Raw genomic sequence first — 57177 nt, forward strand, 5'->3', positions numbered from 1 at the left:
CCGGGAAATACCCGAGTTACATTGGGTACAACAAGAAACTTTCACCAGGCTCAAACGCTAAATGCTTCGATACAGCTGACAACGTGCAACTTGCTAACCAACGAAGGGCAGTCTGCGCTTCTCAAAGCAGGACGTCAAGCGCCCCCCCCACGCGATGCCTGGCCACTGTTGCTTTGAAAGCAACAAACACGACGTTTTTAGCACTCGCTCCCGCCTGCCAAGTCGCTTAGCGTGATAGAGATAGACGCCTATAACATCACAGAAGGCACTGTCTGCTCTTAGTACTGTCAAGCACTAAGCATTAGACACCAAACGGCGCAGCAGTAAAGGCAGTAACAGTACCAACAGCGTGATGCGCAGGAGATGGTGAGTGGTTACAAAGGCAGGCTCGATACCGAGAGTTAATGCAACCAAGCTGAGTTCGGGGGCACCGCCCGGCATATAAGCGAGCAGTGCCGCCGCCGCAGAGTAACCAGTCAGCCAATGCCCGACCCAGGCAGCGAAAATTGCCAGCATCAGTAACACCAGAGCCTGAATGAACGCCATAAGCATCGCAACGCCTACCTCGCTAACCGGGGCACCCGCAAAACGCACCCCGACCGAGATACCGATGACAGCCTGTGCAAACGCAATGACCAAAGGGGGAACAGCAGCATGCGTGATGCCTGAGAAGTGTAGTGCGGCGGAGACGAGCGCCGGACCAAACAGCAGGGGACTCGGTAGATGAAGACGTTTGCCCAACCACACACCGATGACGCCCGCCAGCAACAGCCACACGATGTCAGAAAAAGCCGGCATCCAAAGCCACTGCGAAGCGGCAACCGAGGCGTTACTTATGTCGATATGACCGATAAACTGTAAAACAGGTGGAATAGCCACTAGCAGGACCAAAATACGCACGGCGTGGGTTATGCCAATGATTCTCAAATCTGCGCCCGACGAGAGTGCCATCCCGGTCACGGCAGACACGCCACCAGGCACACCTGCATAAAGCGCCGTTTCCCAGGAGTGCCCCGCTATCCTCCGCGAGAACCATACTGAGAAGATCATCATGACGGCCGTCGCTGCCAGCATGATCACCAGACTGATGCCCCACGCGGCCACCTCTCCGGTCATGTCAGCAGTGAACGCAGAACCGAGCATGACCCCTATGACGACCAGCACCCCCTGGCGACCTTTGCCTGGCGACTGCAACGGCACACCCGCTAACGCGGCTACCGTAGTAGCGACCATGGCACCCAACAGCCAGGGAAGCGGTAATTGACACCAATAAGCCAGCCCACCGCCGGCCAATCCAAGGGTTAGTGTGGGTAGAAAACGTCTACATCGTTCCAAGTATCGTGGTTGCATCGTTTGTCATCTTATTTGTTTACAACGACAAGCGCCCTGGCGCCGTGACACGGCCCAGGGCGAGAAGGGTGATATTGTCGAGCCAGCAATGTCGTTAGTGGGTACTGGGTTGACGGGTGGTCAGCAGCTTGGGTATCCACCAGGGAAGTACCAAAAGCAGTACCGCCGCCACCCACAACCCCAATGAGATTCCCGACTGCCAGAGGATGCCTACATCCCCCCCACTGATGGAGAGTGCGCGACGCAGGTTCTGCTCCATCAAGCCACCCAATACATAACCAAGGATGACGGGTGCTAAAGAGAAGCCCAGTTTGCGCAATAAATAGCCAAATACGCCAATGACCAGCATCAAGTAAATAGCAAACAGATCGGAGTGAAGTTGATACACGCCCACGAATGCCAAGATCGCAATGGCGGGCACCAGCACCCAACGAGGAATAGTCAGGACGCGAGCGAAGACACCAGCCAGCGGCAAGTTGAGCATCAACAAAACGATATTGCCAATGTACAGGGAAGCGATAAGACCACCGGCAACCTCAGGGCGCTCGGTGAACATCATTGGGCCAGGCGTGATGTTATAGAGCATTAAGGCACCCAGCAGTACTGCCGTCGTACCCGAGCCTGGAATGCCTAAGGTGAGCATGGGTACAAAAGAGCCCACCGCCGCTGCATTGTTGGCCGACTCCGGCGCAGCTAACCCGCGCATATCACCCGTGCCAAAGGTATTGTCCTTATCGGAGAGTCGCTTTTCAGTCGTGTAAGAGACGGCCCCAGCAACAGAAGCACCTGTCCCCGGCAGCACTCCGATGATAAAACCGATCAGTCCCGAGCGGATGATGGCCCCCTTACAAAACAACACTTCCTTGAGGCGCACGAAGACACGCCCGAGAACCGGTAGTTCCCCGTCGTTATCTTGACGCTGGGCATGTTCCAGCATCAACAGAATTTCACTAATGGCAAATAAACCGATGATCATTACGACGAAATCAATCCCGTCGTAAAGTTCGGGCATGCCGAAGGTGTAACGCAATACACCGCTGCCCGAGTCAATGCCGACAGTACCAATCAAAATCCCGAGGACGGCGCCAATCGCCGTTTTGATGGGGTCTTTACCCATCATCACCGACATGGACGAAAACGCGAACACCATGAGGGCAAAAAACTCTGCCGGGCCGAACAGCACTGCCACCTTGGCAAGCAGCGGCGCAAATAGCGTCAAACCTAGAATCGCAATGGTCGCACCAATGAAGGAGCTCACGGCTGATAGCCCAAGCGCAGGGCCTGCAAGACCTCGCTGCGCCAATGGGTAGCCATCCAAGGTCGTCATGACCGCTCCGGCGTCGCCCGGGACATTGAGCAAAATGCTCGACATGCGGCCACCATATTCGGCGCCGGTGTAGACCGCGGCCAACAAAATGAGCGACGACTCAGCGGGCAACCCTAGCGTATAGGCAAGCGGCATGAGAATCGCAATGCCGTTGATGGGGCCAATGCCTGGCAACGCGCCAAACAGCGTGCCTAGCAGCGCACCCAGCAACGCCAAGCCTAGATTGAGCGGGGTTAGCGCAACACCAAACCCGTCGATAAGGAAATCGAACATCGTAGCAACCCTTTAAAGAAAGGAGGCGAACCAGTAGCCAGAGGGCAAGCTGATCCCGAGGGCAGTGGTAAACAGAAAATAACCGACTACCGACATGAGGGCGCCGGTCATCAGTGCTTTCACCCAGGAGGCACCAAATAGCCTTGCCAGCGCGGTGACTGTCAGTAGCGATGAGACGATGAATCCCAGTTGTGTGAATAGCACGGCATAGGCCAACAGCAACGCCAGGACCAGCAGTAGCCGAAGGGCCAGCGCCTTATGAGGCCATTCACCATTCGGGCCCGGTCTAAAGACCATGACCAATGAAAGCAGCGCCAACACGATGGCGAGTACTATCGGGAAGGCCTTGGGGCCCACGGGTTCGTAGCTAAAAGTGGTTTTTAGCTGCATGGCCTGGACGGCGATGAACGCCGCCAGACCGATGAGCGCAATACCCAGCATTCGGTCGGCGGCGATTTTCATTGGGTCAGACCTACCTCTTCGGCTAAACCTTTAAACTCGGCAACTTGCTCTTGTACGTACCGATCGAAGTCGTCACCGAACCGCGCCATGGGGAACAAGCCTCGCGCTTCACGTAGCTCGGCGAAGACGGGGTCTTCCGCCAATTGCTGCATGCGTTCGACCCACGCCTGGTACGCTTCATCACTGACTTCCGGCCCCATGTAGTATCCCCGCCAGATCGGCCACTCCACGTCGTAGCCCTGTTCGGCCGCGGTCGGAATTTCTGCGTAAGGGCCATCCATGCGCTCTTCGGAAAGCGCTGCCAAAACGCGGATGGTCCCGCCTTCGAGCTGTGATCTCAGTTCGGACAGGTCGCCGGTGAATACCTGTATGTGGTTGCCTAACAGGGCCGCCAATGCTTCACCACCGCCTTCGAAGGCCACGTAACGGAGGTCTCTGGGTGACATGTCACCCGATTTCGCAATCAGGGCCGCCTTCATCCAGTCCTGGCTGCCGACAGTGCCACCGGCACCGAAAGCGATTTCGTTCGGATTCTCTTTCAGGTCCGTCATTAGCTCGCCCAGGCTCTGCCAAGGCGCATCGGCACTGACGACAATCGCGCCATAATCCACCCCCAAAGCCCCTAGCCAGCGAACCTCATCAGCGTCGTACTCGCCAAACTTGCCCAGCGCAAGGTTCACCGCAGCACCGGTGCTGGCCGCCACGATAAGGCCGGGGTCATCCGTACGCACGCCGTTGACATGGTTATAAGCCACTGCGCCGATACCGCCTGGCATGTAGCTCACCATCATGGGCCGACTGACTAATGCCGTCTCTTGAAGGCCGTTAGCCGCTAGGCGACACGTCAAGTCGTAGCCACCGCCAGGTTTAGCGGGTGCGATGCACTCGGTGGAGTCAGGAATGGCTTGCGCTTGTACTTGCCCTACCCACAAGGCACTACTCATCAAAGCGAGGCCAGAGGCGTAACGTAAGGTTGAGTTGAGCTTCATGACGAACTCCTGTTGTTTTATTGTATTCGGGAGCAGGAAAGCCTGAACCCGGTCATACTGGAACGACCCTCGCCATGTTAGGCAGACAACCTTTCATCAACCTGTCATTTACCTGATCACCTTTTGAGACTTTAGTCATATGCGTCTAATCATCGTCGAAGACGACCCGATGATCGCCCGCTCGCTGGATAATGCGCTAACGCCGCTGGGTAATAGCGTCGACGTTTTTTCCAAGCTCAAGGACGCACGCACGGCGCTACGCAATGACCATTTCGATTTGCTATTGCTCGACCTCGGCATGCCTGATGGCAACGGTCTTGAGCTGTTGGGTGAGTTGCGTGAACGGGGTGATAGAACGCCCATCCTGATCCTGACGGCACGAGACAGCATTGAAGATCGTGTCAAAGGGTTGGATTTAGGCGCAGATGACTATCTTGCCAAGCCGTTTTCGGTAGCGGAGCTTGAGGCCCGCGTACGCGCATTGCTACGCCGCAGCCAACAGCGTAACGATAATCGGCTAATATTAGGCCCTTTGTGCCTTGATCCAATGGCGGGAACGGCGACGCTCAATGGGGTGATGCTTGAATTACCCCGACGCGAACGACGCTTACTAGAAGGTCTTTTGCTGCACGCTGGCAGTATCGCCCCACGCGATATGCTAGAAAGCCGGGTATTCAGTTTTGGTGATGTCGGCTCTAATGCACTTGAGGTATACGTTAGCCGGTTACGCAAGCGTCTTCAGGGCAGCAGTTTACATATCCGCACGTTTCGTGGTCTGGGTTATCGGCTTGAGGAAACGTTAACGTGACCCAAGTGGCTGGCACGTTAAAGGCACATTTGGCTGTCTGGCTATTGGTGATGGTGACCGGGCTGGGTACGTTACTGCTGATGGAAGCTTATCGCTCTTCACAGCGCGCCGCCGAACGCGCTTACGATAGCCAGCTTGCCGCGGCCGCGCTAACAGTAGCCGACGCGGTTCAATGGGAAGGCCGCGTTCCTATCGTCCGGATTCCCCTCGCCGCGCTGCAGATACTCGCCACCTCCCATCAAGAGCGGGTCTTTTACACCGTGCTCGACCACGACGGTCGACGTATTTCAGATAACCTCGACATCGTCATTCCCAAGGCCGATCAGGCCGCGGCGGCAACCGCCCCGATCTGGCGGAATACGACGCAGGCTGGCACGCGGTGGCGGCTGCATGGGCGTGAGTACGACTCGGCTGGTTGGGACATTCAAGACCCGGTACAGATATGGGTCGGTCATACGACTGAAGGGCGACGCGTCTTGACCCACGAACTCTTCGAGCGCGCGATCCTTCGATTCGTCGCGATGGTACTGCTGGCCGCTATCTTAATGCTGCTGGCGATGCGGGTGGCATTAAAACCGATGCGGCAGTTGCGTCATCGCTTGAGGATGCGCCAAGCCGACGATATGCGCCCCCTCAATATTAAAGTGCCAGAAGAGTTGCGCGAGATGGTCGAAGCACTGGATACCCTGTTTAGCCGACAGCGCAAAAGCCGCGAAAACTTACTACGCTTTACAGCCGACGCTAGTCATCAGCTCAAAACGCCGCTGGCGGGTCTGCAAAGTACCAGCGAACTGGCGTTGCAAAGTCATGATCCCGACGTATGGTATCGCGCACTTTCTGACGTGCATGACGGCGCAAAGCGTACAAGCCGATTAGCCGGTCAATTGCTTAGCCTTGCGCGGCTTCGCCACATGGAAGAGGCAGACGAGTTCCAACCGATCAACCTCTGCGCACTACTCCGCGACAGTGTGCTCGAGTGGGCCCAGCGCGAAATGGCCGTTCGGCATGATTTGGGGCTCGCCGAGCTGCCCCGTGAGCCGATGATCGTGCAGGGGCAAGCCTGGGCACTGCGCGAGCTGTTGGGTAATCTCATCGATAATGCGCTGCGCTATACGCCACCGGGTAGCGAAATAACGCTAGGCCTTTACGCCAACGGCGATTGGCTCGTGCTGTACATCGACGATAATGGCCCTGGAGTCGCGCAGGAGGTGCGGCACCGATTACTACAGCCTTTCGAACGCGGCGGGCGTCAAGATACTCACGGCTCAGGGCTGGGCCTTGCCATTGTGGATAACATTGTTCAACGTCACGCGGCCACGCTCAAGATCAAAGAGCGCCTCCCCCACGGACTACGCATCGAAGTGCACTTTCAAAAGGCAGAGGAGCAAGTGTAATGCAGCGCGTATGGGTACTGGCCCTACTGGCGTGGGGTTCGCTTGCGTCCATACCCAGTCAGGCCGCCACGCCACTCGTGGTCGAAGCCGCCTTGGACCGCCAGATAGTCGCACCGCTGCTGGCCGCTTTCGAGCAGGCCCACCCGGGCATCGAGTTGAGCTACCGTGACCGGAGCACTTTGGAAGTGGATCGCTTAGTCGTGGCGGCCGACCCGCCGCCCGATGTGGTGATCAGCTCCGCCATGCCTTGGCAGATGAACCGCATCAATCAAGGCTACGCCCAACGATTGGACTCCGAGCTGGCCAACGAATGGCCCGAATGGGCGAAATGGCGTAATGAGGTGTTTGGGTTTACCTTCGAGCCGATCGTCATGGCCTACCGGCTCGATTTAGCGCGCCATATGCTGCCGCCACAAACCCATGCGGATTTACAGCGTCTACTGGATACCCAAAGCGATACGTTGCAAGGCAGGGTCACCACCTATTCGCCGTCAGAAAGCGGGATCGGCTACACGCTCTTTCAGCAAGATGCCCGCTATACCGACCGATTTTGGGATCTGGTCACCGCACTAGGCGCGAACGATACAAACCTCGAACCCAATACCCGAAAGATGCTTGAGGGGTTATCGGAAGAACGCTACTGGCTGGGCTATAACCTGCTGGGTTCCTATGCCATGGTGTGGGCCCAAGAACATCCCGAGGTGGTCGTCCAGGTTCCCCAGGATTACGCCCTGGTCGTGATGCGAACCGGCTTTATCCACCGTGATGCGCCCCATCCTCGAGCGGCGCAAGCCTTCATGAACTTCCTGCTCAGCCGAGATGGTCAACGTGTACTCGCAGCGCAAACCCCACTGTTCAGCGTCCGCCCCGACATCATAGGCCCCTATACGGCACAGCGACTCCGCGACCAAGTCGGCGACCGCCTCTACCCCATACCGCTTAATGCTTCGGTGCTTGCCTTCGTCGACCCTCAACGTCGCCGTGCTTTCATGGCACGCTGGGAACGTGAGTTTGAGCGTTCCCATGAGGGACCCCATTAAACATTATCGCTGAAACGTAGCTAGCTTGAAGTCGTGCCTTTTACGCGATCGGGGAAGATGAAATATATTTCATTATTGAAGTTACTGAATGCCTATTACTAAGACGAACGCTCAAAAACCAAAAAGCCCACGATCAACATCGTGGGCTTTATAAGAAATTCTGGCGCGCCCGGCAGGAATTGAACCTGCGACCTTCGGCTTCGGAGGCCGACACTCTATCCAACTGAGCTACGGGCGCTTTGGGTGCGTATCGTACCCGGGTGGGCGGGCTGTGTCTAGCGGCGGGGCGGTTTTAGGCCGCCTTGTGATTGACCGTTTTCCCTGCGGTGGTGCATGCTCTGGGGGCACTTTTGTACCTCTTAACCCCCCCCTTGGTCATATTGGGAACATAATAAATGAAAATATTTGCACGTAGTACGCTGGCACTGGGCATCTCACTGGCGTTGGTTAGCGCCGCGAACGCCAACGATTTTGCGGATATGGACCCGGTCACGCTGCGTTTGGCCCACGTGGTCAACGAGCAGGATGGCTTCCATATTGCTGCCACCAAGTTTGAAGAGCTGGTGGAAGAGCGCACTGATGGCAAAGTGAATATCGAGATCTTCCCCAACGCCTCGCTGGGCGATGAGCGCACGCTGCTGGAAGGCATGCAGATTGGCACCGTAGATATGGGCGTGATTACCAACGGGCCGGTGGCCAACTTTGTGGAAGAGATGGCGGTGTTTGAACTGCCGTTCCTGTTCCCCTCCCCCGAAGCCGCCTATGAAGTGCTGGATGGCCCCATCGGCCAGGAACTGCTGGATAAGCTGGCGGACGTGAACCTGAAAGGCTTGGCTTACGCCGAGCGTGGTTTCCGTAACCTGACCAACAGCGAGCGGGCGGTAAATTCCCCAGAAGACCTGGATGGCCTGCGCATTCGCGTGATGGAAAACCCGGTGTACACCGATACCTTCCGCGAGCTGGGTGCCAACGCGATTCCGATGGCGTGGACCGAAGCGCTCACCGCCATGCAGCAGGGCACCATCGACGGCCAGGAAAACCCGGTGAACGTGATCCACTCGTTCAAACTGGATGAAACCCAGACCTACATGACGCTCTCTCGCCACACCTACGCCCCGGCGATTTTTGTGATGGGCATGCCCGCCTGGAACCAGCTCCCCGAAGCCGCCCAAGCGGTATTGGAAGAAGCCGCCCAGGAAGCCGCCGAGCATGAGCGCCAAGTGAACGCGGATATGGAAGCCGAACAGCTGGCAGCACTGCGCGAAGCAGGCATGGAAATTAACGACACCCCGGATATGGAAGCCTTCCAAGCCGCCGTTGCGCCGGTGTATGAGAAGTACGGCGAGCAGTTCGGTGACTACCTGCCGCGTATCCAGGAGGCGCTGCAACAGTGATGTCGTTTGCACAGCCTCTTTTGACGCTGCTGCAACGCATTGAACGCGGGCTGGATGCCATCATCCAGCCCGTGGTGTTTGCGGGCATGGCGGCTTTAATTGGCGTAATCACGCTACAGATCGTTTCGCGGGTGCTGTTCAGCGCCGTGGGCTGGACCGAAGAGGTCGCGCGGTTTCTGCTGGTGTGGATCACCTTTTTAGCGGGCACGCTGGCGTTTCAGCGCGGTCGGCATATTGCTGTCACCTTTGCGGTGGATGCCCTGCCACTGCCGCTGCGTAAGCTGGCCAGGCTCGCGGCGCTGGCGATTGTGGTGGCGTTTATGATCACGCTGATCGTGATTGGCTACCGCTATATGCAGGTGCAGAGCTTCCAGAAATCCGCCTCGCTGCGGCTCTCGATGACCTATGTGTATGCGGTGATGCCGCTCGCGGCGGGCATCATGGCATGGTACGCCCTGGTGGATATGATCGAGGTACTGGTGAACGGTGAGCCCACCGCCGCCGACCAGGAGGAGCCGCTATGACGCTGGTACTCTTTGGGCTGTTCTTTCTGTTTATGCTGCTGGGCGTGCCGATTGCCTTCGCGATTGGGGCCAGCTCGCTGTACGCGCTGTATCAATCCGGCGTGCCGCTGATGGTGGTCACCCAGCAGATGTTCCAGGGCATTAACTCCTTTGCCTTGGTGGCTATTCCGATGTTTATCCTGGCCGGGGATTTAATGGCCCAGGGCAAAGTCAGCGAGCGGCTGGTGAGCTTTGCCGATTCCCTGGTGGGCTTTATGCGCGGCGGGCTGTCGGTGGTGTCGGTCATGGCGGGCATGTTCTTTGCGGCTATTTCCGGCTCCGGTGCGGCTACTACCGCAGCGGTGGGTTCAAGCCTAGTGCCAGAGCTTAAGCGCAAAGGCTACGACCCCGCCTCAGCGGCTAGCCTCATTGCCGCCAGCGGTACCATTGGCGTGGTGATTCCCCCGTCGGTGCCGATGATTATTTACGCGGTGATTGCCCAGCAGTCGGTGTCTTCACTGTTTTTGAACGGCTTTTTGCCGGGGCTGGCGATGGGTATAGCGCTCATGGCCATTGCGATTACTCAGGCGTATAAACGCAAGTACCCGAAAGGTACGCCGCTCTCACTGGCCACTATTTGGCGCACGTTAAAAGCGGCCAGCTGGGGGCTGATGACGCCGGTGATTATTCTGGGGGGTATCTTCTCGGGGATTTTCACGCCGTCGGAAGCGGCTGTGGTGGCAGTGAACTACGCGCTGCTGGTGTCGCTGTTTGTGTATCGGGATTTAACTCTGCCCCAGGTGTATAAGCTGTTGATTCGCTCAGCGATGACCACGGCGGTGATCATGCTGGTGATTGCTATGTCGGCGGTGCTGAGCTGGACGCTCTCAAGCTGGCAGGTGCCCGGCGCGATTGCCCAGGCGGTACTGTCGCTCTCCACCAACCCCTACGTGATTATGCTGCTGGTAGTAGCGGTGATTCTGCTGACCGGGGTGTTTATCGAAACGGCCAGCGCTTTGATCATTCTGACCCCGGTGCTGCTGCCGCTGGTGCTGCAGCTGGGCATCGACCCGATCCACTTCGGGCTGATCATCGTGGTGGGGCTATCGATTGGCATGATTACCCCCCCCGTCGCGATCAACCTGTACGTGGCATCGTCCGTTACCCAACTGCCGCTTGAGCGGATTACCCGCGCCATTATCCCCTACTTGTTGGGGCTGATTGGCGTGCTGCTGCTGGTGGTTTACGTGCCCATACTGCTGGGCTGGTCGGGCTGAGGCGCCGCGTTAATCACCTCGCGGGCCGTGCGTAGCCCATCTATCGCGGCAGGGAAGCCGCAATAGGGCACGCACTGCAACAGCACCTCGCGGATTTGCTCTTCGCTACAGCCGTTATTCAGCGCCCCACGTACGTGTACTTTGAGTTCGTGGGGTCTGTTCAAGGCCACCAGCATGGCAATGTTAATCAGGCTGCGGGTGTGCCGCTCTAGGCCAGGACGGTTCCAGATATCGTTCCAACACTGCTGCGTCACTAGCTCCTGCATCGGCCAGCCAAACTCATCGGCTTGAGCCAACGCGGCGTCGACGTACTCATCCCCTAACACTTCGCGGCGGGTGGCTAACCCATCGGGGTTGAGCGCATCCCGCTTGCTCTGCAAAGAGCGCTCTGCTGAAGCATCACTGTTTGACGTCATGACTTAGCTCTCCTCTGCCAAGTTACGCCCTGGCGTGCCGGCATCAAACGCCAGCACGTTATCGAACGCATCGCCAAAGTAGAGCTCGTAGCTGTCTTTCTCCACGTAGCCCAGGTGCGGCGTGGCCAAGAAGTTGGGCAGCGCCAGCAGTGTATGCTCGATCACTGGCTCTTCATCGAATACGTCCACAGCGGCCATGCCGGGCCGCCCGGCTTTTAGCGCAGCCTCTAACGCGCCCGCCTCCACTAACGGCGCGCGGCTGGTATTTACCAGCACGGCCGTGGGCTTCATGCTGGCCAAATTCGCCGCTGTGACGATGCCGCGGGTTTCCGGGTTTAAGCGCAGGTGCAGGCTCAGCACGTCACTGCGCTCGAAAAACTCCTCTTGCGAAACCGCGACCTCTAGCCCTGCCGCTGCGGCCCGCTGGCGGGTGCCTTCGCGGCCCCATACCAGTACGTTCATTTCAAACGCTTGGCCGTAGCGGGCCACTAACTGGCCTATTTTTCCATAGCCAAATACGCCCAGCGTGCGCCCTTTCAGGCCGGTGCCCAGGGTGCGCTGCCAGCGGCCTGCCTTGAGGTTTTCCACCTCTTCAGGAATGCGCCGCATGGCAGAGAGCACCAGCCCCCAGGTCAGCTCGGCCGCCGCATAGGGCGATCCAGTGCCTGCCAGTACCACCACGCCGTGCTCGCGGCAGGCGGCCATGTCCACATGCGCCGCGCCGCCACCGGTTTGGCTGATCAGCTTGAGCTTAGGCAGCCGCGCCAGCAACGACGCGGTAATCGGCGTGCGCTCACGAATCAGCACCAGCGCATCGGCGCCTTTGAAGCGTTCAACCAACTCGTCTTCATCGCTCACGGTGTCGGTGTAAATTGTGACCTGGTGCCCCGCCAGCTTGGCGAAGGCATCGAGTTCACGCACGCAGTCCTGGTAATCATCGGGGATGACAATATGCATCAACGCGGCTCCTTGCTCGGTGAGCGCGCTAAAGGGCGCTCCCCTTTAGCAGCGTGGCTGAAATACCGCTGCCAGGCGAAGATCCCGACGATCACGGCGATGCCCACCACGTCTGTGGTGGCTTGGCCGTTAATCAACATCAACGCGGCAAACAGCAGCAATCCGCGCTCCACCCAGGAGCAGGGGCGAGCAAAGTAGCCTATCGTAGAGGCCGCCAAAGCAATGATACCCAGCACGCCAGAAGCCACCGCCATGGCGATTTCCAGCGTGGTTCCCTGCCCGAGCAGCGGCGGATGATAGACAAACATAAACGGAATCAGGAAGCCGCCCAAGGAAATTTTCGTCGCTGTCAGTGCGGTACGGAACCAGTGGGAGCCCGCAATCGCGCCGCCGATATAGGCCGCCAGTGCCACCGGAGGCGTTACCCCCGAAAGGATCGCAAAGTAAAGAATAAACAGGTGAGCAGAAAGACTCGGCAGACCCGCCTCGATAAAGGCTGCTGCGACCACCGATGCCGCCAGCATATACGCCGCCACGGTCGGTAAGCCCATTCCCAGAATAATCGCCACCACCATCGCCAACAGTAGCGTCACCAGCACATCGCCGCCGCTCACCATGACAATGAGTGAGGAGACTTTGAGCCCCAAGCCGGTCAAGCTGATCACCGCGGCAATGATCGCCACGCTGCCAATGATGACCGCAATCATCGCGGCGGTCATTGCCCCTGCTTCCAGCGCGGCGGGTAGTGATTTCACCCGCTCCCAGAGCGTACCTTGGCTACGCGGTGACACCAGGTACAGCACCATCGCGGTAAAATACGCCGCTACGGCTGCCGTGGTCGGCGTGTAGCGCAGCACGAGCATGGTGATCAGCACCACCAGCGGTAGCAGCAGGGTTTCGACATTGAAGAGCCCTTCACGCAGCGTCGGGCGCTGGTCTTTCGGGATCGGGTTCAACCCCAGGCGCTTCGCTTCGAAATGAACGCTCATCCAAATGGCGAGGTAAAACAGCAGCGCAGGAATCAGCGCAGCACTGATGATATCTAGATAACTTGTGGAGATGACGTCAGCCATCACAAACGCCGCAGCCCCCATGATCGGCGGCAGAATTTGCCCACCGGTCGAAGCAGAAGCCTCCGTCGCCGCCGCAAACCGCGGGCTATACCCATTTTTCTTCATTAAAGGAATGGTAAACACGCCGGTGGTGGCAACGTTCGCAGCCGTGCTGCCACTGATACTGCCAAACATGGCGCTACACAGCGTGGCGGCTTTTGCAGGCCCCCCCGCCATCCCCCCCGTAGCGGCGTTAGAGAGACGCATGAACGTGTCGCCACCACCCGTGGTCACCAGCAGCGCACCAAACATGATGAACACCACAATGACGGTCGATGAGGTTCGCATGAGGCTGCCGAAAATGCCAGTCGGCCCTAGATAGAACGTGGCGACCAGGTCATCCCAACGGAAACCGCCGTGCCCCCATACACCGGGTAAATGCTGCCCAAATGCAGCATAAGCCAAGGCAATGAGTACTAGGATGGGAAACGCCAAGCCAATGGCCCGTCGGCAGGCCTCTAGCAATAATAAAATCGCGCTCACACCGAACACGAGATCCAGTGTGGTGGGCATCAAATACCCCAGTTGGTAAATGATGCGGTCAAAGTGATAAACGTAATATCCGCTTATGACGACGCTCAACAGGATGGGAACGATATCGAACCACGGAATACGGTGGGTATCCCGTACACGGCAATGATACGCCAGGAAGATCAACGGCAGCGCAAATAGCAGGTGCACCGCGTTTTGTGTGTTCACCGGTCCCGTCACAGCGGTATAAAGATGGAAAATAGCCATCGCCACCGCCGCTGTGCGGGCCGCCATAAACCAGAAGCCGGTAAGCTGCCGCTTGCCTGCATCCTCCTGGTATTTTTCAACAACTGACTCTTTTGCGGTTTCCATGAGGGAACTCCCGCGCCACCGAACAAAGGGGAGGCTAGGCAGCGCGTCAGGCTAATAGCAAACTGCCCCGCCGAACGCGTCGGCGGAGCGCACGGGCGGGTTACTGCGCTTCAGGCGGAATAATGTCGGCGGGGATCTCCAGCCCTAATTCCTGGTAGTAGCGCAGTGCGCCAGCATGCAGCGGGAAGGTAGCGGTATCGACCACGGTTTGCGGGTCGACACTGCCCGCAGGTTTGAAGGAGGCGGCCACTTGGTCATGGTTTTCCCAGTAGGCTTTCGTCAACTCGTACACGGTATCGGCATCGAGATCCGTGGTGGTTGCCACCCCCATATAGATGCCTAGCGACTGTGCTTCGCTCATACCGGTGTATGTATCGGCAGGAATGATGGTGGGAGAGAGGAACGGTAATTCGGCAGTGACGGTCTCCACCTGATCGTCCGTCAGCGATAGCAATTGCAAGGGCCGTGAAGAGTGCACTTCGGTAAACAGAGGAATAGGCGGTACGCCGTTATAGCTGAAGCCGACCAAGCGGCCATCGGTCACACCCTCAGCGGCATCGTTGACTCGCATGCGCTGGAAGTCGGGCTCGATACCCAAAATACCAAACACTTGCTCTGTAATGTACTCGCCGCCCCCGCCGATGCTGCTAGGGTTGAAGCGTTCACCGTTTAGGTCTTCGAAGGTCTCAATATCGCTATCCTGACGTACCGCCCAGTGCATGGTGGAGGGGGCAATCCAATACACCAAGCGCACGTCTGGGTTGGCCATGTCGGCAAAACGACCCTCGCCGTTATACAGCTCGTAGCCCACCAAGGCTTCGGTGAAGGCTAGATCGAGTTCGCCGTTATTGAGGCGGATGGCGTTTTCGCGGGTGCCGCCCGTTTCGCGCACGGTAATCTCGTAGGGCGTATTGGCGCTAATCACGCGTGCCCCTTCAGAAATACCGAAAAACCAGCCGGTGCCGGTGGGTACGGAGCCCAAGTTGAGTGCGGTTTGGGCGTGGGCGGACGTGGCAGCGGTCAATGCGCTGACGGCCAACAAAGAAGCAGGAAGTACGTGGCGTAGTTTTAGCGTCATCATTGTTATGTCCTCAAAGCGTCGGGAAGCATGTTGTGATGTTGTGTGCTGTGGGAGGCCTTACCTGCACCTCTCCCGATAACCGAGTAAGCAAGGGGAGTTCGCTTAGCGGTCTCTAAAGTGATAACGCCAAACCGGAGAGCTGTATATTGGTCATTGATGAACCTGCCTTCTCCAACCGCGAAAGCAGCGCCGTCGATTTCCCTTTAAGGCGGTGAAGAAGCGCCGCTGGCGGCCTGAATAAAATGCTCCACCAGCACCCTTGCCGCCATGGAAAGCCGGTCTAAATCTCTGACATAAATACTCAGTTTGCGCCGCGCCCAGTCGTCTTGGATCGACAGCACATTCACGTTGAGCCCATCCACGTACTGACGAATTGCCCCGCGGGGCAGCACCCCCACGCCCAGCCCCGCCTGCACCATCAAGCACAGAGCATCGTAGCTGGTCACCTGAATACGAATCCGCAGGGTTTTGTTGGCCATGCTGGCCGCCCGCATAATTTCTAAGTTAATCGCGCTAGCGGTGTGCAGCCCCACATGGGGGTAGTCCAAACACTCGCGAAAAAACACCCTCTCCCGTTGGGCCAGCGGGTGCTGCTGTGGCACCACCAGCACTAGGTCATCCACGTGGTAAGGGAACTCGATCAGGTCATAGCCGTGCAGCATCTGCGCGCACACGCCGATGTCGGCGTTATTGTTCATCACTTCGCGGGTAATGATCGGGCTGACCTTCTCTTCAAGCTGCACACCGATATCCGGGTGCAGCTCAAAAAAAGCGCGCATCTCCTGGGGTAGATATTGGGTAATCGCCGACATATTGGCAAACACCCGCACAATGCCCCGCTGGCCGCTGGCGTAGTCACGCATTTGCAGGTCGAGATCTTCTAAATTGTGCAGCACACCTCGAGAGAGATTCAGCAGCGCACTCCCTGCTGGCGTGAGCTCGATGCCTCGATTATTGCGCTTGAGCAGCGGCGTATTGAAGTACGCCTCCAGCTCGCTGAGGCGCTTACTCACGGCCGAAGTGGCCATAAACGAGGCGTCGGCTGCCCCAGTAATGGTGCCCAGCTCAGCCACTTTCACGAACAGCTTGAGAGAGGTCGGGTCGAGTTTCATGAGAGCTGCCGCGCCAAGTCGAGGAAGTCGTCTGCGACGAGATCAAAGCAGGGATCGACGCTTAAGTCCGGTGTAGAAGATGGCCCAAATTCCAGCGGGCGCTTCACGAAGGCGGTGCGCATGCCTTCCCGGTGGGCAGCCTGTAAATCATCTTGATGAGCCGCCACCATCAGGATTTGCGAGGGGTTTAGGTCGAGGAGATTGGCCGCCATGTGGTACACCTCCGGGTCGCGCTTGTAGTGCCCAGCAAGCTCAGAGGAGAGCACGCAGTCCCAGGGCAGCCCGGCATGGCGCGCCATGTTCACTAGCAGCGAGACGTTACCGTTAGAGAGCGTGGCTAATATAAAGCGCTGTTTTAACTGCAATAGACCTTCCACACTATCAGGCCAGGGCGTTAAGCGGTGCCACACGCGGTTCAGGTGCGCTGTTTCATCCTCATCTAGCTGGTCGGCAATATCAAAGGCAATCAGCAGCCGATTAAGGGTCATCCGGTGCAAGTCATCCAGCCTGGTCCAGGGCAGCTCCCCCTGGCGCACGCGGCTCATCGCTGGGGCATAGCCTGCCCGCCACTCGTCGGCAAACCGTGCCCAGTCGACGCTCAGCCCTTTGGCCTGGTTCAGCTGTTCGCCTTCGCGAATCACGCTGCTGCGCCAGTCTACTACCGTGCCAAACACATCAAAGGTGAGCGCTTTTATTTCGTGGGCGATGCCTGTTGTCATGGGGTCTCTCCTGTTGGGCCTGAGGGGGTTAGCAAGTGGTCGACCAAGTGGCGGGCGACCACGGGCAGTGCCGCGTAGTGGCGCATCCCAATCACCAGTTCGCGAGTGGCCCACTCATCAGCGAGCGGAATCATGCGTAGTTTTAGGTCGTTAAGGTCGCGGTACAGCGTGCGCTGGGGCAGCACACCGATGCCCATACCGTAATGAATCATGCGGCAAATGGCGTCGAAACTGCGGACTTGGATGCGCATGCGCAGGGTCCGGCCCGCCTGGTTTGCCTGCTCGTGAAGCAGTGACTGCAGCGAAGCATCCTGCTGTAAACCGACAAAGTCGTACTCGGCTGCCTGATGCAGATAGAGCTTGTCATGCACTGCCAGCGGGTGATCTTGCGGCGTGACCAATACCAACTGGTCGCGCCGGTAGGGGCGTACTTCTAACTCATCGGCGGCAACGTGGCTGGCAAAGATGCCGATATCTGCCACGCCATCGCGCACAGCGGTGATCGCTTCGCTGCTGGTGCGCTCCTGCAAATCGATTTTGATTTGCGGGTACTCGATGGCAAAGGCGCTTAAATCCTGGGGCAAAAACGCAATAATGGCCGAGGTATTGGAGTGAATGCGCACATGCCCGCGCACCCCTTCGCCATACTCACTGAGCTCCGCCTGTAGCCGCGCCACGTCTTCCAGAATGCGCCGGGCATGGTGCAAAAAAGCGCGGCCCGCCGGGGTTAGCTCTACGCCGCGCGGCCGCCGATACAAAAGCTCGGTGCCCACCAGTGTTTCTAAATCGCTCACCCGCTTGCTCACCGCTGCCAGCGCCAAATGCTCACGCTCGGCAGCGGCGGTTAAACGCCCCTCATCGGCAATCGCCACAAACAGTCTCAGCGTTACAAAATCAAATCGCAGCATCACGTTTACCACGTTGTTATTGGATGGGCCGCCTAGGTCGCCGGTTGTAGGGTTCGTCGCTGGCGAACGCCTGGTTCCTGATTGCCTAATTGTGATGCACAGCAGGCTCACAGATGCTTAAACGACAACAAGACATCAAGACTCGCTACGCCAGCACGCGCTTGGCTGCTAAGCGTTACCAGGAGCGTTTATTATGACCACCCGCCAGCTTCCCCTCGATGGACTTAAAGTCGTAGAGCTTGGCCAGCTCATTGCAGGTCCGTTTGCCACCAAACTACTGGGCGAATTTGGAGCAGACGTGATTAAAGTGGAGCCACCCGGCACCGGTGACCCGCTTCGCAAGTGGCGTATTCTCGAAGAGGGCACGTCGCTGTGGTGGCATGTGCAAAGTCGCACGAAACGCTCGGTGACACTTGATCTTCGCAGCCAGGAGGGCCAAGACGTGGTGCGCCGCTTGGCCGCCGAAGCCGATGTGGTGGTCGAAAATTTCCGCCCTGGCACTCTGGAAAACTGGGGGCTGGGCTATGAGGCGCTGGCGGCGATTAACCCCAAGCTGATCATGGTGCACGTGTCAGGCTTTGGCCAAACCGGCCCTTATCGCAACAAACCAGGGTTTGGGGTGATTGGTGAAGCCATGGGTGGACTGCGCTATTTAACTGGCCACGCGGGCGAGCCTTCAGTGCGCGTAGGGGTCAGCATTGGCGATTCGCTCTCGGCACTCTACGCGGTGATTGGCACGCTACTGGCCCTGCAAGAGCGCCAGCGCAGCGGCTTAGGGCAAGAGATTGATGTCGCCCTGTATGAATCCGTGTTCGCCATGATGGAGAGCCTGCTGCCGGAGTTTGATGCCACTGGCCACGTGCGAGAGCCAAGCGGCAGCGCGCTGCCAGGTATCACGCCCTCTAACGCTTACCGCACCCGCGAAGGCGAGTACGTGCTGATTGCCGGTAACGGCGATAGCATCTTCAAGCGCCTCATGGGCGTGATTGGCCGGGAGGATTTAGCCAACCACCCCGCCATGGCCCACAACGATGGCCGCAGCCAACACGCCAGTGAGATCGACGCTGCTATAGAGGCCTGGACCCAAACTCGCCACCGGGACGATATTCTTAGCGCTTTAGATGATGCCCGCGTACCGGCAGGTTACCCCTACACCGCCGCCGATATTGCCAACGACCCCCACTACCTCGCCCGCGAGATGATTCAAACCGTTACCCGCGCCGATGGCCGCCCGCTCAAGGTGCCGGGCGTGCTGCCCAAACTGAGCGCCACCCCCGGCAGGCTGGGGCAAGGCGGGCCAAAGCTGGGCGCGCACACCGATGACGTGCTCGAGGAGCTGGGCATTGATGCCGCTACGCGGGACAAGCTGCGTCAGGCAGGCATTATTTAAGTGGAGAACCCCATGACGACGTTACAAATTAACGAAGTAGCACCACGCGATGGCTTTCAGAGCGAGGAGCGCTTTATTCCCACCGAGCAGAAAATCGCGCTGATTGATGCGTTAACGACCGCCGGCATTGCCCGTATCGAAGCGACCTCGTTTGTCTCTCCCAAAGCCATTCCCAACCTGCGCGACGCCGCCGATGTGGTGAGTACCATTCAGCGCCGCGAAGGTGTGGGCGTCACAGTGCTGGTACCCAACCTAAAAGGTGCCGAGCGGGCGCTGGCCTGCGGCGTTGATGAGATCAATCTGGTGATGTCGGCCAGCAACGCCCACGGCCGCGCAAACCTGCGCATGACGCCGGAGGAGTCGCTGACACAGTTTGCCGCCATTATTCAGGCGGTGCGCGGTAGCGGTGTCTTCATAAATGCCTCGCTCTCCACCGCCTTTGGCTGCCCGTTTGAAGGACAGGTGCCGCAGGCACGCGTGTTCACTCTTATTGAGCAGCAGCTGGCGCTGGGGGTAGAAGGCATCACGCTGTGCGATACCACCGGCGTTGCGAACCCCGCCCAGGTAGCGGCACTGTGCCGCCAAGTGCTGGAACGCTTTCCCGGCGTGCCGTTTACGCTGCATTTCCACAATACCCGAGGCATGGGCTTGGCAAATGCCCTAGCGGCGTGGCAAGCGGGCATTACGCGGTTTGATGCTTCGCTAGGTGGCTTAGGCGGCTGCCCGTTTGCCCCCGGTGCCACGGGCAATGTGTGCACTGAAGACTTAGTGCATATGTTCGAACAAATGGACGTTGCCACCGGCGTAAACCTGCCCGCGCTGCTGGACATTTCTGCCACTCTGCCAGATCTCATCGGCCATGAGACGCCCGGCCAAGTAGTGAAAGCGGGCAGCGCGGACCGCTGTTACGCCCTTCCCTGAAAACGTGTTTCCCGCATCCCTGCATAACCGTGTGATCCATAACAACGATAATCTGGTGATTAACAATGACTAACTCTTCCCCTGTTCCACCGTTAAACCTTGCCCAGCAGTTAATTCAGCGCCATTTGGTCAGCGGTGAGCTAACCCCCGGTAGTGAAATCGCCCTGCGCATTAACCAAGCGCTGCTGCAAGACGTGTTAGGCACTCTCGTGATGCTAGAGCTAGAAGCCATGGGGCTTGACCGGGTACACACTGAGCCCAGCGTGCAGTACATCGACCATGGCCTTGTACAGGCCGATAACCTAAATGCCGAAACCTACCTGTTTTTAAAAAGCGCCTGCGAGCGCTTTGGGGTGTGGTACTCCGGCCCCGGCAACGGTATTAGCCACCCGGTGCATATGGAAAACTTTGGCGTGCCTGGTCAATCCATTGTGGGTTGCGATAGTCACACCACAGCAGCAGGCGCGCTCGGCATGCTGGCGATTGGCGCAGGCGGTATTGAAGTGGCGATGGCGATGGCGGGCGAGCCGCTGTATATCACCATGCCAAAAATCTGGGGCATTAAGCTCGAAGGGCAACTGCCTGACTGGGTCTCAGCGAAAGATGTTGTGCTGGAACTTTTGCGCCGCCACGGCGTGGCAGGTGGCAAAAACACCATGATTGAGTATTACGGGCCGGGGCTAAAGCACCTTTCCGCCATGGACCGCCATGTGCTCGCCAACATGGGCACTGAAATGGGGGCAACGGCCACGGTCTTCCCCAGTGACGACGAGACCCGGCGCTTTCTGGCCTCCCGGGGTCGGGAAGCCGACTGGGTCGCGCTGGCCGCCGAGCCCGGCTGCCACTACGACCTGCACGAGACGCTTGATCTCAGTAAGCTAGAGCCCATGATTGCGCTGCCTTCCAGCCCCGATAACGTCGTCACTGTTCGGGAAGCAGCAGGCCAGCCGCTGCATCAGGCGTACATCGGTTCGTCAGGCAACCCGGGCTTTCGTGACTTTGCCGTGGTGGCCGAGATAGTGCGGGGCAAGCAGGTGGCCGATGGGGTCTCACTGGACATCAACCCCTCTTCACGCCAAGTGTTGGCCTCGCTGATCGAGCAGGGTTATCTCGCTGACTTGGTGGCCAGCGGTGCCCGTTTGCACCAAGCGGGCTGTAACGGCTGTATTGGTATGGGCCAAGCTCCCGCCGTGGGATTGAATAGCCTCCGTACCGTTCCACGCAACTTTCCAGGACGCTCAGGCACGCGGGAAGATAGCGTGTTCCTATGTAGCCCGGAAACGGCGGCAGCCTCAGCCATGAAAGGTGTGATCACCGACCCGCGAACCCTAGAGATGCCTTATCCGCGTATTCACGAACCGGCCCACATCAAAGTAGATGGGGGCATGTTCAAGGCTCCGCTGCCCCTCGAAGAAGCACGTTTGAAAGCACTGCAAAAAACCGACAACACGCCCGCACTGCCAGAGCTCAACTCACTGCCTAACCGTCTCGACATCCCCGTGCTGTTGGTCACAGGCGACAATATCTCCACCGACGACATCATGCCTGCTGGGCAACGGGTGCTGCCCTACTGGAGCAGTGTGTATGCATCTGCACCGTTTACCTTCGAGGCCGTTGATCCCCACTACGCCGAACGCGCCGAGCAAACACGTACCCAAGGCGGACACGCCATTGTCGGTGGCGCCAACTATGGACAGGGGTCTAGCCGTGAGAATGCCGCGCTAGTACCGCGTTATCTAGGTTTACAGGTCGTCGTGGCTGACAGTTTTGCGCGTATCCACTGGCAAAATTTAATCTGCTTTGGTGCGCTACCGTTAACGTTTACACACGCAGAGGATCGCGCACAGCTAAAGGAAGGAGATCACTTGGTCATTGAGGAGTTATATTCACAGCTGGAAAGTGGGGATACGCTAAAAGCGCATATCCCCGGTAAAGGCGAGCTACGTCTGCATCATGGTCTCAGCCCTCGCCAACGAGAGCTGATAGCGCAAGGTGGTGTCATCAACCACCTGCGCCAACGTCATGCTTAAAACTCTTCCCAGTCCTCTTCGCTGCCTTTGGCAGGCGCTGGTTTGGAGGAGAGCGTCGGGCGTTTGAGCTCTGGCTGGGGCTTGGCGCTGCTGGCAGGCAAGGCTTGCCGTGCGGCGCTGGCCGATGAGCGCGATGACGTTTGCGGGCCATCCTCGCCAAGCACAAACGAGTTGATCAGCTCGTTCAGATGCTCGGCATGACGGCGCATATCCGCTGCGGCGGTGGTGGACTCTTGCACCATGGCCGCGTTCTGCTGCGTCATGGTGTCCATTTCGGCCACGGCGGTGTTGATCTGCCCAATACCGCTGCTCTGCTCCTTGGCGCCGGCGCTGATTTCACCGATCACATCGGTGACCTTCGATACGCTTTCCACGATTTCACGCATGGTGGCGCCCGCATTGCGTACCAGCTCCGCGCCGGTGTGGGTATGCTGCACGGACGCGTCGATCAACGCGCGAATCTCTTTCGACGCGTTGCTGGAACGGCTCGCCAGCGTACGAACTTCCTGCGCCACGACCGCAAACCCACGACCATGTTCGCCCGCGCGGGCGGCTTCGACCGATGCGTTCAGCGCCAGGATATTGGTTTGGAAAGCAATCGCATCGATCATCGTAATGATTTCACTGATGCGGGTGGCGGAATCGTTGATATCGCGCATGGTGCTTTCCACCTGCCCCATGGCCTCTTCGCCCTGGTGGGCCACTTCGGCGGTGGACTGCACCAGCTTGTTGGCCTGCTGGGCATTGTCGGCACTGTGGTTCACGGTGGAGGTAATCTCCTCCATGGAGGCCGATGTCTCCTGCAGATTGGCCGCCGCCTGCTCGGTGCGAGTAGCCAGCTCCTCGGAGCTACGCGAGATTTCACCAGCGGAGTGATAAACGCTGACCGTGCTGCGGCGTACGTCGCGCAAAGTATCCTGCATGCGGCTGACAAAGGCGTTGAACTGCACAGCCAAGTTGCCCACTTCGTCGTTGCTCTCGACCGAGAGACGGCGGGTCAGGTCGCCACGGCCTTGGGCAATGTCGCCCATGGCATCGGCCGTGCGCTTGATCGGGCCGACGATACGGCGCACCACGCCAAACGTCACCAGCGCAACCACGACGAACAGGATCGCTGCAAGCAGGGTCGCAAACATGATCGCGTCCCGCAGATCGGCATTGGCCGCCGCTTCCAGCTCCGCCAGCGCCTCATCGACATCCGTGACGTAAACGCCAGCGCCCAGCATCCAGCCCCATTTCTCTAAGCGGTCCACATAGGAGTGCTTGGGCTGTGGCTCGTCGGTACCGGGATACTCCCAGGGATACTCGTAAAAGCCGCCGCCATCCTGGGCAATTTGAATCATGTCGCGGATCAGATAGTCGCCGTCGGGCGTCTGCAGATCGATAAGGTTGGTGCCCTGACGATCAGGCGAGTGCGGCAAGACGATATTGGTACCGTCATACTCGTACACGAAAATGTAGTTATTGCCCTCAAAGCGCATGGCCCGCAACATTTCCGCTGCTTGCGCCTTGGCATCGGCGTCATTGGCACCCGCCCGATCATAAATAGGCGCGATGGCGGTCGTCGCCATCTGAACGATATCGCGTACGGAGTTGCGGCGCTCTTCGATTAGCATCTCACGCTGTTCGGCAAGCGTATCGTTGGTATCTCCTATCCGGTCGTAGGCTTTGTAGGCCACTAAGACCAGGGTCACCAATAACAGTGGAATCAGAATCAGCATCAGCACCTTCGTTTGAAGGCTGAGGCCACGTTGTTGCTTCGTCTCGGAGAGGCTTGCCATTGTGTATCTTCCGGTTAAGTCATGGTTATATTATTGGATTTTTATGTGTTTATTATCGACTTAACGTACTTCAACTTTAACCCTCTTCCGCGATTTTCTTCTTTATAAGCAGCAAATTAAGGCACGAACGCGATTTTCATAACATACGTTAAGGTTTTCAGCCGCTTATCAGTTCACTGTAGCGATGTGGTGGCCAGGGACGGCCCGTTTTGGCACGACGCCAACCACAAAACAACGCTGCCCAGAGCCGGATCTACCGGGGCTGGGCAGCTTTTTTATGCGCAAAAACCGCCGGGGCTATGCGGTGGCCGCCTGCGGGCGACGCTCGTCCAGCATGCCTTTATCGAGAATGAAGCGGATGATCTCTTCAAGCCCGACGCCATCGTAGAGATTGGTGAACACGAACGGGCGCTCGCCGCGCATCTTTTTCGAGTCGCGCTCCATCACCTCCAGTGAGGCGTGGACCTGCTCGGCAATGTCGATTTTGTTGATAATCAGCAGGTCAGATTTGGTGATGCCGGGGCCGCCTTTGCGGGGTATTTTGTCGCCTGCCGACACGTCGATCACATAAAGCGTCAGATCAGAAAGCTCGGGGCTAAACGTGGCGGAAAGGTTGTCACCGCCGGACTCCACCAGCACCAGTTCCAGCTTCGGATGACGGGCGTGTAGCTCGTCAATTGCCGCTAGGTTCATGGAGGCATCTTCACGAATCGCCGTGTGCGGGCAGCCGCCGGTTTCTACGCCGAGAATACGGTCGGCGGGCAGCGCATCGTGCTTAAGCAGAAAATCGGCATCTTCGCGGGTATAGATATCGTTGGTGACCACGGCGATATCGTAGTAATCCCGCAGCGCGGTACAGAGCTGCTTGAGCAGTGCGGTTTTACCTGAACCGACCGGGCCACCCACGCCAACGCGTAAACAGTGAGTCATGGTTTTCTCCTAAATAACAACGCTCGTTAGCTTCTAAACAAACGGGAATATTGGGTTTCGTGTAGGGCGCTGGCCAGCGCCACACCGGGCAGCGCGGGGCCGATTTCGTCATCGTCTAGCCGCTGGGCCTTCGCAACGGCACTCACCAGCTCGCCACGTAACTGCTCGATAATTCGCTGGGCAGCAGTGTGGCCCAACGGCAGCGCTTTACAGGCCACCGCGAGCTGGTTTTCCAGCCACGCCCAGCCAAAGCCAAGCTGCGCTTGGCGCACGGGGATGCCGCGCTGGTAGGCCGCCCAGGCAAATAGGGTCACATAGCCTGCCTGGGGCGGTAGCAAGGGCGTGAGTGAGTCTTCACTGGGCAGCCCTGCATTTTTTGGCAATAGGTCGAGACTGCCCAGTAGCCGCTTCAGCGATGCACCCAAGCGGCTGTCTTCGGCGGCCAATTCCGCGGTTTCACGGGTGGCGGCCAGCCAATCGTCCCACGCCGCAACCGCAGTGCCATCCTGCTGCTCGAAAGCGCGATATAGCCGCTCGATCAGCGGCAGCTCACAGCAGCTTATGCCATCTTCCAGCACGCCGGATAGCCAATGAGAGAGGCTTGGCTCATCACTCACCCAACCCAGTTCAAAAGCGCTCTCTAGCCCTTGGGAAAAGGCGAAGGCCCCAATGGGCAGCGCGGGGCTGACGAGCTGCATCAGCCCAAGCAGGGCGAGGTCTGAGGGCTGCTCAGTGGGCATGGTGGTGCTCATGCGCGTGGTCGTGGGAATGAGTGTGGCTATGACCGTGCGAATGGCTGTGCGAATGTCCACCGCCCACTTGGTTGTAGGCGCCCGGTTCGGGGTCGAAGGTGGCGTTGTGGTGCTCAAGTGTGGCACCCAGCAGCTCGGCCAGCTCTTCGAGGACGTGGTCGGGCGGGAAGCGTACCCAGCCTCCTTTCGCATCTTCACCCAGCGCGAGCTGCACATGGCGGTTGCCGAGGTGGTAAGCAAGCCGGGCCAGCGGTAAGCCAGTACTCACTCGCGCGGTCACCACGGGTTCGATCGCGGCGCAAATGCGCACGATCTCGCCGTTTTCGGCTTTTAGGCCTTCACCATCGCGCAGTACGGGGCCGCGATCCAGAAACAGCCCCAGCGGCTGGCCGCTGTCGCTCTCAGCTTTTAAGCGGCCGCGAATGCGTAGCTCGAAGGGCAGTGTCAGCGTGTCGCTGGCGGTGCCCTCATCTATGGGGCCGAGGCGTTCAATCAGTTTCAACATCGATATCGTCCTGGTATAGCCTTTGAGGCTCGCCGGGAGCAGCCCTACGAGAGGGCGCTGTGAATACATCCCTGTACGCTACTTTTGCCATCCATGGCAAAAGACCCTCTCTACGGGCTGCTCCCTGCTCTCGTGTCACGTGGGGTATACCCTACATTCAAAACAAGTGATACCGCTGCGCCAGCGGTAGCTCGGTCGCGGGTTCGCAGGTGAGCAGTTCGCCGTCGCAGCGCACTTCGTAGGTTTGCGGGTCGACGGTGAGTTCTGGGCAGGCGTCGTTGAGCTTCATATCTTTTTTACGCACGCCGCGCACGTTTTTACAGGCGGAAAGCGTGCTTTGTAAGCCAAGGCGCTCTTTGATGCCTGCGTCAATCGCCGCTTGGCTGACAAAGTTGAGCCGGGTCTGGCTGGCGGCGCGGCCAAAGGTGCCGAACATGGGGCGGTAATGCACAGGCTGCGGCGTGGGGATGGAGGCGTTGGGGTCGCCCATCGGCGCACCGGCAATCATGCCGCCTTTCAGAATCAGCGCGGGTTTGACGCCAAAGAAAGCAGGCTTCCACAGCACCAAATCCGCCAGCTTACCGACTTCAATCGAGCCGACTTCATGGGCAATGCCGTGGGTAATGGCGGGGTTGATGGTGTATTTGGCGATATAGCGCTTGGCGCGCAGGTTGTCGGCCCCTAACGCTTCATCTTCCGGCAACAGGCCGCGCTGCACTTTCATCTTATGGGCGGTTTGCCAGGTGCGGCAGACCACTTCACCCACGCGGCCCATGGCCTGGGAGTCGGAGGCGATCATCGAGATCACGCCCAGGTCGTGGAGGATATCCTCGGCGGCGATGGTTTCGCGGCGAATGCGTGAATCCGCAAAGGCGACATCTTCGGGGATATTGGGGTCCAGATGGTGGCAGACCATGAGCATGTCGAGATGCTCATCGATGGTGTTCACCGTGTAGGGCCGCGTGGGGTTGGTGGAGGACGGCAGCACGTACTCTTTGGAGCAGGCAGTGAGGATATCCGGGGCGTGGCCACCGCCTGCGCCTTCGGTGTGGTAGGTGTGAATGCCGCGCTCTTTAAACGCCGCTAGGGTGTCTTCCACGAAGCCGGATTCGTTAAGCGTATCGGTGTGAATGGCGATCTGCACATCGTACTTTTCCGCCACGCTTAAGCAGGTATCAATCGAGGCGGGGGTGGTGCCCCAGTCTTCATGCAGCTTGAGGCCCATGGCACCGGCTTCCAACTGCGCTTCGAGCCCTTCCGGCAGGCTGGCGTTGCCTTTGCCGAGCAGGCCGATGTTCATGGGCAGGTCATCTACCGCTTGAAGCATTTTGCCAATGTGCCACTCGCCGGGGGTGCAGGTGGTGGCGTTGGAACCGGTAGCGGGGCCGGTGCCGCCGCCCAGCATGGTGGTAACACCGCTCATCAGCGCTTCTTCCACCTGCTGGGGGCAGATGAAGTGGATGTGGGCGTCGATGCCGCCTGCGGTGAGGATTTTGCCTTCGCCCGCAATCACTTCGGTGCCGGGGCCAATCACGATCTCCACATCGGGCTGGGTATCGGGGTTGCCTGCTTTGCCGATGGCGGCGATGCGGCCGTTTTGCAGCCCTACATCGGCTTTGACGATGCCCCACCAGTCTAAAATCAGCGCGTTAGTGATCACGGTATCCATCACCGAGGCGTCCTGGCGCTGACTTTGGCCCATGCCATCGCGGATAACTTTGCCGCCGCCGAACTTCACTTCTTCACCGTAGTGGGTGGCGTCTTTTTCGACTTGAATCCACAGCTCGGTGTCGCCCAGGCGCACGCGGTCGCCTACGGTGGGGCCGTACATATCGGCGTAGGCTTGCCGACTGATCTTGTTTACCGGTTTCATATTTGCCTCTGCCTCAAGCGTTGAGTCCAGTGCTGGGCGGCCATCGTCTGTGTGACACGCTGTGAATACATCCCTGTAAGCTTGACTGCGCCATCCATGGCGCAGACAGTCACCCAGCCGATGCCCGCCCTACCGTCGGTTGTTCTTTATTAATCCGTTGGCTAATCGAGCGGCCCCATCACATCGCCACGGAAGCCGTAGATTTCCCGCTTGCCGACAAACGGAATCAGCGTGACTTCGCGGGTTTGGCCGGGTTCGAAGCGGATGGCGGTTCCGGCGGCGACGTCCAGGCGGTAGCCACGGGTTTTATCGCGGTCAAACACCAGCGCGGGGTTGGCTTCGGCAAAGTGGTAGTGGGAGCCAAGCTGAATGGGCCGGTCGCCGGTGTTGGCCACCTCCACGGTGATACGCTCGCGGCCCGCGCACAGTTCGATATCACCCTCTTGTAACTGATACTGTCCTGGAATCATGGCGCTCTCCTAACGGTGGATGATTAGTTGATCGGCGTGTGGACGGTGACCAGCTTGGTGCCATCTGGGAAGGTGGCTTCCACCTGCACTTCATCGACCATCTCCGCCACGCCTTCCATCACGTCTTCTCGGGTCAGGATCTCGCGACCATAGCTCATTAAATCCGCTACGCTGCGGCCATCCCGTGCGCCTTCCATAATTTCAAAGCTGATCAGCGCTACCGCTTCGGGGTAGTTCAGTTTTAAACCACGCGCTTTGCGGCGCTCGGCAAGCTGGGCGGCGGTAAACAGCATCAGCTTGTCTTTGTCTCGTGGGGTCAGTTCCATGGAGTGTCTCCAGCGTTATCAGCGTGTTGCTCATTAGGTTAGCCAAATGCGCGGCGTATGCGCTTCGCGCTCGATCCAGCGCGGCCGTAGCAGGTGCCAGGCCTGCTCACACAGCGCCCAGGCTTCGTTACGAGAAGTGCCTAGATAGCGCAGCAGCAGTACGCCATGGCGCACGGTTACCGCCCAGCGGGGGTTATCCGGCAGCGCTTCGCGCAGTGCTTCAATGGCCGCAGCGGCATCGTCAATGCCCACCGCCCAGAGCGTGGCCTGCACCGTGGCGCCGCCCTGCCCCCAGCGGCCCGCAAAGCGTGGGTGCGCGGGGTCTAGCGGCTGGCGTTCAAGCCACAGCGGTTTGCCATCTAGGGTTAAGCGAAAGTGCTGTTCAATACGCCCAGAGACATAGGGCAGGTCGCTTGCTGGGCGGCCGAGCGCCATCACTTCCCAGCCTAGGCAGCGGGCATTGCCTTGCAGCGCAATATGGGTGCGTTGAGTGCCTTTGGAGCCGTTGAAGGCGATGGTTTCCTGGGGTAGCCACTCTAAGGTGCCGCCCTCTTCTACCGTCAGCTCGGTGTGCTGTGTCCAGGCCACGCCTTGGCTGTCGGCTTTGTAGAGCTTATTGGCAGCGGGTGTGGTGAGCAGCGCATGGGCTTCGCGCTCGATATGAGCACGGATGGTCAGCGCATCACCGCTCACGAGCCCGCCAGGCGGGTGCAATACGTAAACGTGGCACGCTTCCTGGCTGCCTTCTGGGTAGAAGGGGCGCTGTACCCGTAACGGCCCTTGGTGACGCGCTTGCACTAACCGAGTCACGCCATCGCGGTTGGCAAAACGCAGGGCCAGCGAGGCGGCCCAACGGCGCTCGGCGTCAAAGCGGTGGCCGGAACCAGCAGCGGGTGGGGCGAGTTCGCTCAACATCATGGGGCGCTGTCGCTTCCTTGTGTATAAATCATTACCTTACAAATGCAAGGAGTGCGCCAAAATGGTGAAAGTGCGATTCAGGCAGCGCCAAAACGCTTTTATAGCCTGAAGCGGCTCCCTTTATGCAGTTCAACCAGGGTAAAAAGCACCATAAACGAGCAAAAACACCTTCAAACGCACCAAATAAGTGCGAATGCAGCCCCCTCTTTCGCGGCAATACACCACAGCGTTAATCGCAGGCATCGGGTACTTTGCATCGGTATGACGCTGTAAACTGCTTAGCCGTCATTCAGACAGCTCACAAAGCGTAGTTTGAGATGCGATCTTTCCGCTCAGCCAACTCTTTTTGGTATCGCACAGCGCTCTATTTAGCGTTCGTGGCGATCTACCTGCTCTTTGCTGGGCCGCTGTTCTCGCAATTGCAGTCTCAATGGCAGGCGTTAGACCACTCTTCAGAACATGCACACGGACATGATGCCGCGCCGCATGGCACATCGGCGGGTCCGTCATCTCATCACGATGACCCTCTGCACCACTGGTATCACCCGTGTGACTATTGCGGTATATGGCAAAAAACGCCTACCGCCCCTCACCATTTACCCGCCATTGGCAGTGTGGCCTTTATCACACGTACTCCGCTGCCAGCGGCCTTTGCCCAGCGCGCTGCTGCGGTACAAGCCTACCCCCACGCCTATCCTCGCGCTCCGCCCACGTTAAAGGTCATTTAACTCAAAGGGTTTACCTAACTGGCCAGCTAAAAACGGGCTTGGCTGGCAAATAAATATCGCGTCTTGAACGCCGTGTTAGCGCCGCTACGTGCGGACAACACGGTGCTTTGAGCGCTTGGAGCGTGTGCATGACGACAATGAGTTCCACACAGACAACGCGCAAAGCGCCGCTTGATCTGTATCGCGCCGTTTGGCGCTGGCATTTTTATGCAGGCCTATTAGTCCTGCCTTTTTTAATCGCGCTCTCGCTGACCGGGGCGCTGTATTTATTCGATGACGAGCTGGATGCGCTCATTCATTCAGATCTCAAGCGCGTGGAAGTTCAGCAAGCCACACAGCCTGCCGCCTCACTCGTGAGTTCGGCGCTGCGGGATTACCCCGGCACGGCGGTGAAATACACCTCGCCCGCCACCCCGGGAAGCTCAGCGGAAGTAACCGTTAACTCACTAACTGGCGAACGGCTGGCCGTGTACGTCAATCCCTATACGGCGGAAGTGCTGGGCGCTCTGGATGACCGGGGAACGGTGATGTGGACCGTTCGCTACCTGCATAGCTTCAAGTTCTTCGGGCAAACCCCGCGCAAGCTGATTGAGATTGCTGCGGGCTGGTCGATTTTGTTGGTCGCCACCGGCATTTATCTCTGGTGGCCGCGCAACGGTAGGGGCGGCGTGGTGAGCGTGCGTGGCAAACCCAAAAGCCGAGTGTTCTGGCGCGACCTGCACGCGGTGCTGGGTATCTTTATTGGTGGGTTCATTGTGTTTTTGGCCCTTACCGGCATGCCGTGGTCGGGCGTTTGGGGCGCACAGGTAAACGAGTGGGCCAACGGCAATAACTTTGGCTACCCGGCTGGCGTTCGGGTGGACGTACCGATGTCCAACGCCTATTTAAGCGACCAAGGCAGCACCAGTTGGTCGCTGGAGCAGGCGCGCGTGCCGGAATCCATACAGCCTGCCGTGCCTGCCCCGCGCATTGGGTTGAACAACGCCGTGGCTCAGTTAGAAGCTTTGGGCCTACCACAGGGCTACAGCGTCAATCTGCCAACCACGGCCGCTGGGGTGTATACCGGTTCGATTTATCCTGATGATGTCAGTCAACAGCGGGTGATTCACCTTGATCAATATAGCGGTGAGCCGCTGCTTGATATGAGCTACGCCGACTATGGCCCGCTAGGCCGCTGGATGGAGTTTGGGATTAACGTTCACTTGGGACAGGAGTTTGGGCTTATCAATCAGCTCTTCCTGCTGGCGGTATGCATCGCCATCATCGTGATGTGCGTAGCCGCAGGCGTGATGTGGTGGAAGCGTCGCCCATCAGGTGCCATGGGCGTGCCGCCCTTGCCCACCGATAAACGCGTGTTTCGTGGGCTGATCGCCCTTCTCGTGATTGGCGGCGTGCTGTTCCCGCTCGTTGGGGCCTCTTTGATCGTGATGCTGATCATCGACTGGCTGATCGTGCGGCCACTTCAGGAACGCCGCCCCGCTCGCCAAGGCTAACGGGGCGGTAGTCTTGCGCAGTGGGCTGACTTAGTGCGCGGAGTGACCGTGGCTACCTTCCGGAGAGGCACCTACTGGCAGCACCTGAAGCTCAATTTCCATCGGCTCGGCGTGCTGGAACTCCAGCGTCACGGGTACGGGCTCACCTTCAACAATGGGTGAGCCCAGTTCCATCAACATCAAGTGTAAACCGCCCGGCGCTAGCGTCACGCTCTCCCCCGCCGGTAACTCGATGCCACCGGGCAGGGGTGCCATGCGCATCACATCGCCATCCATCTCCATAATATGAATCTCGACACGCTCGGTGAGCGAGCTGGTCGCTCCTAGCAGCATGTCATCGCCATCGCCGTGATTGGTGAGGGTGACAAAGCCACCGCCCGCCCCGGCCCCCGGCGGCGTTGCACGGGTCCAGGGTTGCGCCACTTCGATAGAGGAGTGGTTTTCCATGGCATCCGAGTGGTCGCTGCCATGATGAGCCGCCATCAGCGGAGTACTCATGAACAGCATTGCGGTTAACAGCGTAAAACGGCGCATCAACATAGTGTTCTCCGTGGGTAACATCGCCAAAACCTAGCGCTTAACGCGATATTACTCAGTGACAGCGGCAACCACCACCCGATCCACGGCTGTAAACCGGGTGTGGATAACTTAAACCGTCAAATGCTGCTTAATCAGCTCGTTAGAGAGTTCACTGATCTCGCCTTTGGCGACTGGGCGGCCGCGATCCATGATCACGAAGCGGTCGGCGTATTTGCGGGCGAAGGGCAGCTTTTGCTCGACCAGCAGCACCGTTAAACCATCCTCTTTGATCAGTTGGCGAATCACCTGGCCGATTTGAGCGACGATATTGGGCTGAATGCCTTCTCCTGGCTCATCAAGAATCAGCAGCTTTGGTTCGATCACCAGTGCTCGGCCAATGGCGAGCTGCTGCTGTTGGCCGCCGGATAAATCGCCGCCCCGACGGTGCTTCATCTCTTTGAGCACCGGAAACAGCTCGTAGATACGCTCCGGGATTTTTTTCAGCCCGTCGCCCCGGGCGGCAAGCCCAGTGCGCAGGTTCTCCTCCACCGTGAGCAGCGGGAAGATCTGCCGCCCCTGGGGCACAAAACCGATGCCCAGGCGCGAACGCGCTTCCACGGCTTTTTTGGTGAGTTCTATCTCACTGCCATCGCCCTGGTAGCGCAGCTGGCCGCTTTTGACCGCAACTTCGCCCATGATGGCTTTCATCAGCGTGGTTTTACCCACCCCGTTGCGGCCCATCACGCAGGTGCACTGCCCGGCGGGCACGTCTAGGTCTAAGTCCCACAGCGTATGGCTCTCGCCGTAGAACTGGTTGAGTTTTTCAATCGCCAGCATCAGGCGCTCTCCTCTTCATCCGACCCTAGATACACCTCGACCACTTTGGGGTCGTTGGAGACCTGATCCATGCTGCCTTCGGCCAGCACGCTGCCCTGGTGCAGCACGGTCACCTTGCGCGCTATCGAGCGCACAAAGCCCATGTCGTGCTCTACCACCACCACCGACTGCTTGCCCGCCAAGCCGGTGAGCAGCTCGGCGGTGCGCTCCATCTCCTGCTCGGTCATCCCGGCCACTGGTTCATCTACCAGCAGCAGGCGCGGGCGCTGCATCAGCAGCATGCCAATCTCCAGCCACTGTTTTTGGCCGTGGGAGAGAATACCGGCGGGCTGAAAGCGCAGCGCAGTCAGGCCGATGGTTTCCAGCACGTCATCAATGCGGTCTTTGATCTCCCCGGTCATGCGGGCGGTCAGCGTGGGGAAGATGCGCTTGTCGGCAGCCATCGCCAATTCCAGGTTCTCGAATACGCTGAGCGCTTCGAACACCGTGGGCTTCTGGAATTTGCGGCCAATGCCGAGGCTAGCGATTTCCGGCTCGTTCATCTGCAGCAGGTTATGGCGGCTGCCGAACCACACGCTGCCTTCGGTGGGGCGGGTTTTGCCGGTGATGATATCCATCATGGTGGTTTTACCGGCCCCGTTGGGGCCGATAATGCAGCGCAGCTCGCCGTCGTCGATGGTCAGGTTCAGGTTACTGATCGCCTTGAAGCCATCAAAGCTGACGGTGACATCTTCCATATACAAAATCGGGCCGTGGCGCACGTCGACCGGCGAGGCCTCGGTGGCCATAAAATCAAACACCCGATCCCGCGCTTTTAGCGATTGTAATAGGCTCATGCGGCGGCCTCCTTGGGTGGGTGATCATCCTCTTTGCGGCGCTTTAGGTGGCCTAACAGCCCCGCTACACCTTTCGGCAGTAGCACCGTGACCAGCACGAAAAGCGCGCCCAGAGCGAATAGCCAGGCGTCGGGCATAATGCCGGTGAAGATAGTTTTGGCGTAGTTGACCAAAATCGCGCCGATTACCGCGCCGTACAGCGTGGCCCGGCCACCCAGCGCCACCCACAATACAATTTCAATCGAGAATAGCGGCGAGAATTCGCTGGGGTTGATAATGCCCACTTGCGGCACATAGAGCGCCCCAGCAAGGCCCGCCAGCATAGCCGAGACCACGAAGACAAACAGCTGGAAGCGCTCGACGCGGTAGCCAATAAAGCGCGTGCGTGCTTCGGCATCGCGAGTGGCCACACATACCCGGCCCAGTTTGCTGGTGACGATTGCCCGGCAGAGGATATAGCCCAGCGCCAGCGCCACGCCGGTAGCAATAAACAGCCCCAAGCGCGTGGCATCGCTACGCAGGTTAAAGCCCAGCAGCTCGCGGAAGTCGGTCAGGCCGTTATTGCCGCCAAAACCCATCTCGTTGCGGAAGAAAGCCAGCATCAATGCAAACGTGAGCGCCTGGGTGATGATCGAGAGATACACCCCCGTCACCCGTGAGCGGAAGGCCAAAAAGCCGAACACCAGCGCCAGCAGCCCCGGTGCCAGCAGCACCATGGCAAAGGCGAACCAGGCCATATCGAAACCGTGCCAATACCAGGGCAGGCTGTCCCAGTTCAGGAACACCATAAAGTCCGGCAGTACCGGGTGGCCGTAAGTGCCACGGTCACCGATTTGGCGCATCAGGTACATGCCCATGGCGTAGCCGCCAATGGCGAAAAACGCCCCGTGCCCCAGGCTCAAGATGCCCAGGTAACCCCATACTAAATCGACCGCGACGGCGAGCAGCGCGTAGCTCAGGTACTTACCGAACAGGTTAACGGTGTAAGCGTTCACATGCAGCGGATGCCCCTGGGGCACCGCCAAATGCAGCACGGTGACCAGCAGCAGCGCAGCAAACAGCACGCCTAGAAAGATCTGCGTGGCCCGCTCACCGAACGGGCGGGTGAGCCAAAATTGGCTGGATGTTGCTTGCGTCATCATGGGTTAGCCCTCCGCAGCCCGGCCCTTCTGCGGGAAGAGTCCACGCGGGCGTTTTTGAATAAACAGAATGATAAAGACCAGCACGATAATCTTGGCCAGCACCGCGCCCGCCCAAGGTTCCAGCACCTGGTTGATCACCCCCAGCGAGAGCCCCGCCACTAGCGTGCCCCACAGATTACCCACGCCGCCGAACACCACCACCATGAACGAGTCGATGATGTAGTTCTGGCCCAGGTTGGGGCCTACGTTGGTGAGCTGGGAGAGCGCCACGCCCGCCAAGCCCGCCACGCCGGAACCCAGCGCAAAGGTCATGATATCCACACGGGTGGCGCGAATACCCATAGAGCGCGCCATGGCGCGGTTCTGGGTCACGGCACGTACTTCTAGCCCTAAGCGGGTGCGACGCATAATCAGCATCAACGCAGCGAAAACCACCAGCGCAAAGCCCAGTACAAACATCCGGTTGAGCGTGAGTGACAGCGCGTCGTTAATGACCAGCGAGCCGCTCATCCACTCCGGCGTCACCACGGTGCGGTTGAGCGGTGAAATCACCGTGCGCACCAGCTGTTGCAGAATCAGGCTGATACCGAAGGTCGCCAATAGAGTTTCCAGCGGGCGGCCTTTGAGGAACTGGATCACGCCCCGCTCAATGGCAATGCCCACCAGGGCGGCCACCATAAAGCCTGCGGGGATAGACAGAATCAGCGCCAGCCCGGGCTGGCCCGGCAGCAGCTGCTGCATCATCCAGGTGGTGTAGGCGCCTAACATCATCAGCTCGCCATGGGCCATGTTGATCACGCCCATCACGCCAAAGGTAATCGCCAGGCCAATCGCTGCCAGCACCAGCACCGAGCCCAAGCTCAAGCCGAAGTAGAGCGTTTCCAGACCCCGGTTAATCTTGAGCTGCTGCTCGATGCCGGCCAGCGCGGTTGCTGCTGCATCGGCAACAATCGGGTCTTCACTATTCGCGGCACGGCCTAACGCCACGCGAGCACGCGGGTGAAGGCTGCCGGTGAGCGCCTCGACACCCGCCATCTCGCCCTGCTCGGCGCGATAAATCGCCACCGCCTGGGCCAAGCGCGTGCGAACGTACTCATCTTCCGCATCGGCAATCACCGGCGTCAGCGTCTCGGCCAGCTCGCCGTCCACTTCGCCCAGCAAACGGTCGGCGGAAGTGCGGCGGCGCTCGACGTTAGGCGAGTAGAGGTCCACCACGGCAATGGCGCTGCGCAGCTGGTTGCGCAGCGCGTTGTTGATGCCGATGCGGTCCAGGTCGCGGCGGGACATTTCGCCCAGCGGCTCGTTGGTCAGCGCATCCGCCACCGGCCAGTCACGGCCACGGTTCTCAAGCACTAGCACGAAGCGGCCATCGTCGGTGCGCTGTAGGCGGCCATCCAGCAGTGCCTGCAGCCAGTCGCGGGCGCGCTCGTCATCGCTTTGCAAAATAGCGGTAATGGCTTCGCCTTTATCGCGGTAGGAGTCCACATCCAGCGCGGTCAACAGCGCGAGTGCGGCTTGGTCATCGGGGGTCGAGGAGCTGCTTTGTGCCTGCGCCGACACGGCGGTGCCGAGTAGCATCAAGCACAGCAGCCCCAAGGAAAGGAAACGCCTCATGGGGTTCTTCCTTTGGTGATCAAATGGGGGAGATAGCGTGCTCCCCTACTGCGCCATTGCGCTGGCGCAGTAGGGGACGGAAGTTACTCGGCGAGCGCTGCTTCGGCTTCTTCTGCTGCGGTGCTGCCACCACAGGAACCGTTCACAACGTTAAAGTTGCCGCACTCCATGGGCTTGCGCCAATCAGCGATCAGGTCACGGGAGCCCGGCAGGTAATCCGACCACGCATCACCGGCCACGGTAGAGGGTGTTTGCCAGACGATGTCGAACTGGCCGTTATCCTGAACTTCACCAATCAGCACCGGCTTGGTGATGTGGTGGTTAGGCATCATCGCCGCGTAACCGCCGGAGAGGTTCGGCACGGTCACGCCGATAATCGCGTCTTTCACCGTATCCACGTCGGTGGTGCCCGCTTTACGCACGGCTTCGGCCCACATGTTGAAGCCAATGTAGTGTGCTTCCATGGGGTCGTTGGTCACCGACATCTCGTCACCGGTGTGCTCGATCCAGGCGTCGATAAAGTCGTAGTTGGCGTCGGTGTCTACGCTCATGAAATAGTTCCAGGCGGCCAGGTGGCCCACCAGCGGTGCAGTGTCGATACCAGAAAGCTCCTGCTCACCCACCGAGAAGGCGATGACCGGAATATCGGCAGCATCGATGCCTTGGTTAGCCAGCTCGCGGTAGAACGGCACGTTGGCGTCGCCGTTAATGGTGGAGATCACGGCAGTGGGCTTGCCCTCTTCACCAAAGCGGCGGATTTCGGAGACGATGTTCTGCCAGTCCGAGTGACCAAACGGCGTGTAGTTGACCATGATGTCTTCTTCGGCCACACCGTGCTCATCTTTCAGGAACGCTTCCAAGATGCGGTTGGTGGTGCGCGGGTAGACGTAGTCGGTGCCGATCAGCGCGAAGCGCTCGATACCCACTTCGTTGATCAAATACTCAACGGCAGGAATGGCCTGCTGGTTGGGCGCGGCACCGGTGTAGAAGACGTTTTCAGACGACTCTTCGCCTTCGTACTGCACCGGGTAGAACAGCAGGCCGTTGAGCTCTTCTACCACCGGCAGCACCGCTTTACGGGAAACGGAGGTCCAGTTGCCGAAGATCACATCCACTTCTTCCTGGGCCAGCAGCTCGCGGGCGCGCTCGGCAAACAGCGGCCAGTTAGACGCGGGGTCGACCACCACGGCTTCTAGCTGACGGCCCAGCAGGCCACCGGCTTCGTTCTGCTGCTCAATAAGCATTTCCACGGTGTCTTTCAGGGTGGATTCACTGATAGCCATGGTGCCGGAGAGCGAGTGCAGAATACCAACTTTGATGGGGTCGTCGTCTTGGGCCACCGCTTGCGCGCTGGCGCCCATCACAGCCGCGGTGATCAGGGCAGTGGCGAAACGGCTAAGGGTACGTGGGTGTGTCTTGCGCTGCAGTGTGGTCACTTGAACCTCCTTGCGCCCCTTATGGTTGGGGCTCGTGTTTGGGGTACCGCGACCAAGCGTTGTCGTTATTGAGGCGACGGGGCACTTGGTGCGTCCACTCGTGGGTCGCGAGTTACAACTCGTATTCACACGTCGCCATACACACTGCAAGGGGTGCGCCAATGTGGAACAAAGGCCACGATTAAAAATACAATCAAACACTTAGCTGTGTACAAAAAATACCGCTCAGACCACTCAGCACCAAGATGACGCAACGCGGCGGCGCCCATGCACGATTGTCATGCACCACCACGACGCTTTGCACCACGGGCGAAGGTGCACCATAAAAAAAGCGCCCTCGCAGACGCGAGGGCGCTTTCGGGGTCCGCCAATAGTGTTAGTTCACAGCAGCAGCGGCTTTCGTGCGACGTTTTTTGAGCAGCGGCAGGCCAAGCGACAGCACGGCGATGACCAGGAGCGACAGCGAAATCGGCTTGTCGATAAAGGTAGTCCAGTCGCCACCGGAGATCTGCAGCGCCCGGCGCATGGACTCTTCCATGATGTTACCGAGAATCAGCGCAAGGATCAGCGGCGCAGTGGGGAAGCCAAACAGGCGCATGCCCAAGCCCAGCAGGCCAAAGCCCAGCAGTAGCAGCAGGTCAAAGACGCTGAAGCTCATGCCGTAAACGCCGATCATGCAGAAGATCAGAATCATCGACAGCAGCAGCGGTCGCGGCAGGTCGAGGATTTTAGCGATCAGCGGGATCAGCGGCAGGTTCAGTACCAGCAGGAAGATGTTGCCGATGTACATACTGGCAATCACGCCCCAAAACACATCCGGACGCTGCTCCAACATCATCGGGCCAGGCGTCACACCCATCACCAGCAGCGCGCCCAACAGGACCGCCGTGGTACCAGAGCCCGGCACACCCAGAGTTAACAGCGGCACGAAAGAGCCGGTACAGGCGGCGTTGTTGGCCGCTTCCGGAGCGGCTACGCCCTTGATGTTGCCCTGACCAAAGGTGTCGCCATCTTTCGCCAGGCGCTTCTCCATGCTGTAGCCCAGAAAGGAGCCAATGGTGGCGCCCGCCCCCGGCAGTACGCCGGTAAAGAAGCCCAGTACGGAACTGCGGCTAATGGGGCCCGCAATTTTCTTCACTTCACCGCGGCTCAGCTTCAGCGAGCCAATCACGTTGCGCGGCACCTCTTTACCACCGCCACCACGCAGCAGCATGTAGAACACTTCCGCCAAGGCGAAGATACCCAGCGCCACGACCAGGAAGTCGATGCCGTCGAGCAGTTGAATCGAGTTGAAGGTAAAGCGCTCGGTGCCGGTTTGCGTGTCGATCCCCACAATCGAGATCATCACGCCAATAACCGCCGCAATCAGGCCTTTCACCAGAGACTTATCTGACAACGACACCACCGCCGTCAGGCCCAGCACCATGAGTGCAAAGTACTCTGCGGGGCCAAAGCTTACTGCCACCTTGGAGAGCAGCGGGGCCACCAGCATCAAAAAGACCACCGAGACCGTACCGCCAATGAAGGAGGCGTAGGCGGCAATGGCCAGCGCCTTACCCGCCATGCCCTGCTTGGCCATCGGGTAACCATCGAAGGAGGTCGCTACCGTGCCCGCCACGCCGGGGGCGTTGAGCAGAATGGACGACGTCGATCCGCCGAAGATAGCGCCGTAATAGACCCCGGCCATCAGAATCAACCCAGAGGAGGGCTCCATGGCAAAGGTGATTGGAATCATCAGGGCCAGCGCGCTGATCGGCCCCAGGCCGGGCAGCATGCCGATAATAGTACCCGCAAACACACCGGCGAATACGTAGGCGATATTGATTGGCTCAAGCGCGATGCCAAAGCCGTACATTAGATTGTTTAAGGCATCCATGGGAGTGTCTCTCGTTAAAACCCGCTATAGGTGCATCCGCACGCCATGCTTAGAACGGCAGTACGCCGGTGGGTAGGTAAACATCCATTACCCGCGTCATGGTCAGGTAAAGGGCCAGTACCACACCCAGCGATACCGCTAGGTTGACGCCATGGCGGCGATAGCCGTAATAGGCGGTTAAACCCACACTTAGTAGCGTGGAGGCCAGTACAAAACCCAGCGGCACCAGCAAGAACGCATAGGCGGCAATGGCCAGCGCGGTCACGATGACACGCGCCCAGGGAGTGAACAGCAGCGGTCCGTTAGTGGCCTCATGGTCGATTTCATCAGCCCCAGCAATGGCGCTCGGCTTTTCAAAAAACAGCAGCGCGGCCAGTAGCAGCAGCGACACACCCAGCACTTTGGGGAAGAGGTCTGAATCCACCGGGCGCGGCAGAGGAAACGTTGGAATTTGCCAGGCCATGGCCAGATAAGCAGCCGCTACCAGTGCTAGTACGAGCGCTAGCCACTGGTTAACATTTAATCGAGTCATTGGAATTTCTCCGAAGATGCCAACGCAGTTGCGTTAGCCCTCGCGGTAACAGATAGAAGCATCCGGCGGCGCAGAGCCGCCGGCGTATCTCTAACGGGCGCTGGCGCTTACTGGCGCAGCAGGCCCAGGTCGGTCAGCACGCTGCTGAACTGCTCTTGCTGCTCATCCAGGAAGGTGCCGAACGCGTCGCTATCCTGGTAGGCATCGATCCAGCCCAACTGGTCGCTGGCTTCGCGCCATGCTTCGGTTTCGAGCATTTCAGCGAACAAAGTCTCGTAGTACTCGACCGCTTCTTCCGGCATGTCCGGCGCACCCATCACACCGCGCCAAATATCGAAGGTGTAATCGAAGCCCTGCTCTTTATAGGTCGGCACGTCGGCCAAGCCGCCGCCCAGACGCTCTTCGGAAGAGACGCCCAATGCGCGCAGCTGGCTGCCTTCGCCCAGTTGGCCCACGGCTTCACCGGCTCCGCCGATCACCGCTTCGATATGGCCACCCATCAGGTTGGTCATGGCATCGCCGCCACCGGAGAACGGAATATAGTTCACCGCAGAGGCTTCCATTCCCGCCGCCGAGGCCAAGCCCGCCACCGAGATATGGTCCATGGAGCCCGGCGCACTGCCGCCGCCCACACTCAGGCCGGGGTTGGCTTTGAGCGCTTCGAACAGATCTTCCAGGTCTTGGTACTCGGAATCCGCCGCGACCAGGATGATGGAGTAGTCGGTGTTGATCCGCGCAATCGGCGTGAAATCGGTATGGTCGTAGCGCGAAGCGCCTGCCAGCGGCACCAGAATCATCGGCGGGCTGGTGGCAAACAGTTTGTGCGGGTTGCCACTATCACGGGCGACCTGGGCCCACGCCACTGCGCCGCCGCCGCCGGGTACGTTGATGGCGGCAAAGCTTTCGTCTGCCAGGGACTCCTGCTGAATCACGCGGGACATGGTACGCACCAGCGTATCCCAACCGCCACCGGGGTTAGCGGGGGCGATGAACTCGATGGAGCGGCTTGGTGTCCACTCTTGCGCTTGAGCAGAGGTCGTCATGGCCAGGGCGGCCATCGGCAGGGCAAGCACGGCGATGCGCTTCAAGGAAAGCGTAGTCATTGGCGTTCTCCACATTATTGTTCAGGCGTTATTATTCATACGGTGTTTTGGTGGGCGCGGCTTGTTGTGTGCGCCGAGTCATGAACCAAAAGCACGGCTAATCTGCATCACGCTTCGCGCGCGGTGATCAGCTTTGTGTGGTTACGCCGTGAACGTTAGAAGAGTGCCACCCCCATCGACAAGCTTGTGACCATTAACGACAAATTGTTCTTTTTGTGCGTTTTGTTCATTTTGTTCACACAGCGGCGCTCACAACGTTTCCAACCACCCTTTGGCGGCGCTCAACAACCGATAACGCCGCTCGGGGCGGCCCACATCGCCATACCCGAGTTCAGCGCTCAACGCTTGTTCCGCCACCAAAAACTCCAGGTAGCGTCGTGCGGTCGAGCGGCTGGCGCCCATGGTGCGAGCCACCTGCATCGCGGTAAGCGACTCGGATTCGGCGGCCAGCGCATCCACGACCCGGCGCAGCGTCAAGCGGTCGATGCCCTTGGGCAGCGTGCGGCTACCCGTGCGTGCGGGCTCGCTAGGCGTCACTCTTGCCAGCACGTGATCCAACTCGTCTTGGCTCATTTCAGCGCGGTTCGCCAGCGCTTCACGCTCGCGGCGAAAGCGGGTCAGCATCTGATTCATGCGGGCCGCTTCTATGGGTTTGATCAGATAGTCGAACACCCCGCCACGCAGCGCCTCACTAATGGTCTCCACCTCTTTGGCAGCGGTGACCATCACGATATCCACATGCACATAGTCGCGGCGAATGGCCCACAGGAGCTCAAGTCCCTCAACATCCGGCAGGTAGGCATCCAGCAAAATCAGTTGAATCTCTGCAGCGTGCAGAGCCATCAGCGCTTTGGCTTCGCTGCCGTTGCGTGCCATGCCCACCACGTAAAAGCCCTCGCTCTGCTCGATAAAGGCGCGGTGGATATCGGCGATGCGAAAATCGTCTTCGACGACCAAAATGCCGTATTGCGTCGCAGACATGCGGTGTCCTCTTATTGTCGTCATGATCTCGTTATGAGGTCGGGGGCTGCGTGGCGGGATCGGCGCATAGTGAGCGATCCAGCACGGCCGTAAAACACGCGCCCCCCAGCTCGCTCTCTTCCAGCGTTATCGCGCCCCCGTGCTGGCGGCAAAGCCTATCCACCAGGGCAAGCCCGATGCCCCGGTGTTTTCCAGTCTTGGTGGAAAACCCGTCGGCAAAAATCGATTCGGCATGCTCGGCGGGCACCCCGGCGCCGTTATCTTCTACTTCGATAAGCAGCTGCTCGCCGAGGTCGGTGAAAAACAGCCGCACCTGGGGCTTGTCACCGTGGGGGCCGTTGAGCGCGGCGTGGCAGGCGTTATCCAGCAGGTTGCCCACCACGCTCATCATCACCTCTTGGCCGGTAGGCGTCAGTGGGCAGGAGAGCGAGCTCTGCTCGTCGATCTCCAGGGCAACGCCCAGCTCGCGGGCACGGGTGAGTTTGCCCAGCAGCGTGCCGCTCAGTACCGCATCCGCCACGTGGCGCATCAAAAAGCTCATTTGCGCCTGGGCGCGCTCGGTTTCCTGATGAATCAGCGCCAATGCTTCGTCGATACGCTGCAACTGCAACAATCCTGAAATGGTGTAGAGCTTGTTGGAGAACTCGTGGGCCTGGGCGCGCAGCATATCCACATCGCGGCTGGCCTGGGTAAGCGCTTGGGAGAGGTCGATGATCTCCCGGCGGCTGCGGAAGGTGGCCACGGCCCCCTCTATCTCGCCTTCATGGAGAATCAGCACCCGGTTGACCACCACCGGGTGATCCCCCAGCCACATCTCTTGATCGAACTCCTGCTCGCCGTGCTTCAAGACTTCCAGCAGCCGCGAGTTGGGCACCACCTCGCGGATCGGCTGCCCCAGCAGCACGTGCTCATCCGGCAGCTCTAAAAAGCGCCGCGCCTGCTGGTTCACCAAGGTGATATGACCATCCCGATTCACGGCGAGAATGCCTTCGTGAATCGACTGCAGAATGGCCTCTTTCTCCATTGCCAAACGGGCGATTTCGTAAGGCTCTAAGCCTAGGATGATCTTTTTAAGGTGCTGCGATAGCCAGTAAGCGCCCGCAAACCCCAGCACAATCATGAGCGCCACCAGCGCCCAGCCGAGGCTGGTGTAGCGGGCCACATCCATATCGACGCGGTCGAGCATAAAGCCCACCGAAACCACCCCGATAATGTTGCCCTCCTCGTCCCATACCGGCGTCTTGCCGCGCATGGCGGTGCCCAGCGTGCCGGTGGCTTCGGAGACATAGGACTGTCCATAGATCAGCGCTTGGTCATTATCGCCGCCTACCATGGGCTGACCAATGCGCTCGGGCACGGGGTGGGAGTAGCGAATCGATTGGGCATTGCCCACCACCACGTAGCGTGCGCCGGTTTCCTGGCGCACTCGCTCGGCTAGCGGCTGAATGATGGCAGAGGGGTCAGCAGTGGTAAAAGCGTTTACAATCTGCGGCATCCCGGCCACGGTTTTGGCCACGGCCAGCGCCCGCTCGCCCATTTGGTAAGTGATGATCTCGGCTTTGCGATGGTTGAGATAGGTGCCCTGAGCCAGCAGCATGCCCGCTAGCAGCAACCCCACCAGCACCATAACCTGCAGGCGGAAACTGCGCTTATACCAGCGGCGCTTGGCACGGGTACGGCGCCAGCGCTGTAATTCGGCCAGTGTTCTAGGGCGAGGGGCGGTCATAACGGAACTCACTCTGCGCGACCGCGTCATTATGGCACGCAGCGCCTAATGGCCGTTAGTCGTTGCGCTGCCACCTCGCTGTGCTTTGATAACAGCCCCTTACCGATCCTACGCTCAAGGAGGAGTGTCGTGCGACACCTATTACGTTTTCTGGTTTTCAGCGGTACGGCATTGTGGGCCACGGGGGCCGTGGCCTATCCGTTCTATGCCCCACCACCGCCTAAAGAGGACACGCCCGTGTTCAGCGGCGACGCGGAGCTGGGCTTTACCCACCTGTCAGGCAACACCGATAGCCAAACCCTGATCGGCAAAACGCGCCTGACTTGGCTCACGGGGCAATTGACTCATTCGCTACGGGGGGAGGTGCGCAACGTCAGCAAGGAGGGTGAGACCAGCGCGGAGCAGTACTTATTGGCCGGGCGGGAGCGCTATGACTTTAGCGGGCCACACTATCTCTTCGGCTTTGCCCGCTGGGAGAAGGACCGCTTTGCCGGTTACGACCAGCAGCTCTCAGTGATTGGCGGCTACGGGCGGCAGCTGCTGGAAAATAAGCAACATACGCTCTCATTAGAAGCGGGGCCGGGGTATCGCAATGATCGCCTGCGAGACGAAGACAATCAGCAGCTGCCCGTGGCCTATACCGCTCTGGACTATCGCTACCGGTTTTCCGAGTACGCGGATATTTCCCAAGAGATGTCGGTGGAGTACACGGATGAAAATACCACTGCCCGCTCGCTGACGGCGTTGACTGCTCGGCTCAATGCCAAGCTGTCGCTGCGCCTCTCTTATGAAGTGAAGCACAACTCCCAGCCCCCGGAAGACGCCACCGAGCGCACCGACACCACCACCAGCGCCTCGCTGCTGTATAGCTGGTAAGCGCGGTGGACGCTAGCGGTGTTGCCCTCGGTGGGCCCACCCGGTCATGCGTTTTTCCAACAAAGCGAACAGCTCATACATCACCATGGCCATGGCGCTAATCACCAGTAACCCGGCGAATACCAAGCCCATGCGCATCTGCGAGCCTGCGCTCATCATCAGATAGCCAATGCCTTGATTGGAGGCCACGGTTTCCGATACCACGGTGCCTACGAACGCTAGGGTGATGGCAATTTTGAGCGAGGCAAAAAAGTACGGCAGCGAGCGAGGCAGGCCTACCTTGAGCAGCACATCGATACGCCGCGCACCCAACACGCGCAGCACGTCCTCCATCTCGGGCTCCAGCGTCGCTAGCCCCGTGGCCACATTCACCACGATGGGGAAAAAGCAGATCAAAAACGCGGTGAGGATGGCGGGCACTGAGCCGATCCCAAACCAGACCACTAGAATGGGCACAAAGGCCACTTTCGGGATGGCGTTAAACCCCACTAATAGCGGGTAGCAGGCGTTATAGAGAAAGCGCGACGAGCCGACGATAAAGCCCAGCACTAGCCCCACCACGACGCCCAAGCCAAAACCAATCAGCGTGGTCCAAAACGTTTGCCAGGAGTGCATGGCAATCGGCCCTGAATACGTCACCAGCGCCTGTAGGGTGTCTAACGCGCTTGGGAAGATAAAGCTGGGTACGTTGAAGAGCCTCACCGAGGCTTCCCACACGACCACCAGGACAGCCACGGCGATCCAGGGCGCTAGCCGTTCAATCAGCTTGCTGTTATGGGTCATATTCATGTCCGTTAGGTACTGCGCACTTCGCCAATCTGGGCGCGTAGTTCCTGCACCAGATCGATAAAAGGCTTTTCATAGATGGTTTCCAGCGCCCGAGGCCGGGGCAGCTCAATGGCGCGGCGCTCGATCACACGACCAGGGCGGCGGCTCATCACGTAGACCGTATCGGCCAGGAACGCGGCTTCACGCAGGTCGTGGGTTACCAGCACCACGGTAAACCGCTGGGCTTCCCATAAATCCCGCAGCACGCACCAAAGCTCTTCGCGGGTGAAGGCATCCAGCGCGCCAAAGGGCTCATCCAACATTAGCAGGCGCGGCCGATGAATCAGTGCGCGGCAAATCGAGGCCCGCTGCTGCATACCACCCGAGAGCTGCCAGGGGTATTTATCTTCGTGCTCGGCCAAGCCCACCGTGGCAAGCAAATCCCGCGCCCAGCCCACAAACTCCTCCCGGCGCTGGCGGAACTGCTTTCGGTAGGGCTCGACGATTTCCAGCGGCAGCAGCACGTTATCCAGGGTGGTGCGCCAGGGCAGCAGGTTGGCGTTCTGAAACGCCATACCGGAGATTTTCAGCGGCCCGGTCACAGGTGCATCATCCACGCGCACGCTGCCCTGGGTCGGCGCGTGCAGCCCAGTGCACAGCTTCATAAAGGTGGATTTACCGCACCCGGAAGGCCCCACGAAGGCGACAAACTCGCCTTCGTGGATATCGAGATTAATATCCTCAATGGCATTGCCGGTGCCGTCGTAGGCCAGGCTTACGTCATCAAAGCGGACAAACGCTGCCGACATTACTCGGCCTCCGGCAGCAGCCTGCGCTCTTCTACCGGCGGTAGGTAGCGGGAATCAAACACTTGGTCGGGCGACGGCAGCGTGGGCAGTTCATAGGCATCCGCCACCAGTTGAATCGCCTGCATTAACCGCTCGTCATCCACGCCGCCCACGCCAAACTCGCGGGCATCGGGGGTATCCACCACGCTCTCCAGCGCCAGTTTCAAACGGCGGGTTTCCATCTCCACATCAATCAAGCCATCGCGGTTTTTTACGTACTCGATGGCGGCTTCCGGGTCGGCCAGCGTCTCACCCAGTGCGCGGTTAAAGGCGCGTAAGAATCCCTGAACCGCTGCGGGATTGGCTTCCGCGAACGCTTCGCTGGCCAGAATCGCGTTGCCGTAGAGCGGCACGCCATAGTCCGGGAACGGCATAATGGTCAGGTCATCTTCACTCATCCCGCGCTCTTCTAAGTTTAGCAGGCTGGTGAAGTAGAACCCGGTGATGGCATCCACGTCGCCGCGGGTCAGCAGCGTCTCACGCAGCGTAGGGTCGACGTTCTGCCACTCCACCGCATCGGCTTCCAGGCCGTTGGCCGCGGCGAAGATGCCCCAAGCGCGATAGCCGGTATCGAAGGCCGGGGCGGCAATGGTTTTACCTGCCAGGTCAGCGGGGCTTTCGATCCCGCTCTCCTTACGGGCAAATACCGCGGCAGGCGTGCCGTCATAGACGATATACACGCCCTGAATACCAGGACCTTCAGGGTTTTCCGCCAGGAATTCGACCAGCGCGTTCAGGTCGCCAAAGCCCATCTCATATGCCCCGGAGGCGACCCGGTTCACCGCCCCCGCCGAGCCGCTGCCGGAATCAATCTGCACGTCCAAGCCCTCTTCAGCGAAGTAGCCTTTTTCAGCCGCCATCAAGAAGGGGGCGGCGGGGCCTTCGAAACGCCAGTCGAGCTGGAAACGGATGGGCGTCATGTCTGCCAGTGCGCTCATCGGCAGTAGCGACAGTGCCGCGCCGCCGAGCACGCTAGAGAGAAAAGTGGGTGTGGCAAAGCCGGGGCGTTGTGTCATAGCGTAAGGCACCTTGTATACAATGATTGCCCTGGCCGTTGCAGCAATGTTGCCATTTTTTGTTTTTTACAATTTATTCATGACGTTATACGCCTTCCATTAGCAGATAACACGCATCAAACGTCCAACATGGTGCGATCCATCCGCAGTGTGCACCATTTTCAAACATTTCTCGCCAGAGCGTTAGACTTTGGTCTAATCCGACGGTATACTATGTTCAGTTTCCTGTCCTCGCGCCATTCATTGAATGGCGCTTTTTTTTGTTCTGAAAACGGGCCTGGACGACTAGCGTCTCGCTTAGCGCTCTTGCGCCGTTAAGTCGGCTCACGCTTTGGTTTGTTAAGCTAACGCGTTCCCCGCTCTTTCCTGCCAACTCCCATTCATAGGTGTTCGACATGAACCAACCTCCCCAACATGCCGAGGGGCCCTCGCGGTTTTCCCTCGGTGATCCTATTGTGCTGGTGCTCAGCATCGGCTTCATCGTGGCGTTCCTCGGGCTCTCGTTTTACGACATCGACCGGGTCGCCAGCTCTATCAGCGCAGGCTTTGCCTGGACGGCGCTGGTGCTGGGTAGCTATTTTCAGCTGCTGCTTCTACTGACGTTTTTCATTGCGATTGGCGTGGCGTTAACGCCGGCAGCGAAAGCCAAAATCGGCAATCTCGATGCACCAGAAATGAGCACCTTTAAGTGGCTCTCGATCATTCTGTGTACGCTGTTAGCCGGTGGCGGGGTGTTTTTTGCCGCGGGCGAGCCGGTGTACCACTTCGTGGTCACCCCACCCGCCTTTGATACCGAGGCGGGGACCGCTGAAGCGGTCTCCGGCGCGCTGGCGCAGTCGTTCATGCACTGGGGCTTTATGGCTTGGGCAGTGCTGGGATCGCTCACCGCCGTGGTACTGGCCCACGCCCACTACGTGAAAGGCCAACCGCTGCAGCCGCGCACGCTGCTCTACCCGATTTTTGGGGAACGCCTGATGCGTGGCCCGCTGGGCAGCTTAGTGGATGCCTGCTGTGTGATTGCCCTAGTGGCGGGCACGGTAGGTCCTATCGGCTTTTTGGCCACGCAGGTGAGTTTTGGCCTGCATGAGCTGTTTGGCCTGCCGGAAGGCTACACGGGCCAGCTCATCATCCTGGCCGTGTTAGGGGCCATCTATGTGCTCTCTTCCATGAGCGGGGTGCATAAAGGCATCCAACTGCTGAGCCGCTTCAACGTGCTGCTGGCCTTAGCCATTGGCGCCATCATTGTGGTGTTTGGCCCCACGCTGTTTTTGGTGAACACCTACGTTTCCAGCATGGGCGCGTATGTCAGCGAGTTTTTCACCATGGCCACCATGACCGCAGAAACCGCCCCAGCGTGGTGGATGCAGTGGTGGACGGTGTTCTTCTTCGCTTGGTTTATCGGCTATGCACCGCTGATGGCGATTTTCGTGGCGCGCATTTCACGGGGCCGCAGCATTCGTGAAATGATTCTGGCGGTGGCCGTACTCGCTCCGATTGCCACCACCGTGTGGTTTACGCTACTGGGCGGTTCCGGCATTTACTACCAGTTGACGGGTGTGATCGATCTGACCGAAGCGCTCAATAACTTCCAGTTCGACGTCGCGACCCTCACGGTGGCGCAAGCGCTGCCCGGTGGCACCTGGATGGCGCTGGCGATTCTGCTGCTCACCACGATTTTCGTGGCCACCACCGGCGACTCCATGAGCTACGCGATCGCCGTCGTCGGCGCAGGCCATGATGACCCCAGCCCTTACATGCGCGCTTTCTGGGGAATCGCCATGGCACTGATGGCAGCCGTGCTGTTGTACATGGGCGCAGGCCAAATTAGCGCGCTGCAGCAGTTCATCGTAATCACCGCGATCCCGGTGTCGCTGATTCTGCTGCCTTCACTATGGAACGGCCCACAGGCGGCCTACGCCATGGCGCGGGAACAGGGCATCATCGACTAACAGTGATGGGCGACGTCTAACTACAGCCCTTCCAGCAGCCTCAGAATCGTCTGCGGCTGCTGGTTCACCCGGGTCAGCATCGCGATACCCACCTGCTGAAGCAGCTGTGCGCGGATGAAGTTCGAGACTTCCTGTGCGTAGTCGGCGTCTTGAATACGCGACTGGGCAGCGGAGGTATTGATGATATTGGTGTTGAGCCCGTCGATGACGCTCTCGAAGCGGTTCTGTACCGCGCCTAAATAGCTGCGCTGGCGGTCCACCTGCTTCATGGCCTCATCCACGACATCCATCGGATTGGGCGTGGCCGAGCCGTCGTCCAGCACGCTGAAGGTATCCAACCCCAGTGCCTGACGCCCCATCGCCGAAAAGCGCACGCCAATCACATCCCCGGCGTTGGCTCCCACCTGAATGTTAAGGGTTTTATCGCTCTCGATCAGCCGAATGCCGTTAAAGTTGCTCTGCTCGGCAATGCGATCGATCTCTTCCAACCGTTGTTCGATTTCTAACTGGATAGACGCCCGATCCGCTGATGAATTGGTGCCGTTGAGCGCCTGCACGCTGAGTTCGCGGATGCGCTGCAGGCTATCGTTGATCAGGTCCAACGCGCCTTCGGCGGTTTGCACCATAGAAATGCCGTCGTTGGTATTGCGAATCGCCTGGTTCATCCCGCGAAGTTGTGCGCCCATGCGATTGGCAATCGCCTGACCTGCCGGGTCATCCTTGGCGCTATTAATACGCAGCCCCGACGACAGACGCTCCATGGAGGTCTGCATCGCCTGCTGGCTACTGCGTAGATGGTTCATCACCAGTAGCGACGTGATATTAGTCGCAAGGCTGATCACGGGAGTGACTTCGAAAATGAGCGCGACATGCGTGGTTAGCATCATTATCGACCGATAACCACGAAACGTGAGGCCTATACCTCAATAATATCGCGCATGCGCATACAGAGTTACGAAGCCGGGCCTGCGCTGAGCGAGCGCCCGCTGGCCGCCAGCACGTCATCGACTGGGCCACGCACGTAATCATGCTGGAAGTAGCCGTCGTCCACGACGTCGCCGTCCCAGGCCACGATATCCAAGTCCATGGTTCGCGGCCCGGATTTGATCGGCCCACGCACTCGCCCCAGGCGGTGCTCGACCGCTTTCAAATAGGCTTTGAAGGCATCACGCTCTAGCGTGGTGCGCACCACCAGCGCGGCATTGAGAAAATCGGGCTGCTGCTGAAAGCCGACCGGTGCCGTGCGGACGGCTTCGGAGCGAGCCACCAGTTCGCATTCACTGCTCAATATCTCTAGCGCCTGGGCGAAGTGGTGCTCTGGTTCAATATTGGACCCCACTGAAATCACGCACTCGTGGTACCGGGTGCTAGGTGTTGCATGTGACGACGTTGTTGGCATAGCGACATCCCAGATAAAAGCCGATGATGGAGTAACGAGACAAAGACGCTGACAAGATGCTTTCCAACAGCCGCGACGTTCACCGCGCCGTCATGGTTCGACGGGCTGATGTAAAGCGCTGATGCACAGCATCGAACCGCGCTTCCACAGAGTAGACCGTTGGCCATTTTGTTCAAGCTCTGTACAAGTTATTGACAAACGCTGCGCTCACGCAGAAAGTCTGGGGTATCAACGCGCGTCATTCACAACACAGCGAGGGATTCGTCATGCCGACACCTGCGGCACTTGTTACCGGCGGCGCCACACGCCTTGGCCGCCATTTTGCGGAAGCATTGGCCGACAAGGGCTTCGATATCGCCCTGCATGTCAACAGCTCCCGAGGGGAGGCCGAAGAAGTCGCCACGGTGATTCGTGGCAAAGGAAGGGAGTGCGAGATACTTCCCTGCAACTTTCTGAGCGACTCGCTGGAGACGCTGATTCAACAGGCGAAAACACGTTTCCCCTGCTTGAACGTGCTGCTAAATAGCGCCTCGGCCTACGAACCTGCCCCCATCGCACAGACCGAGCTGGCCATGCTGGAGACCCAGTTTCGGGTCAACATGTTCACCCCGCTGCTCCTCACACGCCATTTTGCCGATGCGGTAGAGCACGGTCAGGTGATCAACATCATCGACAACAAAGTGGCCTACCACCAGTACCCGTATGCGGCGTACCTGCTTTCCAAGAAAAGTCTGGCCGACATGACCCGAATGGCCGCGCTGGAGTTTGCGCCACGCCTGCGAATCAACGGTATTGCGCCGGGTGTGGTGTTGCCGGCCTCACAACGCACGAGCGACTACATTCAGTGGCGTATCGAGGGTATTCCTGTGGATCACCAGGGTGACCCGGCCCATCTTGTACAAGCTTTGCATTACTTGCTGGATAACGCGTTCGTCGCAGGGCAGATCCTCTTCGTGGATGGCGGCGAGTCGATCAACCTGGAAGGTCGTCACTCCGAGAACTACCCTGGCCAGCGCTGACCCAACGCAATGAGGCCGCCCGAAGGCGGCCTCATGCACGACACGATCTCAACGCTTAGGTTTCGTCGACATCGTCATGGTCCGGCTTATGGTGCTCCGGCTCATGCTGTAACGCGTCTTCGCTACGCTCTGACAACGGTGCCGTGTCGGTACGCTTCCGTTCGGCTTTCGCTTCCAGAATGCGCACGTTGGCAGGCGGTGTCTTGCCACCTTTGGTTTCACCAAAGTAGAGCGTGGTATGCGGGAACGGAATCTCGATGCCCGCCGCATCGAAGCGCAGCTTGACCAAGCGGTTGTAAGCACGGCCGACGGCCCACTGGTCGCCCGGCGTGGTTTTGATCACCACGCGGATGTTCACCGAGCTATCCGCCAGGGCCGTCACACCGGCCACGGTCAGGTCGGCCAACAGCTTGTTGCCATGCTCGTCGCTGGCCTTGAGATCTTCGAAGGCAAGCTGGAGCTGCTCGATGGCTTCGTCGATGCTCTCGTTATAGCCAATGCCGTATTCGCCCACATGGTTGCCGTACTCACGCATGTAGTTGGAGACGGTATCGACGCTGGAGAACGGTACGATATGGTACGTACCGGATAGGTCGCGAATCCCCACCGAACGAATGCTCAGACGCTCCGCCGTGCCGGTAATGCCACCCACGGTCACCACGTCGCCGGTATTCATGGCGTTCTCGACCTGAATGAACACCCCGGTGATCACATCCTGCACCAGCTTCTGCGCACCAAAACCAATCGCCAGACCCAGTACACCAGCACCGGCAATCAGCGGCCCGATGTTAATGCCGATTTCCGAGAGCACGATCATGCCGGTGATGGTCACCATGGCGATCGCCAGCGCATTACGGAACAGGCTCAGCAGCGTTTTGGCACGGGCAGAGGGTTCGCCATGCCCGGTTTCCGGGTTGAGCTTGTGCTCGATCAGGCTCGCCAGTCCCAGCCATACGCCCAGCGACACCACCAGAATGACCGCCACGCTGATCAGGTTACCCACCAGGTTGGCACCGCGCTCGGAGGCGTACCAGGCGGCGAGATCAAAGGCCCCCCAGGCATCTAGCACCACCATGATCACCGCAACGACGATCACCGTGCGCAGCACGCGCAGCGCGTTGGGCACGTAGCTGTTCAACCGGACTTCCAGCAGCGGCAGCTTACGGCGCAGGTCATCAGAGAGTTGAATACGACGACCAATGGTCTGTGTCAGGAACGCAGACAGCAGCAGGCCCACGACCACGGCGCCGAGCGTCTTCAACGTCGCGAAGAGGACGAAGGGCAGCGCATCGCCAGGACGGGTCAGGGTCAGCACGAACACCATCAGGAAATAGATCAGCGCGAACAAATGCCATGTCCGGGCAAAGAGCTGCAGCGACACGCGGCTGGCCGTCAGCGTCGAGCGAGCGCCCATTTGGTTCAGGTTATCGCGCAGACGCACGCGGTTTTTGAGCACCACGCCCACCGCATAGATGAACGCCAGCAGCATGATCAGCGTGCCGACCGCCTGCCCCAGAGAGGCCGCGATATAGAAGTTGACCAGCGGCACGACGACCATCAAGCCATACCCCACCATGCCGATCAGACGCGCCAGCCAGCGATTCCAGTAGGATGCCTCTTTGGCGGAAATCGGCAGCAGGCGGAGGCCTTCATAGCGCGAGGAGAACAGCATCCGCACACCGGCCTTCAGCAGCTCGATGATCAGGAAAGCGTTCAAGAAGAGTGAGGCACGGGTAGAGAGCTCACCGGTTTCCCCCACCGCAAAGGTCGCAATCAGGTTACCGCCCACGTACGCCAGCGCTACCAGCAGCACGTCCAGCACGGCGGCAATCGCCACGCAGAGCACCAAACGCAGTACCGGGGTCAGGCCAGTGCCCTGCTGCGACCAGGCGCTGATCTTGGTAAACAGCGACTTTGCCAGACGGCGAAACACCATGAAAATGGCGAAGGTCGCCACGATCACGATGCCTAGATTGATCGCGGCACTGATGAACGCCGCCATATCGAAGCTGCTGCCCGTACCCTGGCCGGAGAACATGTTGCCGACGATGGCCACGGCCTGCTCGATCTGTCCGCCGACATCGCCCACCACGCGGCTGGTCAGTTCCGCCAACTGGCGGGGCAGCGACACGTCTTCAGGCGCCACGTTGCCCCCTGCTGCGGCCGCTTCTGGCGACAGCTCGGCCGCCACACCGGCGGGCAGCTCGGAGGCTTGATTGCGTAGCAGTTCGATCAGCTCCTGGCGGGCCTGCTCGTCTTCCAGCAGGTCGGCCAGCGCCGCATAAGAGGGTTGCTCTTCAGCGGCAGGCGCGTCGCTCTCGGCGCCTAGCGTGGTTTGCGCCATGGCTGGCCCGGCCAGCATGGCGAATAGCGTCAGCATCCAGACGCCTAGCCAGGGTAGTAAACGTAGTGACGTCACACCATAACCTCCCTTTGGGTGAGTATTTGCCATCCTGCACTCGTTAAGTTTCAGCCTATTAATGTTAAACACAGGATAGTGCATCCGCTAAGAATGCCAGCGTTGTATAACGCTTTGATTGAAGGGGCTAGGGTAACATGCCTCTATGCCAGAGACGTTAACGCGCCCGTTTTTTGCGCGCCAATGAAACCCGACCCCGTCATTGACAATGGGGTGCCAGCCACTGCTGCGCCATGACGATCAGCAGGCCGTAGCGCGCCCCTTTGGCCAGCACGATCCAGAGCAGTGCCCGCCACCAGGAAAGACGCATGACGCCCGCCAACACGGTGAGCGGGTCGCCAATCACGGGCACCCAGGAGAGCAGCAGGCTCGCTTCGCCAAAGCGGTGATACCAGCGCTCAGCGCGGGCAAGCCCTTGAGGCGACACTGGAAACCAGCGCCGATGTTGATAGTGGCGAGCGTAACGACCCAGCGCCACGTTGATCAAACTGCCCAGCGTATTGCCCGCGGTGGCGACAAGCCACACACCAACGGCAGGTTCGCCCATGCACCAAAGCCGCGCTAACCATACTTCCGAGCCGCCGGGCAGCAGCGTGGCGCTGGCCAGCGCCACCCAAAACAGGCTAAACACGTCACGCGCCCTCTAACGTTTAACGGGGCAGTTGACCACCGAGCTGCTGGGTGATCTCCGCCGCGATTTGACGCACCAGCGCCCCCAGCACCAGCAGGCGCTCTTCGGGAATGCGCGCCATAGGGCCCGAGACGGAGATGGCCGCCAACGGTGTGGCATGCTCATCGAAAATACAGGCCGCCACGCAGTGCAGGCCAATGGCATGCTCTTCCCGGTCGCAGGCAAAGCCCTGGGCGCGTATGGCGGCCATTTCCGCCTGGAGCGCCTCCGTTTGATAGAGGGTATTTTCAGTGACACGGGCCAGCTCGTAGCCGCCTTCTAACAGCGCGCTGCGCTCCTCCTCGCTCATCCACGCCAGCAGCGCCTTGCCCACGCCGGAGGCGTGCAGCGGCGCACGGGAGCCCAGCCGCGTAATCATACGCATCATCTGCGGGGATTCGTTTTGCGCCAGGAAGACCGCCGTGGCGCCATCGCGGATACCCAGGTTCGCCGTTTCGCCGGTTTCTGCGGTTAAGCGACGTAAAAACGGGCGGCTTTTGGCCACCACGTCGCGAGCTTCTAAAAAGCTGTTACCAATGCGGAAGGTTTTGACGTCGATGCGCCACAGGCCCTGCTCGCTCTCTTGGGTGACAAAGCCCTGGCTTTGCAGCGCCTGAAGCAGGCGGTGGGTGGTGGAAGGGGCAAGGTCGGCCATCTCCGCCAGTTCCGAGAGCGCAAGGCCCAGGGGGCTGGCGGACAAATACTCGAGTAGCGTGAGGCCGCGTACTAACGATTGGCTATGCCCACCGCTGGCTTTGGTGGCTCCTGCCGGACGTCCGACTGACCTGCGCTTGGCTTCACTCACCTGAGACTCTCCTGACGGCGCTGAATGACGTAAAAAGCCAGCAGGATAACGCGCTGCGCGGGCGCTGTCGCGTTTACGGAAACAAATTCCACCATTGGATGGCTAGCGGTGTTGCCACTGGGGCGGGCGTTTCTCGATAAACGCATCGATCCCTTCGGCCACGTCGTCGGCCAGCATGTTGCACGCCATGGTGTCGCCAGCAAAGACATAGGCCTCATCCAGTGGCATCGTCAACTGACGGGCAAACATGGCTTTGCCGGTACGCACGGCCACCGCGCTTTTCGCGCAGAGGCTCGCGGTGAGCGCTTCAACCTCGGCATCAAGCTCGCCTTCTGCGGCGACACGATTGATCAGCCCCCACTCGGCGGCGGTGTCTGCGCTGATAAACTCGCCGGTCAACAGCATCTCCATGGCCCGCTTTCGGGGCACGTTGCGCGAAAGCGCCACGGCCGGGGTCGAGCAAAACAGGCCCACGTTAATACCAGAGACCGCAAAGCGGGCGCTGCTGGCGGCCACGGCCAAATCGCAGCTAGCGACGAGCTGGCAGCCCGCAGCGGTGGCAATGCCCTGCACCTTGGCAATCACCGGCACGGGAAAATGGACGAGGCTTTGCATCACCTTGCCGCAGCGCGCGAACAGCGCTTGGTAGTAGGCTTTATCCGGGTTCGCGCGCATCTGCTTTAAGTCGTGGCCTGCGCAGAAGGCTTTACCGTTGGCTGCCAAA

General features: G+C 59.2%; 53 protein-coding genes and 1 tRNA gene (1 of these 54 running past the window's edge). 14 read left to right on the plus strand and 40 right to left on the minus strand.

Features of this window, described 5'->3' with window-relative positions:
• Positions 1-294: 294 nt before the first annotated feature.
• The 4 genes from NH398_RS10675 to NH398_RS10690 all read right to left on the minus strand — a co-directional run bounded on the left by NH398_RS10675 (position 295) and on the right by NH398_RS10690 (position 4401).
• Complete coding sequence (locus NH398_RS10675; protein ID WP_253018473.1) at positions 295-1350, minus strand: AbrB family transcriptional regulator; 1056 nt, start codon at positions 1348-1350, stop codon at positions 295-297.
• 94 nt (positions 1351-1444) lie between these two features.
• Positions 1445-2950 (minus strand): tripartite tricarboxylate transporter permease, encoded by a 1506-nt coding sequence (locus NH398_RS10680; RefSeq protein ID WP_253018474.1) that lies wholly within the window; start codon positions 2948-2950, stop codon positions 1445-1447.
• Positions 2951-2962: 12 nt separating this feature from the next.
• Entirely contained in the window at positions 2963-3412 is a 450-nt protein-coding gene (locus NH398_RS10685) for a tripartite tricarboxylate transporter TctB family protein (RefSeq protein ID WP_159343404.1), read from the minus strand.
• A complete protein-coding gene (locus NH398_RS10690; protein WP_159343405.1) occupies positions 3409-4401 on the minus strand; it encodes a tripartite tricarboxylate transporter substrate-binding protein in 993 nt (330 codons plus the stop codon). Before NH398_RS10690 ends, NH398_RS10685 begins: the two co-directional genes overlap by 4 nt.
• A 139-nt stretch (positions 4402-4540) precedes the next feature.
• Between NH398_RS10690 and NH398_RS10695 the strand changes: the two genes are divergently transcribed.
• The 3 genes from NH398_RS10695 to NH398_RS10705 are packed head-to-tail and all read left to right on the plus strand — an operon-like array spanning position 4541 to position 7643.
• Positions 4541-5209 (plus strand): response regulator, encoded by a 669-nt coding sequence (locus tag NH398_RS10695; protein ID WP_253018480.1) that lies wholly within the window; start codon positions 4541-4543, stop codon positions 5207-5209.
• The gene (locus NH398_RS10700) at positions 5206-6603 is read left to right on the plus strand and encodes a sensor histidine kinase (protein ID WP_159343407.1); all 1398 of its coding nucleotides are present in this window, start codon (positions 5206-5208) and stop codon (positions 6601-6603) included. Before NH398_RS10695 ends, NH398_RS10700 begins: the two co-directional genes overlap by 4 nt.
• Positions 6603-7643: an ABC transporter substrate-binding protein gene (locus tag NH398_RS10705; protein ID WP_253018482.1), complete on the plus strand. Its 1041-nt coding sequence runs from the start codon at positions 6603-6605 to the stop codon at positions 7641-7643. Before NH398_RS10700 ends, NH398_RS10705 begins: the two co-directional genes overlap by 1 nt.
• A gap of 161 nt (positions 7644-7804) precedes the next feature.
• On the opposite strand, the gene NH398_RS10710 is transcribed toward NH398_RS10705, so the two are convergent.
• Positions 7805-7881 (minus strand) — tRNA-Arg (locus NH398_RS10710).
• Between the two features lie 157 nt (positions 7882-8038).
• On the opposite strand from NH398_RS10710, the gene NH398_RS10715 reads away from it, so the two are divergent.
• The 3 genes from NH398_RS10715 to NH398_RS10725 are packed head-to-tail and all read left to right on the plus strand — an operon-like array spanning position 8039 to position 10817.
• Complete coding sequence (locus tag NH398_RS10715) at positions 8039-9037, plus strand: TRAP transporter substrate-binding protein (protein ID WP_253018484.1); 999 nt, start codon at positions 8039-8041, stop codon at positions 9035-9037.
• Positions 9037-9561, plus strand: a complete 525-nt coding sequence (locus tag NH398_RS10720) for a TRAP transporter small permease (RefSeq protein ID WP_253018486.1) — start codon at positions 9037-9039, stop codon at positions 9559-9561. The genes NH398_RS10715 and NH398_RS10720 overlap by 1 nt, the downstream gene beginning before the upstream one ends.
• Entirely contained in the window at positions 9558-10817 is a 1260-nt protein-coding gene (locus NH398_RS10725; RefSeq protein ID WP_253018488.1) for a TRAP transporter large permease, read from the plus strand. Before NH398_RS10720 ends, NH398_RS10725 begins: the two co-directional genes overlap by 4 nt.
• Here NH398_RS10725 and NH398_RS10730 read toward each other — a convergent pair.
• The 7 genes from NH398_RS10730 to NH398_RS10760 form a co-directional block, all read right to left on the minus strand.
• Positions 10784-11233, minus strand: coding sequence for a carboxymuconolactone decarboxylase family protein (locus NH398_RS10730; protein ID WP_253018490.1), 450 nt, complete (start codon positions 11231-11233; stop codon positions 10784-10786). The genes NH398_RS10725 and NH398_RS10730 overlap by 34 nt on opposite strands.
• Positions 11234-11236: 3 nt before the next feature.
• Positions 11237-12190 (minus strand): D-2-hydroxyacid dehydrogenase family protein, encoded by a 954-nt coding sequence (locus tag NH398_RS10735; RefSeq protein WP_253018492.1) that lies wholly within the window; start codon positions 12188-12190, stop codon positions 11237-11239.
• Entirely contained in the window at positions 12190-14145 is a 1956-nt protein-coding gene (locus tag NH398_RS10740) for a TRAP transporter fused permease subunit (protein WP_253018494.1), read from the minus strand. The genes NH398_RS10735 and NH398_RS10740 overlap by 1 nt, the downstream gene beginning before the upstream one ends.
• Before the next feature lie 100 nt (positions 14146-14245).
• On the minus strand, positions 14246-15226 hold the full coding sequence (locus NH398_RS10745; protein ID WP_159343452.1) for a TAXI family TRAP transporter solute-binding subunit: 981 nt from the start codon (positions 15224-15226) through the stop codon (positions 14246-14248).
• Between the two features lie 203 nt (positions 15227-15429).
• On the minus strand, positions 15430-16338 hold the full coding sequence (locus NH398_RS10750; RefSeq protein ID WP_253018496.1) for a LysR family transcriptional regulator: 909 nt from the start codon (positions 16336-16338) through the stop codon (positions 15430-15432).
• Positions 16335-17057 (minus strand): haloacid dehalogenase type II, encoded by a 723-nt coding sequence (locus NH398_RS10755; protein ID WP_253018498.1) that lies wholly within the window; start codon positions 17055-17057, stop codon positions 16335-16337. Before NH398_RS10755 ends, NH398_RS10750 begins: the two co-directional genes overlap by 4 nt.
• Positions 17054-17965, minus strand: coding sequence for a LysR family transcriptional regulator (locus NH398_RS10760; protein ID WP_159343455.1), 912 nt, complete (start codon positions 17963-17965; stop codon positions 17054-17056). The genes NH398_RS10755 and NH398_RS10760 overlap by 4 nt, the downstream gene beginning before the upstream one ends.
• Before the next feature lie 193 nt (positions 17966-18158).
• Between NH398_RS10760 and NH398_RS10765 the strand changes: the two genes are divergently transcribed.
• The 3 genes from NH398_RS10765 to NH398_RS10775 all read left to right on the plus strand — a co-directional run bounded on the left by NH398_RS10765 (position 18159) and on the right by NH398_RS10775 (position 22306).
• Positions 18159-19355: a CoA transferase gene (locus NH398_RS10765; RefSeq protein WP_159343456.1), complete on the plus strand. Its 1197-nt coding sequence runs from the start codon at positions 18159-18161 to the stop codon at positions 19353-19355.
• A gap of 12 nt (positions 19356-19367) precedes the next feature.
• Positions 19368-20276: a hydroxymethylglutaryl-CoA lyase gene (locus NH398_RS10770; RefSeq protein WP_253018500.1), complete on the plus strand. Its 909-nt coding sequence runs from the start codon at positions 19368-19370 to the stop codon at positions 20274-20276.
• 65 nt (positions 20277-20341) lie between these two features.
• A complete protein-coding gene (locus NH398_RS10775) occupies positions 20342-22306 on the plus strand; it encodes an aconitate hydratase (RefSeq protein WP_253018502.1) in 1965 nt (654 codons plus the stop codon).
• Here NH398_RS10775 and NH398_RS10780 read toward each other — a convergent pair.
• The 8 genes from NH398_RS10780 to NH398_RS10815 form a co-directional block, all read right to left on the minus strand.
• Positions 22303-24087, minus strand: coding sequence for a methyl-accepting chemotaxis protein (locus NH398_RS10780; RefSeq protein WP_253018504.1), 1785 nt, complete (start codon positions 24085-24087; stop codon positions 22303-22305). The two genes, NH398_RS10775 and NH398_RS10780, sit on opposite strands and share 4 nt — an antisense overlap.
• 297 nt (positions 24088-24384) lie before the next feature.
• Complete coding sequence (ureG, locus tag NH398_RS10785; RefSeq protein ID WP_253018505.1) at positions 24385-25017, minus strand: urease accessory protein UreG; 633 nt, start codon at positions 25015-25017, stop codon at positions 24385-24387.
• Between the two features lie 26 nt (positions 25018-25043).
• The gene (locus NH398_RS10790) at positions 25044-25757 is read right to left on the minus strand and encodes an urease accessory protein UreF (protein ID WP_253018788.1); all 714 of its coding nucleotides are present in this window, start codon (positions 25755-25757) and stop codon (positions 25044-25046) included.
• A complete protein-coding gene (gene ureE / locus NH398_RS10795) occupies positions 25747-26274 on the minus strand; it encodes an urease accessory protein UreE (RefSeq protein ID WP_253018507.1) in 528 nt (175 codons plus the stop codon). The genes NH398_RS10790 and ureE overlap by 11 nt, the downstream gene beginning before the upstream one ends.
• A 157-nt stretch (positions 26275-26431) precedes the next feature.
• Positions 26432-28147, minus strand: coding sequence for an urease subunit alpha (ureC, locus tag NH398_RS10800; RefSeq protein ID WP_213262662.1), 1716 nt, complete (start codon positions 28145-28147; stop codon positions 26432-26434).
• Positions 28148-28308: 161 nt separating this feature from the next.
• Complete coding sequence (locus NH398_RS10805; protein ID WP_089674735.1) at positions 28309-28617, minus strand: urease subunit beta; 309 nt, start codon at positions 28615-28617, stop codon at positions 28309-28311.
• A gap of 23 nt (positions 28618-28640) precedes the next feature.
• Positions 28641-28943 (minus strand): urease subunit gamma, encoded by a 303-nt coding sequence (locus tag NH398_RS10810; protein ID WP_253018509.1) that lies wholly within the window; start codon positions 28941-28943, stop codon positions 28641-28643.
• Between the two features lie 33 nt (positions 28944-28976).
• Positions 28977-29861, minus strand: coding sequence for an urease accessory protein UreD (locus NH398_RS10815; RefSeq protein ID WP_253018511.1), 885 nt, complete (start codon positions 29859-29861; stop codon positions 28977-28979).
• 317 nt (positions 29862-30178) lie between these two features.
• On the opposite strand from NH398_RS10815, the gene NH398_RS10820 reads away from it, so the two are divergent.
• Both NH398_RS10820 and NH398_RS10825 read left to right on the plus strand, forming a co-directional pair.
• Complete coding sequence (locus tag NH398_RS10820) at positions 30179-30589, plus strand: DUF2946 domain-containing protein (RefSeq protein ID WP_159343464.1); 411 nt, start codon at positions 30179-30181, stop codon at positions 30587-30589.
• Between the two features lie 128 nt (positions 30590-30717).
• Positions 30718-32082, plus strand: coding sequence for a PepSY domain-containing protein (locus NH398_RS10825; protein ID WP_253018513.1), 1365 nt, complete (start codon positions 30718-30720; stop codon positions 32080-32082).
• 30 nt (positions 32083-32112) lie between these two features.
• Here NH398_RS10825 and NH398_RS10830 read toward each other — a convergent pair whose 3' ends face one another.
• The 11 genes from NH398_RS10830 to NH398_RS10880 form a co-directional block, all read right to left on the minus strand.
• Positions 32113-32622: a copper chaperone PCu(A)C gene (locus NH398_RS10830; RefSeq protein WP_253018515.1), complete on the minus strand. Its 510-nt coding sequence runs from the start codon at positions 32620-32622 to the stop codon at positions 32113-32115.
• 108 nt (positions 32623-32730) lie between these two features.
• A complete protein-coding gene (gene urtE / locus NH398_RS10835; protein WP_139525965.1) occupies positions 32731-33438 on the minus strand; it encodes an urea ABC transporter ATP-binding subunit UrtE in 708 nt (235 codons plus the stop codon).
• Positions 33438-34274, minus strand: coding sequence for an urea ABC transporter ATP-binding protein UrtD (gene urtD, locus NH398_RS10840; RefSeq protein WP_253018517.1), 837 nt, complete (start codon positions 34272-34274; stop codon positions 33438-33440). The genes urtE and urtD overlap by 1 nt, the downstream gene beginning before the upstream one ends.
• Complete coding sequence (urtC, locus tag NH398_RS10845) at positions 34271-35416, minus strand: urea ABC transporter permease subunit UrtC (protein ID WP_253018519.1); 1146 nt, start codon at positions 35414-35416, stop codon at positions 34271-34273. The genes urtD and urtC overlap by 4 nt, the downstream gene beginning before the upstream one ends.
• Positions 35417-35419: 3 nt before the next feature.
• Positions 35420-37030, minus strand: coding sequence for an urea ABC transporter permease subunit UrtB (gene urtB / locus NH398_RS10850; RefSeq protein ID WP_253018521.1), 1611 nt, complete (start codon positions 37028-37030; stop codon positions 35420-35422).
• 83 nt (positions 37031-37113) lie between these two features.
• The gene (gene urtA, locus NH398_RS10855) at positions 37114-38466 is read right to left on the minus strand and encodes an urea ABC transporter substrate-binding protein (RefSeq protein WP_253018523.1); all 1353 of its coding nucleotides are present in this window, start codon (positions 38464-38466) and stop codon (positions 37114-37116) included.
• Positions 38467-38842: 376 nt separating this feature from the next.
• Positions 38843-40342 (minus strand): tripartite tricarboxylate transporter permease, encoded by a 1500-nt coding sequence (locus tag NH398_RS10860; RefSeq protein WP_253018525.1) that lies wholly within the window; start codon positions 40340-40342, stop codon positions 38843-38845.
• Between the two features lie 49 nt (positions 40343-40391).
• Complete coding sequence (locus tag NH398_RS10865) at positions 40392-40874, minus strand: tripartite tricarboxylate transporter TctB family protein (RefSeq protein WP_159343471.1); 483 nt, start codon at positions 40872-40874, stop codon at positions 40392-40394.
• A gap of 107 nt (positions 40875-40981) precedes the next feature.
• Positions 40982-41977 carry a tripartite tricarboxylate transporter substrate binding protein gene (locus NH398_RS10870; protein ID WP_253018527.1) on the minus strand — a complete coding sequence of 332 codons (996 nt, stop codon included), beginning with the start codon at positions 41975-41977 and terminating at the stop codon, positions 40982-40984.
• A 249-nt stretch (positions 41978-42226) separates the two neighbouring features.
• Positions 42227-42958 carry a response regulator gene (locus NH398_RS10875; RefSeq protein ID WP_253018529.1) on the minus strand — a complete coding sequence of 244 codons (732 nt, stop codon included), beginning with the start codon at positions 42956-42958 and terminating at the stop codon, positions 42227-42229.
• A 31-nt stretch (positions 42959-42989) separates the two neighbouring features.
• Positions 42990-44684, minus strand: a complete 1695-nt coding sequence (locus NH398_RS10880; RefSeq protein WP_253018531.1) for a sensor histidine kinase — start codon at positions 44682-44684, stop codon at positions 42990-42992.
• Positions 44685-44813: 129 nt separating this feature from the next.
• Here NH398_RS10880 and NH398_RS10885 point away from each other — a divergent pair, with 129 nt between their 5' ends.
• Positions 44814-45560 carry a DUF481 domain-containing protein gene (locus NH398_RS10885; RefSeq protein WP_253018533.1) on the plus strand — a complete coding sequence of 249 codons (747 nt, stop codon included), beginning with the start codon at positions 44814-44816 and terminating at the stop codon, positions 45558-45560.
• Between the two features lie 12 nt (positions 45561-45572).
• On the opposite strand, the gene NH398_RS10890 is transcribed toward NH398_RS10885, so the two are convergent.
• From NH398_RS10890 to NH398_RS10900, 3 genes are read right to left on the minus strand one after another with little or no spacing between them, the layout of a single operon-like run.
• The gene (locus NH398_RS10890; protein ID WP_159343475.1) at positions 45573-46343 is read right to left on the minus strand and encodes an ABC transporter permease; all 771 of its coding nucleotides are present in this window, start codon (positions 46341-46343) and stop codon (positions 45573-45575) included.
• An 11-nt stretch (positions 46344-46354) separates the two neighbouring features.
• Positions 46355-47137 carry an ABC transporter ATP-binding protein gene (locus NH398_RS10895; RefSeq protein WP_253018535.1) on the minus strand — a complete coding sequence of 261 codons (783 nt, stop codon included), beginning with the start codon at positions 47135-47137 and terminating at the stop codon, positions 46355-46357.
• Positions 47137-48192 carry an ABC transporter substrate-binding protein gene (locus NH398_RS10900; protein ID WP_253018537.1) on the minus strand — a complete coding sequence of 352 codons (1056 nt, stop codon included), beginning with the start codon at positions 48190-48192 and terminating at the stop codon, positions 47137-47139. The genes NH398_RS10895 and NH398_RS10900 overlap by 1 nt, the downstream gene beginning before the upstream one ends.
• A gap of 395 nt (positions 48193-48587) precedes the next feature.
• Between NH398_RS10900 and NH398_RS10905 the strand changes: the two genes are divergently transcribed.
• Positions 48588-50141 carry a BCCT family transporter gene (locus NH398_RS10905; RefSeq protein WP_159343478.1) on the plus strand — a complete coding sequence of 518 codons (1554 nt, stop codon included), beginning with the start codon at positions 48588-48590 and terminating at the stop codon, positions 50139-50141.
• A gap of 20 nt (positions 50142-50161) precedes the next feature.
• On the opposite strand, the gene NH398_RS10910 is transcribed toward NH398_RS10905, so the two are convergent.
• Together NH398_RS10910 and folK are read right to left on the minus strand one after the other, a co-directional pair.
• The gene (locus tag NH398_RS10910; protein ID WP_366070519.1) at positions 50162-50983 is read right to left on the minus strand and encodes a flagellin; all 822 of its coding nucleotides are present in this window, start codon (positions 50981-50983) and stop codon (positions 50162-50164) included.
• A gap of 110 nt (positions 50984-51093) precedes the next feature.
• Positions 51094-51540 (minus strand): 2-amino-4-hydroxy-6-hydroxymethyldihydropteridine diphosphokinase, encoded by a 447-nt coding sequence (gene folK / locus NH398_RS10915; protein ID WP_253018539.1) that lies wholly within the window; start codon positions 51538-51540, stop codon positions 51094-51096.
• Between the two features lie 266 nt (positions 51541-51806).
• Between folK and NH398_RS10920 the strand changes: the two genes are divergently transcribed.
• Positions 51807-52559, plus strand: coding sequence for an SDR family oxidoreductase (locus NH398_RS10920; protein WP_159343481.1), 753 nt, complete (start codon positions 51807-51809; stop codon positions 52557-52559).
• 55 nt (positions 52560-52614) lie between these two features.
• Here the strand turns inward: NH398_RS10920 and ybiO are convergent, their stop codons facing one another.
• The 4 genes from ybiO to NH398_RS10940 form a co-directional block, all read right to left on the minus strand.
• Positions 52615-54978: a mechanosensitive channel protein gene (ybiO, locus tag NH398_RS10925; RefSeq protein ID WP_159343482.1), complete on the minus strand. Its 2364-nt coding sequence runs from the start codon at positions 54976-54978 to the stop codon at positions 52615-52617.
• Positions 54979-55177: 199 nt separating this feature from the next.
• Complete coding sequence (locus NH398_RS10930) at positions 55178-55609, minus strand: YqaA family protein (RefSeq protein ID WP_159343483.1); 432 nt, start codon at positions 55607-55609, stop codon at positions 55178-55180.
• A 19-nt stretch (positions 55610-55628) separates the two neighbouring features.
• Positions 55629-56453 (minus strand): IclR family transcriptional regulator C-terminal domain-containing protein, encoded by an 825-nt coding sequence (locus NH398_RS10935; RefSeq protein WP_159343484.1) that lies wholly within the window; start codon positions 56451-56453, stop codon positions 55629-55631.
• 102 nt (positions 56454-56555) lie between these two features.
• On the minus strand, positions 56556-57177 hold the 3' portion of the coding sequence (locus NH398_RS10940; protein WP_253018541.1) for an enoyl-CoA hydratase. The gene runs 179 nt beyond the window's last position; 622 of the gene's 801 nt are visible here — the last part of the coding sequence; its start codon lies off the right edge, out of view; its stop codon occupies positions 56556-56558.

Source organism: Halomonas sp. CnH100-B, assembly GCF_024124605.1.
Classification (GTDB): Bacteria; Pseudomonadota; Gammaproteobacteria; order Pseudomonadales; family Halomonadaceae; genus Vreelandella.

Excerpts from the sequence above, each read along its gene's own strand:
- NH398_RS10675 (WP_253018473.1), bottom strand. The coding sequence starts at position 1,350 with ATGCAACCACGATACTTGGAACGATGTAGACGTTTTCTACCCACACTA.
- NH398_RS10680 (WP_253018474.1), bottom strand. The coding sequence starts at position 2,950 with ATGTTCGATTTCCTTATCGACGGGTTTGGTGTTGCGCTAACCCCGCTC.
- NH398_RS10685 (WP_159343404.1), bottom strand. The coding sequence starts at position 3,412 with ATGAAAATCGCCGCCGACCGAATGCTGGGTATTGCGCTCATCGGTCTG.
- NH398_RS10690 (WP_159343405.1), bottom strand. The coding sequence starts at position 4,401 with ATGAAGCTCAACTCAACCTTACGTTACGCCTCTGGCCTCGCTTTGATG.
- NH398_RS10695 (WP_253018480.1), top strand. The coding sequence starts at position 4,541 with ATGCGTCTAATCATCGTCGAAGACGACCCGATGATCGCCCGCTCGCTG.
- NH398_RS10705 (WP_253018482.1), top strand. The coding sequence starts at position 6,603 with ATGCAGCGCGTATGGGTACTGGCCCTACTGGCGTGGGGTTCGCTTGCG.
- NH398_RS10715 (WP_253018484.1), top strand. The coding sequence starts at position 8,039 with ATGAAAATATTTGCACGTAGTACGCTGGCACTGGGCATCTCACTGGCG.
- NH398_RS10720 (WP_253018486.1), top strand. The coding sequence starts at position 9,037 with ATGTCGTTTGCACAGCCTCTTTTGACGCTGCTGCAACGCATTGAACGC.
- NH398_RS10725 (WP_253018488.1), top strand. The coding sequence starts at position 9,558 with ATGACGCTGGTACTCTTTGGGCTGTTCTTTCTGTTTATGCTGCTGGGC.
- NH398_RS10730 (WP_253018490.1), bottom strand. The coding sequence starts at position 11,233 with ATGACGTCAAACAGTGATGCTTCAGCAGAGCGCTCTTTGCAGAGCAAG.
- NH398_RS10735 (WP_253018492.1), bottom strand. The coding sequence starts at position 12,190 with ATGCATATTGTCATCCCCGATGATTACCAGGACTGCGTGCGTGAACTC.
- NH398_RS10740 (WP_253018494.1), bottom strand. The coding sequence starts at position 14,145 with ATGGAAACCGCAAAAGAGTCAGTTGTTGAAAAATACCAGGAGGATGCA.
- NH398_RS10745 (WP_159343452.1), bottom strand. The coding sequence starts at position 15,226 with ATGATGACGCTAAAACTACGCCACGTACTTCCTGCTTCTTTGTTGGCC.
- NH398_RS10750 (WP_253018496.1), bottom strand. The coding sequence starts at position 16,338 with ATGAAACTCGACCCGACCTCTCTCAAGCTGTTCGTGAAAGTGGCTGAG.
- NH398_RS10755 (WP_253018498.1), bottom strand. The coding sequence starts at position 17,057 with ATGACAACAGGCATCGCCCACGAAATAAAAGCGCTCACCTTTGATGTG.
- NH398_RS10760 (WP_159343455.1), bottom strand. The coding sequence starts at position 17,965 with ATGCTGCGATTTGATTTTGTAACGCTGAGACTGTTTGTGGCGATTGCC.
- NH398_RS10765 (WP_159343456.1), top strand. The coding sequence starts at position 18,159 with ATGACCACCCGCCAGCTTCCCCTCGATGGACTTAAAGTCGTAGAGCTT.
- NH398_RS10770 (WP_253018500.1), top strand. The coding sequence starts at position 19,368 with ATGACGACGTTACAAATTAACGAAGTAGCACCACGCGATGGCTTTCAG.
- NH398_RS10775 (WP_253018502.1), top strand. The coding sequence starts at position 20,342 with ATGACTAACTCTTCCCCTGTTCCACCGTTAAACCTTGCCCAGCAGTTA.
- NH398_RS10780 (WP_253018504.1), bottom strand. The coding sequence starts at position 24,087 with ATGGCAAGCCTCTCCGAGACGAAGCAACAACGTGGCCTCAGCCTTCAA.
- ureG (WP_253018505.1), bottom strand. The coding sequence starts at position 25,017 with ATGACTCACTGTTTACGCGTTGGCGTGGGTGGCCCGGTCGGTTCAGGT.
- NH398_RS10790 (WP_253018788.1), bottom strand. The coding sequence starts at position 25,757 with ATGCCCACTGAGCAGCCCTCAGACCTCGCCCTGCTTGGGCTGATGCAG.
- ureE (WP_253018507.1), bottom strand. The coding sequence starts at position 26,274 with ATGTTGAAACTGATTGAACGCCTCGGCCCCATAGATGAGGGCACCGCC.
- ureC (WP_213262662.1), bottom strand. The coding sequence starts at position 28,147 with ATGAAACCGGTAAACAAGATCAGTCGGCAAGCCTACGCCGATATGTAC.
- NH398_RS10805 (WP_089674735.1), bottom strand. The coding sequence starts at position 28,617 with ATGATTCCAGGACAGTATCAGTTACAAGAGGGTGATATCGAACTGTGC.
- NH398_RS10810 (WP_253018509.1), bottom strand. The coding sequence starts at position 28,943 with ATGGAACTGACCCCACGAGACAAAGACAAGCTGATGCTGTTTACCGCC.
- NH398_RS10815 (WP_253018511.1), bottom strand. The coding sequence starts at position 29,861 with ATGATGTTGAGCGAACTCGCCCCACCCGCTGCTGGTTCCGGCCACCGC.
- NH398_RS10820 (WP_159343464.1), top strand. The coding sequence starts at position 30,179 with ATGCGATCTTTCCGCTCAGCCAACTCTTTTTGGTATCGCACAGCGCTC.
- NH398_RS10825 (WP_253018513.1), top strand. The coding sequence starts at position 30,718 with ATGACGACAATGAGTTCCACACAGACAACGCGCAAAGCGCCGCTTGAT.
- NH398_RS10830 (WP_253018515.1), bottom strand. The coding sequence starts at position 32,622 with ATGTTGATGCGCCGTTTTACGCTGTTAACCGCAATGCTGTTCATGAGT.
- urtE (WP_139525965.1), bottom strand. The coding sequence starts at position 33,438 with ATGCTGGCGATTGAAAAACTCAACCAGTTCTACGGCGAGAGCCATACG.
- urtD (WP_253018517.1), bottom strand. The coding sequence starts at position 34,274 with ATGAGCCTATTACAATCGCTAAAAGCGCGGGATCGGGTGTTTGATTTT.
- urtC (WP_253018519.1), bottom strand. The coding sequence starts at position 35,416 with ATGATGACGCAAGCAACATCCAGCCAATTTTGGCTCACCCGCCCGTTC.
- urtB (WP_253018521.1), bottom strand. The coding sequence starts at position 37,030 with ATGAGGCGTTTCCTTTCCTTGGGGCTGCTGTGCTTGATGCTACTCGGC.
- NH398_RS10860 (WP_253018525.1), bottom strand. The coding sequence starts at position 40,342 with ATGGATGCCTTAAACAATCTAATGTACGGCTTTGGCATCGCGCTTGAG.
- NH398_RS10865 (WP_159343471.1), bottom strand. The coding sequence starts at position 40,874 with ATGACTCGATTAAATGTTAACCAGTGGCTAGCGCTCGTACTAGCACTG.
- NH398_RS10870 (WP_253018527.1), bottom strand. The coding sequence starts at position 41,977 with ATGACTACGCTTTCCTTGAAGCGCATCGCCGTGCTTGCCCTGCCGATG.
- NH398_RS10875 (WP_253018529.1), bottom strand. The coding sequence starts at position 42,958 with ATGTCTGCGACGCAATACGGCATTTTGGTCGTCGAAGACGATTTTCGC.
- NH398_RS10880 (WP_253018531.1), bottom strand. The coding sequence starts at position 44,684 with ATGACCGCCCCTCGCCCTAGAACACTGGCCGAATTACAGCGCTGGCGC.
- NH398_RS10890 (WP_159343475.1), bottom strand. The coding sequence starts at position 46,343 with ATGACCCATAACAGCAAGCTGATTGAACGGCTAGCGCCCTGGATCGCC.
- NH398_RS10895 (WP_253018535.1), bottom strand. The coding sequence starts at position 47,137 with ATGTCGGCAGCGTTTGTCCGCTTTGATGACGTAAGCCTGGCCTACGAC.
- NH398_RS10900 (WP_253018537.1), bottom strand. The coding sequence starts at position 48,192 with ATGACACAACGCCCCGGCTTTGCCACACCCACTTTTCTCTCTAGCGTG.
- NH398_RS10905 (WP_159343478.1), top strand. The coding sequence starts at position 48,588 with ATGAACCAACCTCCCCAACATGCCGAGGGGCCCTCGCGGTTTTCCCTC.
- folK (WP_253018539.1), bottom strand. The coding sequence starts at position 51,540 with ATGCCAACAACGTCGTCACATGCAACACCTAGCACCCGGTACCACGAG.
- NH398_RS10920 (WP_159343481.1), top strand. The coding sequence starts at position 51,807 with ATGCCGACACCTGCGGCACTTGTTACCGGCGGCGCCACACGCCTTGGC.